The organism is Micromonospora sp. WMMD998 (assembly GCF_029581235.1).
Taxonomy (GTDB): Bacteria; Actinomycetota; Actinomycetes; order Mycobacteriales; family Micromonosporaceae; genus Micromonospora.
Genome location: NZ_CP120740.1, coordinates 6,009,508 through 6,061,637 on the forward strand (window position 1 = coordinate 6,009,508; position 52,130 = coordinate 6,061,637).

At 71.7% G+C, this 52,130-nt stretch carries 75 protein-coding genes, 1 tRNA gene and 2 pseudogenes (2 of these 78 only partly in view); 60 read left to right on the top strand and 18 right to left on the bottom strand.

Translation table 11 applies throughout. The features are described from left to right. The 40 genes from O7619_RS27150 to O7619_RS27345 all read left to right on the top strand — a co-directional run. Positions 1–98 carry the 3' end of a hypothetical protein gene (locus O7619_RS27150; protein ID WP_282284226.1) on the top strand. 730 nt of this gene lie to the left of the window's left edge, so the window shows 98 of its 828 coding nt (coding positions 731–828); its start codon lies beyond the left edge, outside the window; it ends in the stop codon at positions 96–98. 3 nt (positions 99–101) lie between these two features. Beyond that, entirely contained in the window at positions 102–545 is a 444-nt protein-coding gene (locus tag O7619_RS27155) for a hypothetical protein (RefSeq protein ID WP_282284228.1), read from the top strand. Further along, a complete protein-coding gene (locus tag O7619_RS27160; protein WP_282284230.1) occupies positions 542–982 on the top strand; it encodes a hypothetical protein in 441 nt (146 codons plus the stop codon). Before O7619_RS27155 ends, O7619_RS27160 begins: the two co-directional genes overlap by 4 nt. Beyond that, the gene (locus O7619_RS27165; RefSeq protein ID WP_282284231.1) at positions 979–1,281 is read left to right on the top strand and encodes a hypothetical protein; all 303 of its coding nucleotides are present in this window, start codon (positions 979–981) and stop codon (positions 1,279–1,281) included. The genes O7619_RS27160 and O7619_RS27165 overlap by 4 nt, the downstream gene beginning before the upstream one ends. After that, a complete protein-coding gene (locus O7619_RS27170) occupies positions 1,278–1,649 on the top strand; it encodes a hypothetical protein (protein ID WP_282284232.1) in 372 nt (123 codons plus the stop codon). The genes O7619_RS27165 and O7619_RS27170 overlap by 4 nt, the downstream gene beginning before the upstream one ends. 60 nt (positions 1,650–1,709) lie before the next feature. Then, positions 1,710–2,024, top strand: a complete 315-nt coding sequence (locus O7619_RS27175; protein ID WP_282284234.1) for a hypothetical protein — start codon at positions 1,710–1,712, stop codon at positions 2,022–2,024. Next, positions 2,021–2,272, top strand: coding sequence for a hypothetical protein (locus O7619_RS27180; protein ID WP_282284235.1), 252 nt, complete (start codon positions 2,021–2,023; stop codon positions 2,270–2,272). Before O7619_RS27175 ends, O7619_RS27180 begins: the two co-directional genes overlap by 4 nt. Beyond that, on the top strand, positions 2,269–2,583 hold the full coding sequence (locus O7619_RS27185; RefSeq protein ID WP_282284236.1) for a hypothetical protein: 315 nt from the start codon (positions 2,269–2,271) through the stop codon (positions 2,581–2,583). Before O7619_RS27180 ends, O7619_RS27185 begins: the two co-directional genes overlap by 4 nt. Next, positions 2,580–2,705, top strand: coding sequence for a hypothetical protein (locus O7619_RS27190; RefSeq protein WP_282284237.1), 126 nt, complete (start codon positions 2,580–2,582; stop codon positions 2,703–2,705). Before O7619_RS27185 ends, O7619_RS27190 begins: the two co-directional genes overlap by 4 nt. After that, a complete protein-coding gene (locus O7619_RS27195) occupies positions 2,702–3,157 on the top strand; it encodes a hypothetical protein (RefSeq protein WP_282284238.1) in 456 nt (151 codons plus the stop codon). Before O7619_RS27190 ends, O7619_RS27195 begins: the two co-directional genes overlap by 4 nt. A gap of 3 nt (positions 3,158–3,160) precedes the next feature. Next, positions 3,161–3,442 (top strand): hypothetical protein, encoded by a 282-nt coding sequence (locus tag O7619_RS27200; RefSeq protein WP_282284240.1) that lies wholly within the window; start codon positions 3,161–3,163, stop codon positions 3,440–3,442. After that, positions 3,439–3,780, top strand: a complete 342-nt coding sequence (locus O7619_RS27205) for a hypothetical protein (RefSeq protein ID WP_282284242.1) — start codon at positions 3,439–3,441, stop codon at positions 3,778–3,780. Before O7619_RS27200 ends, O7619_RS27205 begins: the two co-directional genes overlap by 4 nt. Then, positions 3,777–4,064, top strand: a complete 288-nt coding sequence (locus O7619_RS27210; RefSeq protein WP_282284244.1) for a hypothetical protein — start codon at positions 3,777–3,779, stop codon at positions 4,062–4,064. The genes O7619_RS27205 and O7619_RS27210 overlap by 4 nt, the downstream gene beginning before the upstream one ends. A gap of 54 nt (positions 4,065–4,118) precedes the next feature. After that, the gene (locus O7619_RS27215) at positions 4,119–5,228 is read left to right on the top strand and encodes a hypothetical protein (RefSeq protein ID WP_282284246.1); all 1,110 of its coding nucleotides are present in this window, start codon (positions 4,119–4,121) and stop codon (positions 5,226–5,228) included. Next, a complete protein-coding gene (locus O7619_RS27220; protein WP_282284247.1) occupies positions 5,225–5,887 on the top strand; it encodes a hypothetical protein in 663 nt (220 codons plus the stop codon). The genes O7619_RS27215 and O7619_RS27220 overlap by 4 nt, the downstream gene beginning before the upstream one ends. A gap of 3 nt (positions 5,888–5,890) precedes the next feature. Beyond that, the gene (locus O7619_RS27225) at positions 5,891–6,517 is read left to right on the top strand and encodes a GIY-YIG nuclease family protein (RefSeq protein ID WP_282284248.1); all 627 of its coding nucleotides are present in this window, start codon (positions 5,891–5,893) and stop codon (positions 6,515–6,517) included. A gap of 568 nt (positions 6,518–7,085) precedes the next feature. Continuing rightward, positions 7,086–7,571: a hypothetical protein gene (locus O7619_RS27230; protein ID WP_282284249.1), complete on the top strand. Its 486-nt coding sequence runs from the start codon at positions 7,086–7,088 to the stop codon at positions 7,569–7,571. Next, positions 7,568–8,992: a hypothetical protein gene (locus tag O7619_RS27235; RefSeq protein ID WP_282284251.1), complete on the top strand. Its 1,425-nt coding sequence runs from the start codon at positions 7,568–7,570 to the stop codon at positions 8,990–8,992. The genes O7619_RS27230 and O7619_RS27235 overlap by 4 nt, the downstream gene beginning before the upstream one ends. Positions 8,993–9,009: 17 nt before the next feature. Further along, complete coding sequence (locus O7619_RS27240; RefSeq protein WP_282284252.1) at positions 9,010–9,282, top strand: hypothetical protein; 273 nt, start codon at positions 9,010–9,012, stop codon at positions 9,280–9,282. After that, positions 9,266–10,672, top strand: coding sequence for a phage portal protein (locus O7619_RS27245; RefSeq protein WP_282284253.1), 1,407 nt, complete (start codon positions 9,266–9,268; stop codon positions 10,670–10,672). Before O7619_RS27240 ends, O7619_RS27245 begins: the two co-directional genes overlap by 17 nt. Next, entirely contained in the window at positions 10,672–10,869 is a 198-nt protein-coding gene (locus O7619_RS27250) for a hypothetical protein (protein WP_282284254.1), read from the top strand. Before O7619_RS27245 ends, O7619_RS27250 begins: the two co-directional genes overlap by 1 nt. Further along, positions 10,869–11,618: a hypothetical protein gene (locus O7619_RS27255; RefSeq protein WP_282284255.1), complete on the top strand. Its 750-nt coding sequence runs from the start codon at positions 10,869–10,871 to the stop codon at positions 11,616–11,618. The genes O7619_RS27250 and O7619_RS27255 overlap by 1 nt, the downstream gene beginning before the upstream one ends. Continuing rightward, positions 11,615–12,862, top strand: coding sequence for a phage major capsid protein (locus O7619_RS27260; protein ID WP_282284256.1), 1,248 nt, complete (start codon positions 11,615–11,617; stop codon positions 12,860–12,862). Before O7619_RS27255 ends, O7619_RS27260 begins: the two co-directional genes overlap by 4 nt. A 62-nt stretch (positions 12,863–12,924) precedes the next feature. Next, positions 12,925–13,335, top strand: coding sequence for a hypothetical protein (locus tag O7619_RS27265; RefSeq protein WP_282284258.1), 411 nt, complete (start codon positions 12,925–12,927; stop codon positions 13,333–13,335). Between the two features lie 6 nt (positions 13,336–13,341). Then, positions 13,342–13,866 carry a hypothetical protein gene (locus O7619_RS27270; protein ID WP_282284259.1) on the top strand — a complete coding sequence of 175 codons (525 nt, stop codon included), beginning with the start codon at positions 13,342–13,344 and terminating at the stop codon, positions 13,864–13,866. Between the two features lie 121 nt (positions 13,867–13,987). Beyond that, entirely contained in the window at positions 13,988–14,389 is a 402-nt protein-coding gene (locus tag O7619_RS27275) for a hypothetical protein (protein ID WP_282284260.1), read from the top strand. Positions 14,390–14,409: 20 nt separating this feature from the next. Beyond that, entirely contained in the window at positions 14,410–15,840 is a 1,431-nt protein-coding gene (locus O7619_RS27280; RefSeq protein WP_282284261.1) for a hypothetical protein, read from the top strand. Continuing rightward, entirely contained in the window at positions 15,833–16,711 is an 879-nt protein-coding gene (locus tag O7619_RS27285) for a hypothetical protein (protein ID WP_282284262.1), read from the top strand. Before O7619_RS27280 ends, O7619_RS27285 begins: the two co-directional genes overlap by 8 nt. After that, complete coding sequence (locus O7619_RS27290; protein WP_282284263.1) at positions 16,711–17,145, top strand: hypothetical protein; 435 nt, start codon at positions 16,711–16,713, stop codon at positions 17,143–17,145. The genes O7619_RS27285 and O7619_RS27290 overlap by 1 nt, the downstream gene beginning before the upstream one ends. A gap of 4 nt (positions 17,146–17,149) precedes the next feature. Further along, on the top strand, positions 17,150–17,878 hold the full coding sequence (locus O7619_RS27295) for a hypothetical protein (RefSeq protein ID WP_282284265.1): 729 nt from the start codon (positions 17,150–17,152) through the stop codon (positions 17,876–17,878). Positions 17,879–17,906: 28 nt separating this feature from the next. Continuing rightward, a complete protein-coding gene (locus tag O7619_RS27300; RefSeq protein WP_282284266.1) occupies positions 17,907–18,314 on the top strand; it encodes a radical SAM protein in 408 nt (135 codons plus the stop codon). A gap of 4 nt (positions 18,315–18,318) precedes the next feature. Continuing rightward, positions 18,319–18,825: a hypothetical protein gene (locus tag O7619_RS27305; protein ID WP_282284267.1), complete on the top strand. Its 507-nt coding sequence runs from the start codon at positions 18,319–18,321 to the stop codon at positions 18,823–18,825. A 2-nt stretch (positions 18,826–18,827) separates the two neighbouring features. Further along, positions 18,828–19,199 (top strand): hypothetical protein, encoded by a 372-nt coding sequence (locus O7619_RS27310; RefSeq protein WP_282284268.1) that lies wholly within the window; start codon positions 18,828–18,830, stop codon positions 19,197–19,199. Between the two features lie 168 nt (positions 19,200–19,367). Next, a complete protein-coding gene (locus O7619_RS27315) occupies positions 19,368–21,398 on the top strand; it encodes a hypothetical protein (RefSeq protein ID WP_282284269.1) in 2,031 nt (676 codons plus the stop codon). Beyond that, positions 21,395–22,660: a hypothetical protein gene (locus O7619_RS27320; RefSeq protein WP_282284270.1), complete on the top strand. Its 1,266-nt coding sequence runs from the start codon at positions 21,395–21,397 to the stop codon at positions 22,658–22,660. The genes O7619_RS27315 and O7619_RS27320 overlap by 4 nt, the downstream gene beginning before the upstream one ends. 15 nt (positions 22,661–22,675) lie before the next feature. Next, entirely contained in the window at positions 22,676–23,329 is a 654-nt protein-coding gene (locus O7619_RS27325; protein ID WP_282284271.1) for a hypothetical protein, read from the top strand. After that, positions 23,326–24,144, top strand: coding sequence for a GDSL-type esterase/lipase family protein (locus O7619_RS27330; RefSeq protein ID WP_282284273.1), 819 nt, complete (start codon positions 23,326–23,328; stop codon positions 24,142–24,144). The genes O7619_RS27325 and O7619_RS27330 overlap by 4 nt, the downstream gene beginning before the upstream one ends. Positions 24,145–24,153: 9 nt before the next feature. Then, positions 24,154–25,014, top strand: coding sequence for a hypothetical protein (locus O7619_RS27335; RefSeq protein ID WP_282284275.1), 861 nt, complete (start codon positions 24,154–24,156; stop codon positions 25,012–25,014). 5 nt (positions 25,015–25,019) lie between these two features. Next, complete coding sequence (locus O7619_RS27340) at positions 25,020–25,406, top strand: hypothetical protein (RefSeq protein WP_282284277.1); 387 nt, start codon at positions 25,020–25,022, stop codon at positions 25,404–25,406. An 11-nt stretch (positions 25,407–25,417) separates the two neighbouring features. Further along, on the top strand, positions 25,418–25,723 hold the full coding sequence (locus O7619_RS27345) for a hypothetical protein (protein WP_282284279.1): 306 nt from the start codon (positions 25,418–25,420) through the stop codon (positions 25,721–25,723). A 6-nt stretch (positions 25,724–25,729) separates the two neighbouring features. Here O7619_RS27345 and O7619_RS27350 read toward each other — a convergent pair whose 3' ends face one another. Continuing rightward, positions 25,730–26,047, bottom strand: coding sequence for a hypothetical protein (locus O7619_RS27350; protein WP_282284281.1), 318 nt, complete (start codon positions 26,045–26,047; stop codon positions 25,730–25,732). A 26-nt stretch (positions 26,048–26,073) separates the two neighbouring features. Between O7619_RS27350 and O7619_RS27355 the strand changes: the two genes are divergently transcribed. The 3 genes from O7619_RS27355 to O7619_RS27365 are packed head-to-tail and all read left to right on the top strand — an operon-like array spanning position 26,074 to position 27,433. Continuing rightward, positions 26,074–26,352 carry a hypothetical protein gene (locus tag O7619_RS27355; RefSeq protein ID WP_282284283.1) on the top strand — a complete coding sequence of 93 codons (279 nt, stop codon included), beginning with the start codon at positions 26,074–26,076 and terminating at the stop codon, positions 26,350–26,352. Beyond that, positions 26,349–27,188: a hypothetical protein gene (locus O7619_RS27360; protein WP_282284285.1), complete on the top strand. Its 840-nt coding sequence runs from the start codon at positions 26,349–26,351 to the stop codon at positions 27,186–27,188. The genes O7619_RS27355 and O7619_RS27360 overlap by 4 nt, the downstream gene beginning before the upstream one ends. Positions 27,189–27,202: 14 nt before the next feature. Continuing rightward, positions 27,203–27,433 (top strand): holin, encoded by a 231-nt coding sequence (locus O7619_RS27365; protein WP_282284287.1) that lies wholly within the window; start codon positions 27,203–27,205, stop codon positions 27,431–27,433. Between the two features lie 67 nt (positions 27,434–27,500). Here the strand turns inward: O7619_RS27365 and O7619_RS27370 are convergent, their stop codons facing one another. Then, a complete protein-coding gene (locus O7619_RS27370) occupies positions 27,501–27,893 on the bottom strand; it encodes a hypothetical protein (protein WP_282284289.1) in 393 nt (130 codons plus the stop codon). Positions 27,894–27,955: 62 nt separating this feature from the next. Further along, on the bottom strand, positions 27,956–28,132 hold the full coding sequence (locus O7619_RS27375; protein ID WP_282284291.1) for a hypothetical protein: 177 nt from the start codon (positions 28,130–28,132) through the stop codon (positions 27,956–27,958). Positions 28,133–28,274: 142 nt separating this feature from the next. On the opposite strand from O7619_RS27375, the gene O7619_RS27380 reads away from it, so the two are divergent. After that, positions 28,275–28,469: a helix-turn-helix domain-containing protein gene (locus O7619_RS27380; protein WP_282284293.1), complete on the top strand. Its 195-nt coding sequence runs from the start codon at positions 28,275–28,277 to the stop codon at positions 28,467–28,469. Positions 28,470–28,701: 232 nt separating this feature from the next. Here the strand turns inward: O7619_RS27380 and O7619_RS27385 are convergent, their stop codons facing one another. The 3 genes from O7619_RS27385 to O7619_RS27395 all read right to left on the bottom strand — a co-directional run bounded on the left by O7619_RS27385 (position 28,702) and on the right by O7619_RS27395 (position 30,649). Then, the gene (locus O7619_RS27385; protein WP_282284294.1) at positions 28,702–28,998 is read right to left on the bottom strand and encodes a flavin reductase; all 297 of its coding nucleotides are present in this window, start codon (positions 28,996–28,998) and stop codon (positions 28,702–28,704) included. After that, positions 28,995–29,168 carry a hypothetical protein gene (locus O7619_RS27390; RefSeq protein WP_282284295.1) on the bottom strand — a complete coding sequence of 58 codons (174 nt, stop codon included), beginning with the start codon at positions 29,166–29,168 and terminating at the stop codon, positions 28,995–28,997. The genes O7619_RS27385 and O7619_RS27390 overlap by 4 nt, the downstream gene beginning before the upstream one ends. Positions 29,169–29,377: 209 nt before the next feature. Further along, positions 29,378–30,649: a helix-turn-helix transcriptional regulator gene (locus tag O7619_RS27395; protein WP_282284296.1), complete on the bottom strand. Its 1,272-nt coding sequence runs from the start codon at positions 30,647–30,649 to the stop codon at positions 29,378–29,380. Between the two features lie 149 nt (positions 30,650–30,798). Between O7619_RS27395 and O7619_RS27400 the strand changes: the two genes are divergently transcribed. From O7619_RS27400 to O7619_RS27415, 4 genes are all read left to right on the top strand, one after another. Then, entirely contained in the window at positions 30,799–31,209 is a 411-nt protein-coding gene (locus O7619_RS27400) for a winged helix-turn-helix domain-containing protein (protein WP_282284297.1), read from the top strand. Positions 31,210–31,338: 129 nt separating this feature from the next. Next, on the top strand, positions 31,339–31,800 hold the full coding sequence (locus O7619_RS27405; RefSeq protein ID WP_282284298.1) for a hypothetical protein: 462 nt from the start codon (positions 31,339–31,341) through the stop codon (positions 31,798–31,800). A gap of 328 nt (positions 31,801–32,128) precedes the next feature. Then, positions 32,129–32,539, top strand: coding sequence for an HPF/RaiA family ribosome-associated protein (locus O7619_RS27410; protein ID WP_282284299.1), 411 nt, complete (start codon positions 32,129–32,131; stop codon positions 32,537–32,539). A 191-nt stretch (positions 32,540–32,730) separates the two neighbouring features. Then, on the top strand, positions 32,731–33,756 hold the full coding sequence (locus tag O7619_RS27415; protein WP_282284300.1) for an alpha/beta hydrolase: 1,026 nt from the start codon (positions 32,731–32,733) through the stop codon (positions 33,754–33,756). 144 nt (positions 33,757–33,900) lie between these two features. Here O7619_RS27415 and O7619_RS27420 read toward each other — a convergent pair whose 3' ends face one another. Next, entirely contained in the window at positions 33,901–34,626 is a 726-nt protein-coding gene (locus O7619_RS27420) for a hypothetical protein (protein ID WP_282284301.1), read from the bottom strand. Positions 34,627–34,795: 169 nt separating this feature from the next. On the opposite strand from O7619_RS27420, the gene O7619_RS27425 reads away from it, so the two are divergent. From O7619_RS27425 to O7619_RS30190, 3 genes and pseudogenes are all read left to right on the top strand, one after another. Beyond that, positions 34,796–34,868, top strand: a tRNA-Arg gene (locus O7619_RS27425). Between the two features lie 140 nt (positions 34,869–35,008). After that, positions 35,009–35,317 (top strand): annotated as a pseudogene (locus O7619_RS30185) (site-specific integrase); the annotation flags it as partial. 40 nt (positions 35,318–35,357) lie between these two features. Beyond that, positions 35,358–35,447, top strand: a pseudogene (locus O7619_RS30190) (epimerase); the annotation flags it as partial. 459 nt (positions 35,448–35,906) lie between these two features. On the opposite strand, the gene O7619_RS27435 reads toward O7619_RS30190, so the two are convergent. Continuing rightward, positions 35,907–36,221: a hypothetical protein gene (locus O7619_RS27435; RefSeq protein ID WP_282284302.1), complete on the bottom strand. Its 315-nt coding sequence runs from the start codon at positions 36,219–36,221 to the stop codon at positions 35,907–35,909. 593 nt (positions 36,222–36,814) lie between these two features. On the opposite strand from O7619_RS27435, the gene O7619_RS27440 reads away from it, so the two are divergent. After that, the gene (locus tag O7619_RS27440) at positions 36,815–37,489 is read left to right on the top strand and encodes an HAD-IA family hydrolase (RefSeq protein WP_282284303.1); all 675 of its coding nucleotides are present in this window, start codon (positions 36,815–36,817) and stop codon (positions 37,487–37,489) included. A gap of 121 nt (positions 37,490–37,610) precedes the next feature. Here O7619_RS27440 and O7619_RS27445 read toward each other — a convergent pair whose 3' ends face one another. Together O7619_RS27445 and O7619_RS27450 are read right to left on the bottom strand one after the other, a co-directional pair. Beyond that, a complete protein-coding gene (locus O7619_RS27445; RefSeq protein ID WP_282284304.1) occupies positions 37,611–37,823 on the bottom strand; it encodes a hypothetical protein in 213 nt (70 codons plus the stop codon). Between the two features lie 151 nt (positions 37,824–37,974). Then, positions 37,975–38,184: a hypothetical protein gene (locus O7619_RS27450; protein ID WP_282284305.1), complete on the bottom strand. Its 210-nt coding sequence runs from the start codon at positions 38,182–38,184 to the stop codon at positions 37,975–37,977. A 177-nt stretch (positions 38,185–38,361) separates the two neighbouring features. Between O7619_RS27450 and O7619_RS27455 the strand changes: the two genes are divergently transcribed. After that, entirely contained in the window at positions 38,362–39,240 is an 879-nt protein-coding gene (locus O7619_RS27455; protein ID WP_282284306.1) for a helix-turn-helix transcriptional regulator, read from the top strand. After that, entirely contained in the window at positions 39,233–39,430 is a 198-nt protein-coding gene (locus O7619_RS27460; RefSeq protein WP_282284307.1) for a DUF397 domain-containing protein, read from the top strand. Before O7619_RS27455 ends, O7619_RS27460 begins: the two co-directional genes overlap by 8 nt. A 43-nt stretch (positions 39,431–39,473) precedes the next feature. Here O7619_RS27460 and O7619_RS27465 read toward each other — a convergent pair whose 3' ends face one another. From O7619_RS27465 to O7619_RS27475, 3 genes are all read right to left on the bottom strand, one after another. Then, a complete protein-coding gene (locus O7619_RS27465) occupies positions 39,474–39,875 on the bottom strand; it encodes a nuclear transport factor 2 family protein (RefSeq protein ID WP_282284308.1) in 402 nt (133 codons plus the stop codon). Between the two features lie 84 nt (positions 39,876–39,959). Further along, entirely contained in the window at positions 39,960–40,631 is a 672-nt protein-coding gene (locus O7619_RS27470) for an alpha/beta fold hydrolase (RefSeq protein ID WP_282284309.1), read from the bottom strand. Positions 40,632–40,671: 40 nt separating this feature from the next. Continuing rightward, positions 40,672–41,265 (bottom strand): hypothetical protein, encoded by a 594-nt coding sequence (locus O7619_RS27475; RefSeq protein ID WP_282284310.1) that lies wholly within the window; start codon positions 41,263–41,265, stop codon positions 40,672–40,674. A gap of 92 nt (positions 41,266–41,357) precedes the next feature. On the opposite strand from O7619_RS27475, the gene O7619_RS27480 reads away from it, so the two are divergent. From O7619_RS27480 to O7619_RS27505, 6 genes are all read left to right on the top strand, one after another. Continuing rightward, positions 41,358–42,305 carry a phytanoyl-CoA dioxygenase family protein gene (locus O7619_RS27480; RefSeq protein WP_282284311.1) on the top strand — a complete coding sequence of 316 codons (948 nt, stop codon included), beginning with the start codon at positions 41,358–41,360 and terminating at the stop codon, positions 42,303–42,305. A gap of 9 nt (positions 42,306–42,314) precedes the next feature. Next, the gene (locus O7619_RS27485) at positions 42,315–43,148 is read left to right on the top strand and encodes an alpha/beta hydrolase (RefSeq protein ID WP_282284312.1); all 834 of its coding nucleotides are present in this window, start codon (positions 42,315–42,317) and stop codon (positions 43,146–43,148) included. A gap of 147 nt (positions 43,149–43,295) precedes the next feature. After that, positions 43,296–44,474, top strand: coding sequence for an ATP-binding protein (locus O7619_RS27490; RefSeq protein ID WP_282284314.1), 1,179 nt, complete (start codon positions 43,296–43,298; stop codon positions 44,472–44,474). After that, positions 44,464–45,663 (top strand): hypothetical protein, encoded by a 1,200-nt coding sequence (locus tag O7619_RS27495; protein ID WP_282284316.1) that lies wholly within the window; start codon positions 44,464–44,466, stop codon positions 45,661–45,663. Before O7619_RS27490 ends, O7619_RS27495 begins: the two co-directional genes overlap by 11 nt. Next, entirely contained in the window at positions 45,633–46,349 is a 717-nt protein-coding gene (locus O7619_RS27500) for a response regulator transcription factor (RefSeq protein ID WP_282284317.1), read from the top strand. Before O7619_RS27495 ends, O7619_RS27500 begins: the two co-directional genes overlap by 31 nt. A gap of 74 nt (positions 46,350–46,423) precedes the next feature. After that, on the top strand, positions 46,424–47,167 hold the full coding sequence (locus O7619_RS27505; RefSeq protein WP_282284318.1) for a hypothetical protein: 744 nt from the start codon (positions 46,424–46,426) through the stop codon (positions 47,165–47,167). A 193-nt stretch (positions 47,168–47,360) separates the two neighbouring features. Here the strand turns inward: O7619_RS27505 and O7619_RS27510 are convergent, their stop codons facing one another. From O7619_RS27510 to O7619_RS27530, 5 genes are all read right to left on the bottom strand, one after another. After that, positions 47,361–48,113 carry a lysophospholipid acyltransferase family protein gene (locus tag O7619_RS27510; protein WP_282284319.1) on the bottom strand — a complete coding sequence of 251 codons (753 nt, stop codon included), beginning with the start codon at positions 48,111–48,113 and terminating at the stop codon, positions 47,361–47,363. 62 nt (positions 48,114–48,175) lie between these two features. Continuing rightward, a complete protein-coding gene (locus O7619_RS27515) occupies positions 48,176–50,236 on the bottom strand; it encodes a glycogen debranching N-terminal domain-containing protein (RefSeq protein ID WP_282284321.1) in 2,061 nt (686 codons plus the stop codon). Next, positions 50,236–50,607, bottom strand: coding sequence for an SCP2 sterol-binding domain-containing protein (locus O7619_RS27520; RefSeq protein ID WP_282284323.1), 372 nt, complete (start codon positions 50,605–50,607; stop codon positions 50,236–50,238). The genes O7619_RS27515 and O7619_RS27520 overlap by 1 nt, the downstream gene beginning before the upstream one ends. A 159-nt stretch (positions 50,608–50,766) precedes the next feature. Next, on the bottom strand, positions 50,767–51,183 hold the full coding sequence (locus O7619_RS27525) for a CBS domain-containing protein (RefSeq protein WP_282284325.1): 417 nt from the start codon (positions 51,181–51,183) through the stop codon (positions 50,767–50,769). Between the two features lie 75 nt (positions 51,184–51,258). After that, positions 51,259–52,130: the 3' portion of an aspartate-semialdehyde dehydrogenase gene (locus O7619_RS27530; RefSeq protein WP_282284326.1), read on the bottom strand. Its footprint extends 151 nt past the window's final position; only the last 872 of its 1,023 coding nucleotides appear in the window; its start codon lies beyond the right edge, outside the window; its stop codon occupies positions 51,259–51,261.

Sequence of the window (52,130 nt, forward strand, 5' to 3'; positions counted from 1 at the left end):
ACCACCCCCACCCGATGCGGCCGGTGACGGTGCTGGTCGTCGAGCGGGACACGGCCGGAGCGTCCGCCCCGGTCACTGAACCGAGCAAGGAGAAGTAGCAGGTGGCAGTGAAGTTGAGCGCCCAGCTCACCGGCGAGAACCGGGAGCTGAACGGGCTGAACCTGATCGAGCAGACGCTGATCGACCAGCCGCGCGGCGAGCGGTACGCGGTGGTGCGGTACGCGGTGAAGCGGGTGTCTGACGAGATCGACGAGGGCGTGCACGTGGCCACGGCGAAGATCGTGCACATCGAGCCGGTGGACGGTGCGGTGGCGGATCGGGTGCGGGACATCCTCGCGGAGCGGTACAAGGACCGGACGGGCAAGTCGCTGGACGGGGATCCGACGCTGTTCGACAGCGTGGTGCCGGGTGGTGAGCAGGACGACGAGCAGGACGACGGCGAGCGGGAGGTGCCGGAGGCGTCGGCCGAGGAGCTGATGGCCGAGCGGGACGAACGGAAGGCGGCCGGCCTGCCGGCGTTCTCCGACGGCGGTGAGCCGGCGTGAGCAAGGTCGAGATCACCGCCCAGCCCGGTGGCCGCTCCACCATCGTGGTCGACGGAGCCGACATCTCTGCCGGCGTCGGCGCGTACGTGCTCTACGACTCCGCGCGCGAGGGCACCCCGACCCTGGAGATCACCGTGCCGGTCGTCGAGGCAACCACGCTGGCCGGCGAGGCGCAGGTCATCATCAGCGACGGCGCGGCGGAGACGCTCGTCGCGCTCGGCTGGGTGCCGCCGACCGACGCGCAGCCGATGCGCGAGGCCCTCGACCGGGTTGGGTTCGAGGTCGGCCTGTGGCAGGCGGGCGTGTACGCCGGCGAGCGGGCCCCGACGCCGGCCGACTTCGCCCGCAACGTCGTTCAGGCGTTCGGGCGGAAGCCGCCGGCGGTGGAGCTGCCGCAGCACCGGGCGTTCCTGGCTGGCCGAGGCGGTGCGGCATGAGCCTCACCACCGTCTACATCAGCATCGGCAACAGCGACGACCGGCTGACGCAGAAGGAATGGGCGGCGTTCGCGCTCCGCACCCACCTCGCCGTGGACGCGTACGCGCGGGAGATCCACGGCTCGTGGTACTCCGGGCCGGCTACGGAGTACCAGAACGCCTGCTGGTGTGCGCAGATCCCAGAGCGCCGCATCGACGGCCTCAAGGACCGGCTGCGCGAGCTGGCCCGGGATTTCCGCCAGGACTCGATCGCGTGGGCGGTCGCGCCGGACACCGAGTTCCTCGGGGCACCGTCGTGACCGCCGCGCTGACCGTCCGGGACCTCCAGGACCGCGTGGCGCGCGGCGTCGTGTGGCTGGACGCCAAGATCCCGAACTGGTGGCGGGCCGACCGACCTGACCACGGCGAGAACGGCGGCCCGATCCACGTCGACGCCCTGGTCATGTCGCACAACTGCTACTGCGTCCTCGGCCAGCTCCTCGGCAACTACTACCGCGCCGAGATCTCCATCGAGCAGGCCGTCGAGTTCGGGTTCGACAGCTCGGTCGGGTCGCTGGCCCGGGACGTGAGCGAGGTCGACGAGGCGATGGCCGACGAGTTCGACGCGCTCCGCGAGCTGTGGATCCGAGTTCTGGAAGAGCGGCGCGCTGGCGTTAGTACCCCCTGACCGACCGCCCCGCCCGGCCACTGCGCGCCGGGCGGGGCGCACCCCCTGACGGGAGGACCCATGGCCACCGCCACGGCCACGAAGAAGCCACCCACCGACACCGGCCGGTGCGGCACGTACGCCGGCCACCAGCGCCACCGCAAGCGCGGCGAAGCCGACTGCGACCCGTGCGCCGAAGCACGCCGGGACTACCACAGGGGCTGGAAGGCCGCCGCCCGCCGAGCGCCGACGCCTGTCGTGCCCTTGTCGGAGTGGTCGGTGTTCGGCCGGTTCGCGGCCCTGCCGGTGCTGCACCTGGCGCGGATGCGCAGCGGAATGTGCGTGGAGTGCTTCGGCTTCACGGACGACTTCCGGCACCTGGGCGTGACCCGGTGACCGAGCCGGCCTACCCCACCGAGCGGTGCAAGTCGTGCCCCGCCCAGGTCATATGGGCCACCACCGAACGCGGGAAGCCGATGCCCGTCGACGCCGCCCCGACGTCGGACGGCACGGTGCTGCTGGAGCAGGTCGGGTCGCGGCTGGTGGCGCGGGTGCTGCCGGCGCACCGGGCGTTCGGCCGCAAGGACCTGCGGCGCAGCCACTTCGCGAGCTGCCCGGACGCGGCGAAGTGGCGGCGGCGATGAGCGGCGCGCTGGTCGCCAGCCACGATCAGGCACTCCACGCCATCGGCGAGCGCCTGGAGCAGCCCGGCACCGACCCGCTGCTCCGGACCGTCGTCGCCGGCGTCATCACCTTGCACCTTGCTCTGCCGTCGCCGACCGGCCGGCCGAACCCGGACTGCGAGGACTGCCACGGCACCGGCCAGCACAAGCAATTCGGCCTGGCTGTGCACTGCCACTGCCGGTGCCCGTGGTGCACCGGGTGCGACGAGCCGGTGTGCGGCGGGCCGTGCCCGACCGTCGAGGTCATCGCGGACCGGTTGGGGCTGCTGTGACTGACCGGGCGGTCCGCGCCGACCACGTCCGGCACCTCGTGCAGCTTCAGATCCGCGCCCGCCGGAACCGGGCCCTGCGCCTGGCCCTGATCGCCAACCTCATCCGGAGGAAGAACCGATGACCGACAGAACGTTCCGGCTGGAGACCCGCGACGAGCGCGGCCTCATCATCCGCATCGACGTGCGCACCGTGTCGACCTTCGACGAGTTCATGGCGGCGGCGGCCGCGCTCGGCGCCGAGGTTCTTCCCCGGCACGGTCACGCCGCCGAGCCCGAGCAGCCCGACTGGCACCACCAGATCGTCTTCGCCGCCGACGGCACCTGGGAGATCGACGCCCACCCCGCGTACTGCCCCGCCGCCCGGCCGTGCACCGTCGAGCGGCTCGCGACGGCGCAGCTCCCGCGCGCCGAGCTGCGGACCGGGCTGGCCGGGCTCCGCTTCGAGTGCGCGGTCAACGACCTCCGCGACACCTTCCTCATCGGCGACCGCGTCGACGCCGACCCGACCTGTGACACCCCCGAGCCGGCCAGCGATGACACCACCGTGGACACCAACCGCCAGGCCGAGGGCTGACCGATGGACACGACCAGGGAACAGGCCATCACCGAGGTGATGGCGGAGACAGGCGAGCCCTACGAGATCGTGGCAGACCTGTGGGACGCGCTCGTGTCGATGCACGAAGAGCAGGAAACCGAAGCGGCCGACGACGACGGCCTCACCTGCGACCCCTGCCGCGCTGGCCACTGCTACGCCTGCAACGGCGCGTTCTGCCAGCACGAGTGCGTCAGCGACGAATACGACCCCGCCGACGACGACCGGCCCGTCGTCACCGTCGAGCTGCCCGGGATCAGCAGATGACCACCGAGCAGCTCGTCCTCGCCTTCGTTCCGCTCGCCGACCCGGCCGAAGGCTTCGAGGCCCGGCACCAGGTCGGCCAGGTACGCACCCCATGGACCTGGGCCACCGGCCCCCACGCCGGCGCACCCACACCCCAGGCCGGCGACCTCGTGCCCGCCTGGCGCTGCTGCCACTGCGGCGGCATCGAGATGACCCGGTACTTCCTGGCCCTCAGCCACGGCTGCGAGGACACCCACGGCGGATGCCGCGCGTCGTGCCGCTACCGCCCGCCCGACCCGACCTCCCGGTACCGGATGGACGCGCACTGGGTGCCGCCGGCGGGATGGAGCCGGCCATGACCCACCAGGCCCCGCTCATCCACGTCCCCGGCCGAGGCGGCATCTGGCGGAAGTTCCTGCTCGACAACCGCCGCACCGTCAACGCCGCGCCCTGGCTCGACGCGCTCGCCCAACACGCCCCCGTCGGCACCTGCCGACGCGACGGCGGCTACCTGTACCCCGCCGGCCAGCCCTACACCAACGCCGGCAGCACCCGCCAGTGGTACCCGACCGCCTGCGCCACCTGCCACGAACAGACCGCCGCACCCGGCCCCGCGCCCCCTAAGAGGCGCCGCCGTCGATAACACCCACGCGCGACCCGCAACCGCACCAACCGCACAACCCGATAGGAGCAGGAATTGGCACGCAGCGAAGCCCGGATCGCGGTCAGCATCTGGACAGACGCCGATTTCCTCGCGCTGAGCCCCACCGCCCAGCGCATGTTCATGTTCCTGCTCAGCCAGCCCGACCTGGCCCACGACGGCGTCCTGGCGCTCCGGGAACGACGCTGGACGAAGACCGCCAAGGAACTCACCCGCGCCAATGTCGAAGACGACCTGGCCGAACTGCGTGCCGCGCGTTTTGTCGTGGTCGACGAGGACACCGAAGAGGTCCTGATCCGCTCGTTCATCCGCCGCGACAAGGTGTACCGGCAGCCGAACGTGCTCCGCGCCGCCTGCGACCACCTCGCGGTCGTGTCGAGCCGGACCATCCTCGACGCGATCGCCGGCGAGCTGCGCCGGGTCCTGGCCGCCGACGACATCGCCGAGGTGTCCGCCGCGATCGTCCGGGACATGATCGAGACGATCCGGAAGGGTTCGCCGAACCCTTCCGGGAACCCTTCGCCGAAGGGTTCGCCGAACCCTTCCAGCGACCCGCCACAGTCCGACGACGACGCCAACACTCACAGCGACGGCGACGACGTTTCCGCAGGTGTTAAGGGTTCCGGGAACCCTTCCGGGAACCCTTCACCGAACCCTTCCGGGAACCCTTCGGCCGGTACTCCCGGGGAACGGGGAACAGTTACGGCCGTACGTAGGGCTTCCCCGTTCCCCGTTCCTCGATCCTCGGACCCCGGCCCCCGCCCCCAGTCTTCGACTGGGGGGCCGCGCGGGTGGAGCGACGGCGATCGGCGCCGCGTCCTCGACGAGGGAGCACCACCCCCCACCCGATGCTCCCAACACCGCGACACCCACAACCCGCCGAACTGCGGCGCCTGCGCCGACGTCCGCAAGGCCCGCGAGCAGTGGGACCGCGATCAGGCCGCAGGCAACGCCCGAGCCCAGTCCGAGCGGGCCCGCCAGCACGCCGAAGCCGTCCGCGCCGCCATCGACGCCTGCCGCACCTGCGACGAACACGGCCAGGTCGACGGCCGGATGTGCCTGCACGACCCCGACATGACCGACCGGGCCCGCCGCGGCGCCGCCGCCGCAGCCGCCGCCATCCGCCGCAGCGGAGGTGACCGGTGACCCACCCGCACCAGCACCACGCCACCCGCGCCGCCCAGAACCTCACCACCGCCCGCCACCAGCTCGACGCCGCAGTCACCCGAGAAGCCGCCGAACGACGCGCCGAAGCCCGCATCACCGCCGCCGCCAGCGCCATCCAAGCCTGGCGACCCATCCCCGGACCCACCGGCAAAGGCAGCCACGGCGACCCCGCCTCACGCGCCGCCGTCGGCACCCTCGAACCCGACGTCCGCGACGGCCGCCTCGCCCGCCTCGCCACCAGCACCACCGACACCCTCACCTGGCTCACCCGCCGCCTCCACCTCCACGCCGCCGACGACCCGCTCACCACACTCACCCACGCCATCCCCGACCTCCAGCCGGCCACCGCCGCTCACCTCTGGCGCTGGCTCGACGAGGCCGACACCCGAATCCGCGACACCCTCCAGCTCAAGCCCAACCGCGAACTACTCGTCGGCCTCGCCTGCCCCCGCTGCTCAGCCCGCCAACTCTGGCTCCACACCGACGGCCCCACCTACACCCGCACCGTCACCTGCGAAGCCGGCGCCGACGGCTGCCTCTGCATCGGCGACGACTGCACCTGCCACATGGACATCCGCGCCGCCGGCGTACGCCACATCTGGCCCGCCAGCGCATGGCCCACCACCCCGAGGCGGTGACCCATGGAGCAGCTCCACGGCGTCGAGTTCGTCACCACCGGCGAAGCCTGCGCCCAACTCGGCCCCGACATCACCCCCGCACTCATCAACAGCTGGGTCAGACGCGGACACCTCACCCCCGCCGGCCGCCTCGCCGGCCGCGCCCACCTCTTCCGCTGGGACGACGTCGTAGCCGCCGAACAGCGCACCCGCACCAGCCGCCGAGGCCGAAAACGCAAGGTCACCGTCACACCTCACTTGCCAAAGATCAGCACGCCAGCCACAATGTCGGAGCTGGCACCCGAGACGAACCCTGCCCAGAATCGGACAGGCACCCTCGTGCCGCCACCCGACCAGCCCGTCGTCTACTACGTGCAGTTCGCCGACCGCGTGAAGATCGGCTACAGCCGGAACTTCCGCACCCGCCTCGGCAACCTCCCGCACGACGAAGTCCTGGCCGTCGAACCCGGCGCCCGAGACCTCGAACGGCTACGCCACCGGCAGTTCGTGCAGCAGCACATCACCCACGAGTGGTTCCACCTCGACGACGCGCTCCGCTCGCACATCGAGATGCTGCTTGACCACTACGGCCCACCCGAGCGCGTGCTTGGCTGGACCCTCGCGGCTGGTTGCGCACATGCGACACGCTGACACGATGCGCACCCCGAACCGGCGCACCATCCGCCACGCCGCCCTCCCCATCCTCCTGGTCCTCGCCGCCATCGCCCTCGCCATCGTGCAATGCGGATGGGGGCCAGGACTCGCCAGCTGACACCCAGGTCGAGGGAGCGACCATGCCCCCCACCACCACACAACGCGGCTACGGCTGGGCCCACCAACAAGCCAGGGCAGCAGCGCTCGCCCACCTCACCCACGTCGGCCAGCTCCCCTGCGCACGCCGCTGCGGCAAGCCCGTGCTCCCGCACCAGGCGCGACACCTGGACCTCGACCACACCGACGACCGCACCGGATACCGAGGCCTCGCCCACCGCACCTGCAACCGATCAGCAGGCCAAGCCAAGGCACAAGCACGACGACGCACACGCACCACCAAGCCCAACCGCAGCACCAACGCGATCACCTCACGCGCATGGTGACGCAGGGTGGAGGGCAGGGGGGCGGGTGGCACACGCAGAGTGAGCAACCCTGACCCATCGCTTTGCGTCAGGAAAATTTCCCCCCGCGCGGGTAGGAAATCCTCGGTTGACAGGAGGTTCCGATGCCGTTGACCGGAGCCGAGCGTCAGCGCAGGTCGCGGCGCCACCGCGCCGGCGACCACTCGCTGTGTGACGAGACGGCCGCCTGCCGCCGTGACGGCGGTGACGTCGCCGACGAGCCCGTCACCGTCACACCGCCGCCGGCCGAGACGCCGTCACAGCCGACGGCACCGCAGCCGACCGAGCCGGTCGGCGACGAGCTGCCGGCCGCCGCGGACCCGGGTGACATCGAAGCCGAGGTCCGCGACTTCGTCGACCAGCTGCTCCCGAAGTTCCCCGCCGGCGACCCGCGGCGGATCCTCTGCTCGATTGTCGTGAAGCTGGCCCGGCGGGTCGACGAGTCCGGCGCCGCGCCGGCCGCGATCCAGCAGCTGCGGGTGATGCTCATGCAGATCGCGGAGGTCCCCGACCAGCCGGCCGGGCCGCTCGACGCGGCCAGGGCGCAGCGGGCGGCGCGCCGGATCGGCTCGCTGGCCGCCGGCCGGTGAGCGGCGGCCTGCGCGGGCAGCAGACACCGCGGCTGGAGCTGCGCCCGGACTGCGTGTCGTCGGCCGCCTGCGAGGCGATCGAGTTCTACCACTCGCTCGGCCGGACGCTGGACCCGTGGCAACAGCACGTGATCGACGTGGGCCTGGGCGAGGACGCCGCCGGCGACTGGGCCGCCCCGGAGGTCGGGGTGATCGTGCAGCGGCAGAACGGCAAGGGCGACATCGCCCAGGCCGTGGAGCTGGCGTCGCTGTTCCTGTTCGGCGATGAGGTGATCGTCCACACGGCGCACCTGATCGACACCAGCAAGACGGCGTTCCGGCGGACGGTGGAGCTGGTCGACGGCTCCGACGATCTGGTCCGGCGGGTGAAGCGGGTCAACAAGACCAACGGCGAAGAGGCCATCGAGCTGCTCACCGGCGGGCAGCTGCGGTTCCGGACGCGCACCGGCCGCGCCGGGCGGGGCATCACCGGCGACAAGGTGTTCTTCGATGAGGCGTTGGAGCTGACCGACGACCAGCTGGAGGCGCTGGTCCCGACGATCCTGGCCCGCCCGAACCCGCAGATCTGGTACCTGTCCACGGTGCCGAAGATGGTCGACCAGTTCCTGGTCCGGCTGCGGCGCCGGGTGCTGGCCCGCGACCCGGGCCTGGCGTACTGCGAGTGGGGCGTGGACCGGGGCGCGGACCTCGACGACCCGCGGGTGATGGCGCAGGCGAACCCGGCGTACGGCATCCGGGTGACGCCGCGGACGTTGGCGATCGCGCGGGGCGCGCTCGGCGAGGCCGGGTTCGCGCGGGAGTGCGCGGGCATCTGGCCGCACGAGGAAGCCGCCCAGTGGCGGGTGATCTCGGAGGCGGCGTGGCTCGGCCAGCGTGACCCGTCGGCGACGATGGTCGGCCGTCCGGCGTACGGGGTGTTCGTGCCGCCGGATCGGTCGTACGCGGCGATCGCCGCGGCCGGGCAGCGCGGTGACGGCGGCTGGCTGGTCGAGGTGACCGGGAACCCGGAGCAGGGCCTGGACTTCCGGCCGGGCACGCGGTGGATCGTGGGCCGGCTGAAGGAGCTGGAGCGGCACCAGCCGTGCGCGGTGGTGATCGACGACAAGGCGGTCGCGGACGCGGCCGAGCAGGCTGGGCTGATCGTGCACCGGCCGTCGGTCGGTGACGTGGTGACGGGCTGCCAGCTGCTGTACGACGGCGTCGCCGGCGACACCCGCGACACGTGGCATCTGGGCCAGCAGGAACTGACGGACGCGGTAGCCGGCGCGGACACCCGGCCGGTCGGGAACTCGTGGGCGTGGAACCGGGCGAACCCGACCGCGGACATCTGCACGTTGGGCGCCGGGTCGCTGGCCCTGCTCGGGGCGCGTACGCCGCGCCTGCACCGGCCGTCGCGCCGGCCGCTCGCGGCGTTCGCCTGACACGAGAGGGGGCCCCGGTGACGGTGCTCGACTACACGGACGTGACCCCGGGTGACCGGGTGGACCGGATCACCGCGCAGGCCCGCCAGTGGTCGCCTGGGCGGACGCTGCTGGGGCTGCTCGCCGTGCTGCTCGTCGGTGTGGGTCGGGCGGCGTACGCGGTGTTCGCCGCGGTGTGGCTGGCGGTGACGTGGTGCGCGGCGGCGGTGAAGGTCGGGTGGGATGACGCCCGGCATGCCCGCGCCGAGCGGATCGAGGCGGTGAGGCGGGCCGATGGCGTCGATGCTTGACCGGGTGTCCGCCCGGCACCGGGCGATGGTCGGTCCGGCCGGCGTGAAGGGCACGTTCGTGGAGCCGCCGTTCTGGCGCCTGGATGCGCTGCGGCAGGCGCTGCTCGGGTCGGGCGCGCCGGATCGGGAGCAGATCGAGCACGAGTTCGAGGGGTACGTCGCCGGTGCCGGGAAGGCCAACGCGGTGGTGTTCTCCTGCAACTACGCGCGGCTGCGGGTGTTCGTCGACGTGCAGTTCGGATGGCGGGACCGCGCCGACGGGCAGCTCGGGCCGTTCTATGACTCGCCGGACCTGGCGCTGCTGCGCCGGCCGTGGCCGACCGGGTCGCTGGCGAACCTGTTGGCGTGGATGGAGATGGACGCCACTTACGCCGGGAACAGCTACATCACCTGGTGTGACGACGCGGGCCGGTACGGGCGGGCGGCGCGCGGCCCGGGCCGCCGGCTGGTGCGGCTGCGACCCAACTGGGTGACCCTGGTGATCGGCTCGCACTCCGAGGACCCGTACGCGCTCGACGCGCAGGTCGTCGGGATCATCTACGAACCGCCGACGTCCGGCGTCGCCGGCGTCCGCACCCAGCCGGTGCTGCTGGTGCCGAGCGAGGTGTGCCACTACTCGCCGATCCCGGATCCGGCGGCCCGGTTCCGGGGCATGTCGTGGCTGACGCCGGTGCTGCGGGAGATCGGCGCGGACCTGGCGGCCACCGAGCACAAGGCGAAGTTCTTCGAGAACGGCGCCGCGCTGAGCACCGTGGTGTCGCTGGACAAGGACATCACGCCGCAGCAGTTCGCCGAGTTCGTCGACCTGTTCAAGATGCAGCACGAGGGCCCGCGCAACGCCTACAAGACGTTGTTCTTCGGCGGTGGCGCGGACGTCACGATGCGCGGCGTCGACCTGCAGAAGCTGGACTTCAAGACCGTGCAGGGCGGCGGTGAGACGCGGATCGCGGCGGCGGCCGGCGTGCACCCGGTGGTCGTCGGCCTGTCCGAGGGTCTGTCGGGGTCGTCGCTGAACGCCGGGAACTACAGCGCGGCGCGCCGGAACGTCGGTGACGGCACGATGCGGCACCTCTGGAAGGAGGCCGCGGCCAGCCTGGAGGTGCTCTTCCCGCGACCGTCGGAGGCGGCCGAGCTGGTGCCGGACACCCGGGACACGGCGTTCCTGCGGGAGGACGCGAAGGACGTGGCGGTGATCCAGCAGACGCGGGCGCAGGCGCTGCGGTCGCTGCTGGACGCCGGCTACGAACCGGACGCGGCGGTGGAGTATCTGCGTACCGATGATCTGGCCCGGCTGGTCGGCCGTCACTCGGGTCTTTTCAGCGTGCAGCTCCAGCCGCCCGGCACCGAGCAACCCAGCGACGACACGCCACCGGAAGGGGGGCAGGAGTGATGGACGGCAAGCGGTTCGTGCTGGTGAAGCCGGGCGACGTGCTCGTCTTCGGTGGAGTCGGGGACCTCGATCCTGCGGTCGCAGAGGAGCTCGTCGGGCAGCTACGCGACCGGGTCGGCATCGAGCACGTCGCGTTCTTCGCCGCCGACATCGAGATGGACGCCGTGCCGGCGCCCGCGACCGCCAGGGAGGCGTGATGCAGGTCAAGGCCCTGCGCGGAGTCGAGATCAAGGACGAGGACAAGGGCACCGTCAGCGCGGTGTTCTCCACCTTCAACGTCATCGACTCCGACCGCGACGTCACCCTCCCGGGCGCGTTCGAAGACGGCGCGAAGTGGAAGATCTCCGCCTACGGCCACCAGTCGTGGATGGGCGTCCTGCCGGTCGGCAAGGGCACCGTCCGCACCACGTCGACGGAGGCGATCCTCGACGGCCAGTTCTTCATGGACACCCAGCACGGCGCGGACACCTTCCGCACCGTCAAGGCCATGGGCGAGCTCCAGGAGTGGTCGTACTCCGTCCACCCGCTGAAGCACTCCTACGGCGAGTTCGAGGGCCAGCAGGTGCGGTTCCTCGAGCAGCTCGGCGAGGGTGAGGTGTCGCCGGTCCTCGCGGGCGCCGGGATCGGCACCCGCACCCTGGCGGCGAAGTCCGGCGACGGGCTGCTGCTGCACGAGATCCAGACGGCGTTGGCGGCCATGGGCGTGGTCGACGACGCGATCACCAGCGCAAGCAGAGTGGGCGCTCTCCGCGCTGAGCGAGGTAAGTCCCTGTCCCGGGTGAACGTCGCCGCGCTGGAGCAGCTCGGTGACGAGCTGCGCCGGTTGCACGAGGCGTACGAGGCGCTGAAGAGCGCCGGCCCGGATCCCGACATCGATTCCACGGCCCTGGCCGATCAGGCCGCCAGCGAGCTGCTGCGGGCCATCGCACGCACAAGGAGAGCATGACCATGACGGACGTCATCGACTTCCCGGCGCTCAAGGAGGCGAAGGAGAAGCTCGACGCCAAGAACAAGGAGCTGTTCGCCGTCCTCGACGAGGCCGGCCCGCAGTACGACATGAAGCTGGTCAAGTCGCTGGAGGGCGACACCCAGGCCAAGGTTGAGTGGATCCGGGCGAAGAACGCCGAGATCGACGAGATCGGCAAGGAGGTCGAGGGCCTGCGCCAGGTCGCGAAGGCCGCCGGCCGGCGTCGCGCCGCGGGCGGGCAGGAGAAGGGCTCCGAGCCGGACAGCCGCAAGGGCGACCGCCGCGGCGAGCCCGGCCTCCCCGCCAGCTTCGGCGAGCTGTTCGTCAAGTCCAAGGCGTTCACCGACCGGCAGGGCCAGAACGGTCCGGAGGCCGTGCTGGAGCTGGACCTCAAGACCCTGATGCAGACGTCGGCCGGCTGGCTGCCGGAGACGACTCGCACCGGCCGGGTCGTCGACTTCGCGACCCGCCCGATCCAGGTTCTCGACTTCATCCCGCAGACGACCACGGCGCAGGCCGCGATCGTTTACATGGAGGAGACGACGTTCACCAACAACGCGGCAGAGACGGCTGAGGCCGGCACCTTCCCGGAGTCGGCGCTGGCGCTCACCGAGCAGTCCAGCCCGGTGCGGAAGATCCCGACGTTCATCCCGGTCACCGACGAGCAGATGGAGGACGTCGACCAGGCCCGCGGTTACGTCGACAACCGGCTGCGGTTCATGCTCCGCCAGCGCCTCGACGGTCAGGTGCTAGTCGGGAACGGCACCGCGCCGAACCTGCGCGGTATCAACAACGTGGTCGGGATCCAGACCCAGGCGAAGGGCGCCGACCCGACGCCGGACGCCTTCTACAAGGCGATGGTCAAGGTGCGGGTGACCGGCCGGGCGATCCCGGACCTGCACGTCATGCACCCGAACGACTGGATGGACATCCGGCTGCTGCGCACCGCCGACGGCGTCTACATCTGGGGTAACCCCAGCGAGGCGGGCCCGGAGCGGCTGTGGGGCCTGCCGGTCGCCCAGTCCGACGCGCAGACCGAAGGCACCGGCCTGACCGGCGACACCTCGTTCCTGGAGCTGTCGGTCCGGCGCGGCATCGTCGTGCAGGTCAGCAACAGCCACGGCACGTACTTCGTCGAGGGCAAGCAGGCCGTCCGAGCCGACGTCCGGGTGGCCTTCGTGGTGTACCGGCCGGCGTCCTGGTCGACGGTCACCGGCATCTGAGACGGCACCTGACGGGCCGGGCGGCAACGTCCGGCCCGTCGCCGTGAAGGGAGACAAGGCAGATGCCTCAGATCGAGCAGACCAGCGGGATCAAGACCGCGCAGGGTGAGTACGACTTCGCCCGCGACGGCGGAGCGGTCGGCACCATCCAGCTGCGCGGCGGTCCCGGCGACGCGGTCGGCAACGAGGTCCCGGCCGGCGCGGTCATCCTCGGCGGCTACATCGAGGTCGACACCGCCGTCACCGCCGGCGGCGCCGCGACCGTGGCCGTGAACTCCGAGGGCACCGGCGACCTCCTCGCCGCCGCCGCGGTGTCCGGCGCGCCGTGGTCGAGCACCGGCCGCAAGAGTGTGATCCCGGTGTTCACCGGGGCGACCACCGTCAAGACCACCGTCGCGCGGCGGCTGGCCATCACCATCGCGACGGCGGCGCTGACCGCGGGCAAGTTCCGCGTCGTCGTGTTCTACCGGTAGCCCGCCATGGCGCTGTCCATCACGACGATCAGAGATCAGGAGGGCCACACCATGGCCGAGAACACCAAGTCGGAGCTGCGGATCTACCGCACCGTCGACGGCGAGCTGGTGCGGGAGAACGACCCGCGCGGCGCGTACCTGGCGTACGGCGTCGGCGACCCGGTGGCCGACGGGGAACTGGACGCCTACCGCGCCCTGGTCGCCGGCGACACCGCCGGGCACGAGGTGCCCGGGCTGATGCACGACCGGCTGGCCACGGAGGTCGCCGACTCGCAGCGGGTCATCGCGAACGCGCCCGGCTCGCCGGCGGCCGACGCCGCGACGGATCGGATCGCCGCCGCGGCGGACCTGGTCGATGCCGGGTCGATCCCGCCGCCGCCCGCCCGGGACCACACGTCGCCGGTGGCGATCGTGCGGGAACACGCCGCCGGGCAGACCGACGGGCAGCCGGCCAAGCGGGACCGGCGGGCGGGCAGCAAGGCCGCGACGAAGCCGGCCGACAAGACGGCCGAGAAGCCGGCCGACAAGTAGGCAGGAGGCGGCCCGGGCCGAGCTTCGGCCCGGGCCCGCCAGTCGAGGGGCCTCATGGACATCATCGATTCCGGTCCTGTCGTGCTGCGCGCGACGGTCGGCGTACCGCAGGAGGGCGACCATGCCGGCGATCGTGCAGGCGCAGGCCAACAAGATCCTGGATCTGACGTTGGGCACCAGCAGCCCGACGATGTTCACCGGGGCGGCGAAGTGCAGGCTGACCACTACCGCGCCGACGGCGACAGCGGCCGGCACTGAGCTGACCGGCACCGGCTACACCGCCGGCGGCTCGACCATCACGTTCAGCGCGGCGTCGGCGGGCGCGACGACCGGCCCCACGTCGACGTTGCAGTGGACCAACGGCTCCGGCGGCACGTGGTCGATCGTGGGTCTGGAGATCTGGGACTCGGCGGGCACGCCGCTGCGCTGGTGGTACGGCACATTCACCGGCCAGCCGATCAGCGTGGCGGCCGGGAACATCTTCCAGGTGAGCGTCGGGGCGATCTCCGTCAGCCTGGGCTGAGCTGACCTCGGGGAGGCGTGGTGGCTGTCTCGTACGTCGGCGCGACGTCCGACACCAGCGTCACCACGGCAAGCACCTTCCCGACGTCATTCCCCGACGGCTGGGCGGCCGGGGACGTCGCGATCCTGGCCGGGCATGTTTCGGCGACGAACCTGACCATGAGCCCCGGCGCCGGCTGGGACCCCGTGGACGGCCTGACCAATCCCATCGACCAGGGCACCAACTCCCGGCTCTACCTGTGGCAGCGTCGCCTGCAAGCAGGTGACAGCCCGCCGACGATCACCGGGTCGGGTGCGATCACCGGCGGCTGGGAGATGGTTGTCGTGCGGGACGCCGCGGCCAGCCCGATCGGGCAGGTCGGCACCAGTGCGGTGGCGTCGTCGGCGTCGGTGGCGCTGCCGCCGCTGACGGGGGTGGCGGCCGGGTCGGCGCTCGTCGGTATCACGCACGCCCGCGTCGCGTCCGGCACGCTGCCGGACGGCCTCAACTGGGACGGCGTCTACACGCGGGTCACCGACATTTCGACGAGCCGGTCGACGTCGGCGGCGAACGTCCGCAACTCGTCGGCGTACCGGCTGATCAGCACGGCCGGCAGCTACGGCGGCGAGACGGTCGCCGTCAACAACTCGGTCAGCGCGTCCATGATCGGCGCGCTGATCGAGGTGCTCCAGGGCGCGACCACCATCACGGCGGTCGGCTCGACCGCCGCCGACGGCACGATGGCGGCTCAGGCCACCGTCATCCGGGCGGCCGGCGGCACGCTGACCGCCGGCGGCACGCTGACCGCCGCCGCCAGCGTGGTGGTGCCGGCCGACGCCGCGCTCGCCGCCACGACGACCACCACGGCCACCCCGACATCACGGCTCACCGGCTCCGCGACAGCCGCCGGCTCAGCGACCCTCGACGCAACTGGCCGGACCGTTCAGCCCGCCGCCTCCACGGTGGCCGGCGTCGGCACGCTGACCGCCGCCGGAACCGTCCGGCACACCGGCGCCGCCGCCTTGGCCGCCGCCGGCGTGCTCGGCGCGGACGCCTCCGGCACTCGCCTCGGCGTCGGCGCCCTCACCGGGGCATCCGCGCTCGCCGCGACGCCGCTGGTCCGCGTGCCGGCGCAGGCCTCGCTCGCAGCCGGCGCCGCGCTGACCGCCGCCGCCGTCGTCCGGGTTCCGGCCACGGTCACCATCACCGCCGGGGCGGCGCTCGCCGCGGCCGGGGTGCAACTGGTCACCGCCGGCGCGTCCCTGCTCGCGGGCGCCGCGCTGCTCGCCGACGCGGTGATCTACGTACCCGGGGCGACGGTCCGCGCGCAGTCCCGGCCCTCGGTGGCCGGTGCCGCCAGCACCACCTCGGTGACCGGCAGCCCCGCCCGTGCCGCCGTGACCCCGCCCGGCCGATCGGCGACGACCGTGGCCGCGCCCCGCGACAGCACCCCGGAGGTGACCCATGGCTGAGGTGTTCTACGCGGACGCCGCCGAGCTGGCCCGGCTGACCAACACGTTCACCGTCGACGACATCCCGACGGACCCGACGACGGTCACCCTGGTGGTGACCGACCCGACGGGTACGCCGACCACCTACACCGGCGAGCAGCTCGACCACGGGACCGCCGGAGTGTGGTCCAAGGACATCCCGTGCACGACGGCCGGCGTCTGGTCGTACGTGTGGGTGGGCACCGGCGCCGCCTCCGACGCGGTCGCCGGCACGTGGACGGTCCAGTCGACGGACCTGGGCCGGTTGTACTGCACGCCCGAGGAGCTGCGCTCCCGGGTCGGCCAGTTCAACCCTGACGATGACACCCGCGACTCGGAGATCGTCGAGGCGTGCGCGACCGCGTCGCGGTGGATCGACCAGTGGTGCGGCCGGTCGTTCTGGCGCGCCGACGCCACCCGGGTGTTCCCGGCCCGCTCCGGCTGGCGCGTCGACCTGGACGACGTGGTGTCGGTGACGTCGGTCGCGGTCGACGCCGACGCCGACGGCGTGTACGAGACGGTGTGGACGCCCGGCGACTACGAGCTGGGCCCGCCGAACCCGAGCTACCCGCCGCGCCCCTACACCGTGCTGCGGGCCGTCGGCTCGTCAACGTTCCCGTACGACTGCGGCGGCGCGGCCCGGGTGCGCGTGACCGGGGTGTTCGGGTGGCCGGAGGTGCCGGCCGAGGTGCGGCAGGCCGCCGCGGTGATGGCCACGGACCTGCTGAAGCTCGGCACGATGGCGTTCGGCGTCGCCGGGTACGGCGAGTACGGGCCGGTCCGGGTGCGCCCGAACCCGATCGTCGAGGCGCTTCTGTCGGCGTACCGGCGTCGCCCGGTGCTGGTGGCGTGATGGCCACGACGATCCCGCAGATCATGACCGGCATCGAAACCCGGCTGAAGACGGTGCGGGGGCTGAACACCGCCGACCATGCCCCAGGTAACCCTATGCCGCCGGCCGCGTTCCCGCTGGTGCCGGCGATTCCGTACCGGGAGACGATGGGCCGCGCGCACTACACCCTGACGTTTCGGGTGGTGCTGCTCGTCGCCAACCAGCTCGACCGGGTGGGCCAGCACCTACTCGCCGAGTTCGCGTCGCAGACCGGTGACCGGTCGATCCGGGCGGCCCTCGAGGGAGGCCGGGAGACGACCGGCGCGCAGACCCTCGACGGGCTCGTCGACGACCTGGTCGTCGACGGCTTCGACCCTGACGGACTCGTCGACACCAACCTCGCCGGCTACATCGGTGGTGTCTTCAACCTTCGCATCATGGCCTCGGGAGTGTGACCACGTGCCCAGCTTCGCCCTGACCGACGCCACCTGCTGGGTGGCCGGGTACGACTTCACCACCGACCTCAACCAGATCTCGGTCAGCGTGGACGCCGAGCAGCTCGACACGACGACGTTCGGCTCCGGCGGCTACCGGCAGCGGATCGGCGGGCTGAAGACGGTGCAGGCGCAGGTCGCCGGGTTTTGGCAGTCCGCGGCCACCGCCGCCCCGGACCCGCAGGCGTTCCCGGACCTGGGTGTGCCGGACCGGCCGGCGACGTTCGCGCCGACCAGCGGCGAGGGGTCGGTGGCCTACTCGGCGATGGTCGGGAAGTTCACCTACGACCTGTTCGGGCAGGTCGGCGCGGCGACGCCGTTCAGCCTGGCGATGGCCGGCACGAACCGCGACGGCCTGGTCCGCGGCCTGGTCGCCGCGGCGAAGGGCAACGTGTCCGCGACGGGCGCGCTCGGGTCGGTGCAGCAGGTCGGCGCGGTCCCGTCCGGCCAGTTCCTGTACGCGGCGCTGCACGTTTTCTCCGCCGGCACCACGATGACCGTGCAGGTGCAGTCGGCGACCACGCTGGGGTTCGGCAGCCCGACGGTGCGGGGCACGTTCGCCGCGGCGACGGCGGTCGGCGGGCTGTGGCTGGCCCGGGTGCCCGGCCCGATCACGGACACGTATTGGCGGCTGAACGTCTCCGCCATCACCGGCACCTTCCAGGTCGCCGGCGTCATCGCCATCGGGTCCTGACCCGCCACATCCCTGAAGGAGCACCAGCATGCCCTCGTTCGCGTTCACCGACGCCAAGGTCACCGTCAACGCGGTGGACCTGTCCTCCTACGTGCGGCAGGCCACCCTGAACGTGCAGGCCGACCAGCTCGACGACACCGCCATGGGCGACAGCTTCCGGTCCCGGATCGGCGGGTTGAAGGACTGGTCGGTGAGTCTGGAGTTCAACTCCGACTTCGCCGCCGGGGCCGTCGACGCGACGCTGTTTCCGCTGCTCGGCAGCGTGGTCACGGTGACGGTCAAGGCGACTAGCGCGACCACTTCGGCGACGAACCCGCAATACTCAGGCCCGGTGCTGGTGTCGGCGTACAACCCGATCGGCAACTCGGTCGGGGACCTGGCCACCAACTCGGTGACGTGGCAGGGCGCCGGCGCGCTGGCCCGCGCCACCAGCTGACCCGATGGTCGTCCGGGTCACCGGCCGGGCGCAGCTGCACACCGTCCGGCAGGCTCTGCGGGACGTCGGCGACCGGGGCCTCGGCGGGCAGCTGCGGCGCGGACTGAAGGCCGCCGGCGACAAGCTGGCTCCGGCGGTGCGCGCCGAGGTCCCGAAGGCGATGCCGTCGGGGTACGCGCCGACGCTGTCGCGCAGCCTGCGGTTCCGCACGGCGACGAAGGAAACAGCGCACACGGCTCGGGTGACGGTCCGGGTGTACGGCGACGGTCGCAAGGAGAAACGCGACGTGCCCCGGCTGAACGCCGGCGTGCTCCGGCATCCGGTGTTCGGCCGGTCCCGTCCGATCAAGAACCACGCCCGCTACAAGGCGACGTCGCTCGCCAATCCATGGGTGGCCCAGCGGGTTCGGAAGGGCTTCGTCGACCGGCCGGTGGACCGGCTGATGCCTGAGGTGTCGCGGGAGATGCAGCGGGTCGTCGACTGGGTCGCCGACCAGATCACGAGAGGGTGAGCATGCAACGACGGATCCCGCTGATGCGGTTCCGGTTCGCCGAGGCGGACCATGAGCGCTACGGCGACGGCTGGTGGACGTTCGACGAGGCCGCGCTGACCCGGCTGCGCGCCCGGGAGCTTATGGCCCTCGACGAGGAGTTGCGCGAGCACCTGGGCGTCAACGTCATCACCGCCCTGGACTCCTACCTGAAGGGTGGCACCGTCGGCGCGCTGGCCGTGATGTGGATGGCCCGCCGGTTCGCCGGCGTCGACGAGTCCCTGGCCGACTTCGACCCGCTGCCGATGCTCGCCGAGGTGAAGCTGCTGAAGGCGACCGACGACAACCCCCCGGCCTCGACCTCCTCGCCGTCGCCGGTGAGCGAGGAGGCGTAGCCGAGTTCCTCGACCAGGTGGGGCCGCGGCTGTCCCGGGCCTATGTGGCGCTGCATCCGGCCGTACAGCGGGAGATGACGCTGCGGGAGATCCGGGCGCATCTGCTCGCCTTGGCCGACGACGAGCGGGACGCGCTGATGGCTCAGCATCCAGCAGTGAGGGGGCACGGTGGACAAGCGTGACATCCTCATCCGGCTGCTGGGTGAGGAGACCGTGGCGCGGATGGCGGACCGGGCCGGCGACGGCCTGGACCGCTTCGGCAAGAGCCTCGACGCGACGGAGAAGGACGCCCACGACCTGGACCGGCAGATCGCCGACGTCGACGAGTCGCTGAAGCGGTTGGCGGTGGCGTTCGCGCGGACGTCCGACGCGGCTGACCGGGTCGACATCAGCAAGGCGATGCGCCGGCAGCAGGCCGAGCTGCGGAAGTTGACCAAGGCCAAGGATCTGCTGCCTGACTTCAACGAGGGCCGGGAGCAGGGCGTCCGCTACGGCGCCCGGTTCAGTGAGGGCCTGGCGCAGGGCCTGGCCCGGGCGGGCGGCCCGCTCAGCGCCGCGCTGTCGGCCGTGTTCGGCGAGCTACCGCCGCCGGCGCAGGCCGCGATCGGCGCCGGCGTGGTCGGCGCCGTGGCTTCGGTCGGACCGCTGATCGGCGGTGCGGTCGCCGGCGCGATCGTCGGCGGGATCGGTGCCGGTGGTGTCGTCGGCGGGATCGCGATCGCGGCCCGGCACCAGGAGGTGCAGGCGTCGGCGAAGCGCACCGGCCAGGTGTTCGCGGAGACGATGCAGCGGGCCGGTGTCAGCTTCGTGCCGGCCACCCTCGATGCCCTGGGGATGGTCCGCGAGGGCATCGGCGACATGGAAGGCGACCTGGAGCGGGCGTTCTCGTCGGCCTCGCGGTATGCGGCGCCCCTCACCGAGGACTTCCTCGCCGGGGGCGAGCGGGCTATCCAGGGCTTCGCGTACGCCGTCGAGCGGGCCGGCCCGGCCGTCGACGCCCTCGGGGAGATCGGCCGGCGTACGGGCGATCTCCTGGCCGACACGTTCGAGGGTCTGGCGGACAACTCGGCGGCGGGCGGTAGCGCCCTGCTGAGGCTGTGGGGCATCTTCGAGTTCGGGATCCGGTCGATCGCCGGCACCATCGAGGGTCTGACCGTCGCCTACGGCTGGATGGAGAAGTTCGCCGCGTTCGTCACCGGCGACGTGTCCAAGCTGGCCGAGCTGGTCGCCGCGCAGGAGGCCGCGAAGGCCTCCGGCGACGGCCTGTCCACCGGCCTGCAGGAGTTGATGGCCGGCTTCCAGGGCACCGGCGACAAGGCGGCCGGCGCGACGACGCAGGTCCGGTCGTTGCAGCAGATCCTCGACGACTTCGCGAACGCCACCTTGGACGCACGGTCGGCGAACCGCGACTTCCAAGCGTCGATCGACGACGCCACCGCGGCGGTGAAGCGTAACGGCCGCACCCTCGACTCGGGCACCGAGAAAGGGCGGGCCAACCAGGCCGCGCTCGACGGCATCGCACAGGCGGCGCTGCGTAACCGCGACGCGGTGTTGGCGTCGACCGGCTCGCAGGAGAAAGCGAACGCTGCTGCGGCGCGAGGCCGGTCGGCGTTCATCCGGACGGCCGAGGCGATGGGCATGTCCCGGTCGGCGGCGATCCGGCTCGCGGACAAGCTGTTCGCGATCCCGAACATCAGCCGCACGGTGACGGTGCAGACGAAGTCGGCTGAGGCGGCGATCCGCCGGGTGCAGCAGGGCCTGGGCCGGGTCAACAGCAAGGACATCCGCATCGGCGTCTACTACAAGTCCAACGGTGACCTGAAGTTGCCGGGCGGCACCCAGCTCAAGGGGCTGTCGGGTGGTGGCCCGGTGACGGGGCCGGGCGCGAAAGGCGTCGACTCGCAGCTGCGGGTCCTGGCGCCGGGTGAGCACGTGTTGACCGCCGCCGAGGTGGACGCGGCGGGCGGGCACGCCGGGGTGGAGCGGCTGCGGTCGGTGTTGCGGGGCGGCCGGGGCGCCGCTGGGGTCGCGTCGGGGGTCTTGTCGTCGCCGGCCGTCGGGGCGGCGGCGACGCAGCAGCAGGTCATCTACATCACCGTGAATGTGCCTGCGGTGGCGAATCCGGCGGAGGTGGGCCGGGAGGTGGTGGAGAGCATCCGCGCCTACGAGCGGCGATCCGGGGCGGGGTGGAGGTCGTGACCGACGCGAGGATCATCGTCGAGATCGGGTTCGTCGGCCCGGGCAGCGGCACCAGCTTGACGTTGGATGACACGTCCCGGGGTGTGCTGGGCACGGGCACCCTCGCGGCGGACGGGGTGTGGACGGACGTCACCCCCTACGTGGTGTCGGTGTCGACCCGCCGGGGTGCGACCCGCGCGGATGGGCCGATCCTGCGGTATGAGGCTGGCACCGCCACGATTGTGCTGCGTAACGACGACCGGCGGTTCGACCCAACGAACCTTGACGGCCCGTACGTGGCTGCGGGTGACACCCAGGTGAAGCCGATGCGTGCGGTGCGGGTGCGGGCTGCCTGGGCGTCCGCCACGTATCCGCTGTGGCAGGGGTACGCCGACGAGTGGCGGGTGTCCTACGACGGGCCGAACAGTTCGCAGGTGGCGCTGACCTGCTCGGACGGGTTCTCGGTTCTGGCTTCCCATGATCGGGGGGCGTCGGTGCCGGCCGGCGGTGGTGAGGACACGGGCGCCCGGGTCGGCCGGATCCTCGACTCGGTGGACTGGCCGGACGTGGACCGGGTGATCGCGGTCGGGGACAGCACGGTGCAGGAGACGACCCTCGCGGACAATGCGCTCGCGGAGCTGCTGCTGACCGTGGATTCGGAGCTGGGCGAATTGTATATGGACGCTCAGGGCCGGGTGACGTTCCGCAACCGGCGGGGGGTGGTGGAGGACGACCGGTCCGCGACTTCGCAGGCGACGTTCGGTGATGGCGGGGGCGGCGAGCTGCCGTACGCAGACGTAGTGGTGTCGTACGACGCGCAGTCGATCTACAACCGGGTGTCGATCGCGCGGGTGGGTGGGACGGCTCAGGTGGCGGAGGACACGGCCAGCCAGAGCGCCTACCTGGTGCGCACGTACACGCGAACGGATCTGCTGTTGGAGTCGGACAGTGAATGCGCCGACTACGCGGGCTATCTGCTGCATCAGGGACGGCAGCCGGAGCTGCGGTTCGCGTCGATCCTGTTGAAGCCGTCGCGGGATGCCGGGCTGTGGCCGCAGGCGTTGGGTCGGGAGATCGGCGACCGGGTGACGGCGGTGCGCCGCCCGCCGGGTGGTGGGGATCCGATCGAGCGGGACGTGATCGTGCGCGGCATCGAACACGAGGTGGTCGTCGACCAGGAGTGGCGGACGCGGTTCGTCTTCCAGTCGGCGTCGCGGCTGAGCTTCCTGGTACTCGACGATGCGGCGCTGGGCGCGCTTGACGACAACGCCTTGGCGTACTGAGAGAGGAATCGCCGTATGGCATTCAAGGTGTTCAACCCCGGTGATGTGCTGACGGCGTCGGATGTCAACGAGTACCTGATGAAGCAGGCGACCATCGTCTGCACGTCCGGTACCCGCCCGTCGTCGCCCGTGGAGGGCATGACGATCGTCGAGACGGACACCGAGCTGATCCGGGTGTGGTCGGGGTCGACGTGGGTGACGATCGGCTACACGCAGCCGCAGTTCGCGTACAAGACCAGTGACCAGCAGGTCACCAACTCGACGACGAAGGCCAACGACAGCGACCTGGTGCTGCCGGTGCAGGCCAACGCCGTCTACGCCGTCGAGGCGACGATCCTCTACCAGGGGTTCGCGGCGAACGACGTCGGCGTCGACTTCACCTTCCCCAGCGGCACCATGTCGTGGGGCATCTCGTCGCTGGCCGCGTCGGTGACGACGTACACGGGTGAGGCGTCCGGCGCGGGTATCTCCGCCGGAGCGTCCGGTTCCGGGTTCGTGCTCGGCGCGGCCGGGCTGTCCAACACGTTGCTCGCCCTGGTGAAGGGCACGTTGAGCATCGGCGGGTCGGCCGGGAACCTCCAGTTTCGGTTCGCGCAGCAGTCAGCCGCGGCCAGCACGTCCGCGATCATCAAAACCGGCAGCTCACTGTGGTTGAGGAGAGTGGCATGAACCGACGTGGACTGCTCGCGGCGGCTGGCGCGGGCGCGGTGGGGGCGATGCTCCCGTCGGCGGCCGGCGCCGCCCCGTCCCCGGTGCAGCCAGGCTCGGACGGCATGTTCAACATCTGCTTCCTGGGCGACTCGTACATGGCGGGCTCGGACAGCACCGACAACAACGGCGCCCGCAAGGCGGTGCTCGACTGGCTGATCCGCAACAACGAGCGGCGGGACGTCCGCTGCGTCGGCTCCCGGGCGAGCACCGGCACGGCCGGCGGGTTCGGCTACACCGTGCCGCTGCCCCACGAGGGACGCCCCGGGTGGACTACCACCCAGCTCTTCAACCTCGTGCAAGGTGGCGGCCTCAACTACGCGCAGGGCAAGCCGAGCATCGTGGTGCTGATGGCGGGAGCGAACGACTTCGGCGCGGGCTTGGAGGCTGACCAGGTGCTGGCCAACCTCGCCCAGCTCCTCGACGCGGTGCTCGCCGCCGCCCCGTCCGCCGGGGTGGTGCTGTGCGAGAACGTGCTGATGTCCAGCTACGTCAGCTCGGTGTTGACGAACCGGTCCCGTCAGGGCCAGCAGCTCAACGAGCTGTTGCCCGCTCTGGTCGCTGCTCGCGCTGATCGGGTGGTGCTGGCCGAGGCGTCCGTGGTCGACCAGCAGGACATCAACGCTCAGGGCGTGCACCCGACGGACGTCGGCTACCAGAAGTTGGCGTACGCGATCTACGACGCGCTGCGGCCGTGGATGGGCGCGCAGGGCCGCTGGCTGGTGCCGGTACGGCATCCGTGGGCGCCCGGCCCGGATCCCTTCAAGCTGCTCTGAGGAGATGCCGTGACCAACGCGCCCGCCAACCTGTTGGCCGTCCGCACGCTGCTGCTCACCTATCTCAACGTCGACAAGAGCGCGGTCCGGGACGCGGACCTGGAGCCGGCCGAGGTCGGGATCGTCGGCGACGCCAGTCACCGCGGTGGCTACCACTGCGGCTCCAACCGCACCGTCGCGAACGACTACTCCGTGGTGGAGTCCACCCGGGACCGTTCCGGGCTGACGCTGTACGCCTCCGCGCTGGACGTCGGCACGTTCTCCGTCCGCTCCGGCGGCAAGACGCACACGCTGCGGACGTTCTCCACCTGGCTGGTGGCGCAGTGCGCGGCGAACACGGCCGACACCCGCGACATCCGGGAGGTCATCTACTCCCCGGACGGCCGCACCGTGCGGCGGTGGGACCGGCTGGGCAAGCGCACCAGCGGCGACAGCAGCCACCTGTTCCACACGCACATCAGCTTCTTCCGCGACAGCACGAAGGCGGGCCGGGACCAAACCCCGCTGTTCCGCCGCTACCTCACCGAGATCGGCCTCCTGGAGGACACCATGCCGCTGACCGCCGCCGACAAGCCGCTCATCCGCGACGCCATCCGCGAGGTGCTCGAGGAGCCGCGGTCCTTGCCCGGCGCCATCGGGGAGCGGATGGCTGCGCGCGGTTCGAGCTGGGGGCCGAACGTGTCCCTGTGGATGATGGCGTCCCGGGTGTACGAGGGGGTCATCTCCGGTGACCCGGTCGACGAGCAGGAGATCGTGACCGGGGTGCTGGCCGGTCTGCCGGCGGACAAGATCGCGGCGGCGATCCCGGCGAGCCTGGCGCGTGAGGTCGTCGACGAGCTGACCGCCCGCCTCAACAGTCCGCAGGGGTGACCCGGGTGCCCGCGCAGCCGCGCCGCTGGTCGAGGATGGCCGGCTACGCCATGATGGCCGCCGCCGGCGTCGGCGCCGCCCTGGTCCCGACGCCCAGCGTCGTCGACGCGACCGGCCCACTGGTCTACCTCTGGGCGGCCTTCCTGGCCGTCGGCGGGGTGCTGTCCGCGTACGGGGCGGCGACGGACCGGTGGATCGGCGAGCACATCGGCCTGCCCTTGTTGTGGGCGGCGTTCGGGGTGTATGCGCTGATCCTGGCGTCGCTGCTCGCGCCGGCGTCGGTGGTGGCGTCGATGGCGATCGGCGCGTTCGGGCTGCTGCTGTATGGCCGGTGGCGGGACGTCGCGGCGATCCGGCGGGAGGCGACTCGCGCAGCCGCCCACCACCAGTAGGGAGCAGCACGTTGAAGACGTCCGAGGTAGTCACGGCGGTGATCGCCGCGCTGCTCGGCGGCGGCGGCTTGGCCTTCATCCAGGCCGTGTTTTCCGGTGTCAGCTCGCTGCGGCAGGGGGCTCGGGCACACGAGCGGGAGTCCGTGCAGGACCTGGCGCGGGCCCGCGACAAGGCCGACGAGCGGGCCAACCGCGCCGAGTCCGACCGGGACTACTGGCGCAACATCGCGGGCGGGTACGCCTACCAGTTGCGGCTGGCGGGGGTGGATCCCGTGCCCGCCGAGCCGGTACCGCCGTCCACCCGGACCCAGCTCTGATCGGGGCTACCGGCGGTCGAAACGGATGCCCTGCGACTTCAAGCGGGCCCGCACTTCGGCCGCGTGCGCCTCGGCCACCTGCATGTCGGCGCCCGCCGCCGCCAGCAGTTCCACCGCCGGTCTGCTGATGCCCTGCGGGTCGGCCATCTTCGTGCCGGCGGCGATCCCGAGCAGCACCGGGTCGGTCGTGACCGCCCGCAGCTCGGCGACCGCCTGCTCGTGGTCTACGTCCCGGCCCGTGCCGGTGCCGTACCGGCCGGCCAACCCGGACAGCTCGGCCAGCACCAACCGCTGCCCCTGCGGCAGCTTGCCCACCTGCACCATCCCTGCACCCTACGAAGGAGCCCAGCGTGGCCGCGCCTGACATCGTCTCCGCCACCATCGACCCGCCCGCCGTATACCCGGGCCAGTCCGGCGTCATCAAGGTCGTCGCCCGCGACGCCGACGCCCGGATCCTGTACTTCGACATCAAGGTCTCCGACCAGGCCGGCAACTCCGTGGACACCCGGGTCCCGTGGGAGGTCATGGAGGAGCTCACCACCGAGGTGACCTGCACCGACCCGAACGTCCTCGGCGCGCCGGCCAGCAGCACCGCGCTGTCGAGCAGCTTCACCGTCACCGCGAAGTGACCCGGAAAGTGCCGGTCACCGTCACCGTGCGGGACCGGGCGGGTAATGCCGCCGCCCAGACGCTCACCTGGAAGGTGAAGACGGCTGTCGGGATGGAGGCGCTCAACGGTGAGCCGACCCGCCGGATCGTCGCCGACTTCCCGAACCTTCGCTACATGCGGGACTTCGGCGTCAAGCGCAGCGGCGAGCCCCTGCCCAGCCTGACCGCGCACGGTGCCGGCAAGTTCGCCGACATGCCGGGCAACTGCGTCGCCCACGTCAGCTGGAAGACCGACGTGGAGCGGCTCGGACCATGGCTGGACGGGCTCGCCAGGCCGGTCTACCTGACCTGGTACCACGAGCCGATGGGTGACGTGGTGCCGGCGGCGTACCGGTCCACGGCCGCCCGTGTGTCGCAGATCGTGGCGGCGCACCGCAACCGGCGCTGGGTGCTCGGTCACGGCCCGATTGTCACCCGCTACTGGCTCGACGAGGGCGGCGGCAACCCCACCGACTGGGGCTACCCGGGCATGACCCACTACGGCGTCGACTGCTACTCCCAGGACAGGGCGTCCTACTGGCCGGCGTCGCGGATGTTCGGGGTGGCCCTCGGCAAGGTGCGGGCCGCGTACCCCGGCGTGCGGCTGTGGGTGCCCGAGTACGGCAGGGTCCGGACCACGGCCGACAACACCGGCGCCGGCCGAGCCCAGGCCGTCCGCAGCGACATGGCCTGGCTGACGGCGCAGTCCGACGTCGACGCGGTCGGCTACTACAACAACGCCGTCGACTTCCCGCAGTACGCGATCACCGCCGCGTCGCCCGAGGGGCAGGCGTGGCGCGACATGCAGTCCGCCTGATCAGGAGGTACCCGATGTTCGAAGGCAAGTTCTGGAAGGCCACCGCCGAGCGCGGGATCAAGAGCGCCGCCCAGGCGCTGCTGCTCTACTGGGGCGGCGACGCCGTGTTCAACGCCTGGCACGCCGACTGGCCGGCGGCCGGCGGCATCGCCTCCGGCGCGCTCGTCCTGTCCGTCCTCACCTCGCTGGTCTCGGTGAAGGCTGGCGACCCGGACTCCCCGAGCCTCGTGCCCGACCAGCTCTGACCGCTCTACGACGCAGCGCCCCCGCTCGGCCATCCGGCCGGGTGGGGGCGCTTTCGTGCGTCCAGGGTCAGTGGTTGACGTTGACCAGGTAGCCGGGCAGGCAGCACACCAGCGGCACCGCCAGCACAGCGGCGATGACCACGACCGTCTGCCACGTCGACCACACCTGCCGCAGCATGACGCCCTGCCCGGGCACGACCTCCGCGCGGCCGGCCTTCCACCGCCGCTCGATCGTCGCCGACGACGGGTGGTACTGGGTGACGGTGAACCCCTCAGCGCGGGCCTGCTCGACGAACTGCGGCATCGTGACCGGGAAGAACGTGCCCCGGGTGGTCCGCTGGCCGGCGCCACCGAGCCCGCCGGAGGCGGAGAGCGGGCCGACGGTGACGCCCACGTTGACGCGGCCTTTGCTGCTGACGCCGACGCGGAACGGTCCGGGGAGTCGGAAGCCGAAGTTCATGCCTGGGAGGGTAGGGGTCGGCGTCAATGGGTGTGGGGCCCGGTTTCCCGGGCCCCGGCCGCTCAGCTGATCGGGTCGTATCCGAGGCGGGCCACCGTCGCCTCGTACTTGCGGACCGTGAACCGGTAGCCCATTCCGTCGGGGGTCATCGCCTTGAGCTGGGCGGCGAGGGCCTCGGCCTTCCGGAGGAGGGGGGCGTCCTGGTCGGTGGCGGTGGCCCGGATCTCGGTCTTCATCATCTTCGTCTCCCTGTCTCGCTCCCTTGTGACTTCAGTCTACGCCAAGCGGTTTACGTTTGTCAACCATGTAATGCAGGCCAGAGCACACATGACCTCTACATGAACGTTGACGCACGTCAACCGGGTCGCGTACCCTCAGCCCATGACCACCGCGCCCCGCGACCCGAAGATCCCCGACCTCGTCACCGCCACCGAGGCCGCCGCGATCCTCGGCATCAGCAAGCAGGCCGTGCACAAGCGCATCGACCGCGGGCAGCTCGTCGGCGCGCCGGTCGGCAACACATACGTCCTGCGCCGCGTCGTCGTCGAGGCCGCCGCGCAAGGGCCGGCCGAGTAGGCCCCGCGCCCCGCTCGACACCAGCCGGCAAGCGCTCAGGCGGTCGACCGCCGACGCCGCGTCCGTGGCCGCTCAGCAGGCGCCACGACGGTCGGGTTCGGTCCGCAGCCAGGCAGCCGGCACGCGCAGAACCCGCCGTACGGCAGCATCGGCCGGGCGCCCGCGCAGCGGTGCGTCTTGACGATGATGCCCTCGACGCAGCCCATGCACGTGCCGCCCGACTGGCGGCCGGTCACATCGCCGCCCGCAGCGCCCGCGTCCACGACACGAACCGCGCGTACAGCACGCTCGCAGGGTACGTAGGCATCTCGTCGACCGCGGCGGCATACAGGCCGGCCATGTAGATCGACAGCCCGGACCGGTCGGTGCGGTACGCCTCGGCGAGCTGCGTCTGCCCGGCCGGGCAGGGCCAGGGCTCGCCGCAGCAGGCGCATTCCCAGCTCGGCCGGTGCGGCTGGTGGGCGACGCCGCTCATCCGCTCGTCGAGGACGTCGAGGGCCCGGGCCGCCCGGGCGGGTCGGGCGGTCACCGGCCGCGCCGTTCGTACCGGTACTCGGCCTGCCGGGCGCGGGCGAGGGCGAGTATGCGCTGCTGGGCCTTGTGCCGCTCGGCCTGCTGAAGTTGCCGGGCGCGGGCGAGGGCGGCGGGATCTGGCCGTCCGGCCAGCCAGCGGACCAAGGAGCGGAACGACATCGCCATGGGGCCTCCCTCGGCTGGAGCCGGGGTGGCGGCAGCTCGTGGGACCGTGGAAGGACCACCGCCACCCCGGGGGACTGCGACCCTCACCGCCTGTGGCCGGTGAGTCACCGCGTCCTGTCTCCGAGGGTGATACTCAGGAACCCAGGTATCCAGGTACCCCACGTCCCCCAGCCGACCAGATGTCACGCGAGGGGGACACCACGTACCCGTCAGATCGGGCAGCCCACCCAGTCCGCCAGCTCGGCGAACTCCGCGGTCATCGCCCGCCGCCGGCCGTCCGCGATCGACTGCACCACGTCCCGGGCGTACCGCTGCTGCCGCAGCCACGCCGGCGCCGCCTGCCGCAGCCCGCGCAGCACGGCAGTCGCGTCCGCGTACCGGGCTTCCTGCGTGTGCGACCACGCCACGTCCAGCAGATGCCGCTGATACGACGACGGGGTCACCCCCGCCGCCCGGCCCTGCATCGCCTGCGCCAGGGCCAGTGCCCGACCCGGGTCACCGGCGACGACCGCCGTCTCCACCCGCATCAGATGCACGCCGCCGCCGCAGAAGTCGTTGCCGGCGACGTCGCGGAACCACCGGTCGGCGAGGTCGTCCGACTCGGCCAGCCGGCCGCCGAGGCGCGCCGCGCCGGCGCCGGCCAGGTCCAGCATGTCCCGGGCGTCGTCCTCCCGCGCGTCCCGGGCCGCCGCCGCCGCGCCCTTGAGGAGCAGCACCCCCCACGCGGCCAGCTCCCGGGGGGTGGCGGTGGACAGCCGCGGCTCTACCTGGTCGGCGGTGCGCACCGCCAGGTCGGCTACCTCGGCGAGCCGGCCGGCGCGCACCAGCAGCCAGCACAGGTGCGCGGCGGTGGTGGCGCCGGCCAGTTGGTCGGCGGCGGCGCGGGCGTGTCCGGCAGCGGTGTCGAGGGCGACGTGCGCCAGGTCGAGCTGGCGGAGCTGGATGAGGAGCCGGCCGGCGAGTTGGTAGGCGTACGAGGCGATCCCGTGGGCGAGGCGACCGCGCTCACCGTCGGAGTAGTCGACGACGGCGTCGGCGGTGGCGAGGAGGTGCGGCAGTGCGGTGATGGCCTCGGCGAGGGCGTCCCGGTGGTAGGCGCGGTTCGCGTCGACGACCATCTGTTCAACCCGGCTGAGGGCGATCTGGCCGGCGTCGATGGTGGGGCGCGGACCGACCGGCCGTCCGTTGAGGCCTCGGGTGGGGGTGAGGGCCTGGCGGAGACCGACGAGGCCGAGGGGTTCGGCGTCGGGTTCGCGCATGGCCTGGGCTTGGGCGGCGGAGCCCATCAGGGCGGTGGTGTCGACGCCGAGGGCGCGGGCGAGCTTGCGGAGGGTGGGGATCCGGGCGGATGTGCGGACGTTCTGCTCCAGCTTCTTGATGAGGTCCACGCTCAGGCCTGCCCGTTCGGCGAGTTGTTCCTGCTTGAGGGTGGAGCGTTCACGGAGGCGGCGGAGGTTGTCACCGATGGTCGGTTCGCTCATGGCGGCTGCTCCCAGGTAGAGGACTGGGCGGCGACCCGGCCGGCCTCTACTCCGGCGGGCCGCCTACTGCCACGGTAACGCCGGCGGGAGAGGGTGGGTAACTCAGGTACCTGACCGGGTGTGCGAGACCGTCCACTTAGCCTGCGGCGGTGATCTACCCCGGGCAGGAGCCGGTCGGGCGCCGCGCGCTGGCCGCGATGCTCCGCGAGCGGATCACGTCCGGGCAGCTCCGCCCGGGTGACCGGCTACCGTCGGAGCGGGACCTGTCGCAGACGTACGGGGTGTCCTCGGTGACGGCTCGGGCGGCGGTGAGGATGCTCCGCGATGAGGGCCTGGCCGTGGCGGTGCGGGGTCGGGGGGTTGTCGTGCGGGAGCAGCCTGAGCCAGAGCTGGTGGTCGTCGACGCCGACGACACGGTGTGGGCGCGGCAGCCGACGCCGGCTGAGCGGGGCGAGTATCGGGTGCCGGAGGGTGTGCCGCTGCTGGTGGTGGGTCACCCGGATGGGTTGCAGGATCTGTATCCGGCGGACCGGTACCGGGCGGTGTGGCGGCGTCCCTGAGGCCGGACAGATGAGCTGTAGCGCTCGGGGACGCTCACTTGTAACCGGATGTTCACCGATGTCTCACTATTTGAAAACACGAGCGGTGATTGTTGCCTCACCGGGGGTCCCACTCGCGAGACTCCCACGATGGAAAACACGTGGGGACCTCGCAAGACCGAACCGGAGCCGGAACCATGCGGCCGGTCGGAGCTGACCTTCTTCACCATCGGGGCGGTGGCGGTCACGGTGGCGGTGACTGCCTGCGTCGTCGAGTACCTCGGCGGGCCGGCGCTCGGGCGCGGTCTGTACGCCTTGCTGGGCATCTGCGCGGGTAGCGGGTTCGTGAGCTGGGCGGTGGTGTGGGCGGTGGGCCGCGCCGAGCGGCGCATCAAATGCGCGGTCCTGGCCCACCTCGCCGCGGTCGAGCACCGGCTGGCGGGGCTGACCAGCGCGGTGCAGGAGCGCGCCGGCCAGCAGGGGCACGTCTACCGGTCGACGGGCACGCAGGACGCCACGGTGCCGCTGATGCCAACGGTCGACCCGGCTGCGGCTGCCGCTCTGCGCCGGCTGAACATGCGGCTGCTCCACGGCGGCGGCGAACACAACTGATCGATGGCCGGGGCCGGGCGATGGGTGTGGTTACCCATCCCCGACGATCGTGACGTAGGTATCGAACATCGCCCCTCCCAGGGATCGGCTTGTCCGGGTCAGCGTGGGCCGAGCCGACCGGCCGGGGCCACCCGCCGACCCCGAGCCTGTGGACAAGGCCGCCTTGTGGACAACCGCCTGATCAAGGCCCCGATGTGATACGGCGACGGCAGACGACCGGATCGTGACCGCCGGGAGGCGTTCCGGAATCAGGTCGGTTGGGTAAGTAATGATCAACCGAGAGAAAGGGAGCGCCGATGCTTCTCCGAGACGTCCGCGAGGCCCGGCGATGAGCGCCGTGGCGAACCCCGCGACCGTGGCCGAGTGCCTGCGGGTCGGCGCCGGGTTCTCCCAGGGCGACCGGAACTGGATCGCCGAGCAGTTCGCGACCCTGGACGCGCGGCTCGCCAGCTTCCACGCCGACGCCACCGAGCTTGAGGTGATGGTCAAGGACCGTGACGCCCGGGGCCAGAAGGTGACCCTGGAGTGCTGGGTCGCCGGCCGGCAGAAGATCGTCACCACCTCGACCGAGGAGGACCTGCACGCCGCGCTCAACGACGTCCGGGACGACCTGCGCCGCAAGCTCAACGACTCGAAGACCCGGCAGGAGCCGCGCAACAACAAGCACCTGCGCCCGACGGAGCAGCCCCCGGCCGTCCCGCCGGAGGACGCCCTGCGCCAGGACGCCGAGACCGCCTGAGTTCCCCCGTACGCCCCCGCCCGCGGTGCCGGCGGGCGGGGGTCCGGCGCGGCCGACTCACCCGCGTTAGGAGGGGGCCCCGCTTAACAGTTGAGTGTTAAGCGGGGGCCCCTCCTCTACCGAATGCGTTAAAAGGGGCCCCCTCCTTACACCCCTACCGCCGGGTAGCTCGGCGGCGTACCGTCGCGGTCGTGGAACCGGACGTGCTGGGAGCGCCCTACGAGCGGCGGACGATCGAGCTGGGCACCGACGACGAGGGACCGGTGGTCGCGACGCTGGTCCGCCGGCGCGCCGACCGCCCGACCGGCCGCGCCGTGCTCTACGTGCACGGCTTCGTCGACTACTTCTTCCAGACCCACGTGGCCGACTTCTTCGCCGAGCGCGGCTGGGACTTCTACGCACTCGACCTGCGCAAATACGGCCGTAGCCTGCTCCCGCACCAGACCCCGAACTTCTGCCGCGACCTCAGCGACTACTTCCCCGAGCTGGACGCCGCCGCCGAGATCATCCGCGCCGACGAGGGACACGAGACGCTGCTCGCCATGGGCCACTCCACCGGCGGCCTGATCATCTCGCTCTGGGCGCACGCCCGCCGCGAGGCCGGCCTGGTCGACGGCATCGTGCTGAACAGCCCCTTCTTCGACATCAACGCCCCCTGGCTGGTCCGTCGACCCCTCGCCGCCGCCGTCTCCCGCCTGGGCCGTCGGGCGCCGCAGCGCATCCTGCCGTTCGGCCTGGGCACGGTGTACGGCGAGAGCCTGCACGCCGACCACCGGGGCGAGTGGCGGTACGACCTGGCGTGGAAGCCACTCGCCGGGTTCCCGGTCCGGGCCGGCTGGCTGGATGCGATCCGCAGCGGCCAGCGCCGGCTGCGGGCCGGGCTCGACATCGAGGTGCCGGTGCTGCTGGCCTGCTCCACCCGCAGTTTCCGGGGCACGAAGTGGCACGACAGCGCCACCGGCGCCGACGCGGTGCTCGACGTGGAGCACATGGTGCGCTGGGCGCCCCGGCTCGGCCGGCACGTCACCCTGGCCCGCTTCGACGGCGGGCTGCACGACCTCACGCTGTCCAGTCCCGCCGTACGCGAGAAGGTGTTCGTGGAGGTCGGGCGGTGGGCGGAGGGCTTCCTCCGCGCCGGCCCGACCGAGCCGCAGCCCACGCCCCCGACCCCACGCGAACCGGCCGACGAGCCGGCCACCGCCACCGCCGAGGGCTGAGCCGGCAGGTCCCGCCGTCACCCCGTGTCGCCGCTGGCCGGCGCGGCGTCGCGGTGCGGCACCCCGCTGCCGGCCGTCATCCGCCGGTTGGCGGTGAGAAGGGGCCCCTTCTCTACCGGAGGCGTTAAAAGGGGCCCCCTCCTTTCAGACCTCGGCCAGTGCGGACCGGATGCGGTCGAACGTGGCGATCGGGTGGACGCCGTCGCGGGCCGGCAGCAGCACGCCCAGGCAGCGCGGCAGCGGCCCGCCGTCTGGCCCGGCCTCGACCGTGAACACCGGCGCGCCCACGTACCCGGCCGGCAGCTCGGTGGTGACCCGCGTCCCGTCGCCGTCCCGGGCGACCCGCTCGACCACCGCCTCCAACGGCCGCGACCCGTCCGCGCCCACGCCGAGGGCCAGCACGAACGCCGAGCCCGGCGAAGCGCCGATCCGGGCGACCGCGTCGGCCGGCGCGGCCAACGCCTCGGTCACCTGCTGGGTACGCCACTGCCAGCCCCGGTCGTCGGCGTAGCCGTACAGCCCGCCGGTGGGCATCGCGGCCACCCCCAGCTCCGGCAGGTGCAGCCACTGGTCGGCGAAACCGGGCAACTCGATCGGCTCGTCCGCCCCCTCGGCCGGCTCGGTGACGCTCGGCCGCAGCCCGATCTCCCCGTACTCCCGGTCGGTGAGCGCGTCGGCGGTGAGCAGCCACTCGTGTGCGAGTTCCCCGTCGTCGGCGGTGCCGACAAGCTCGCTGTAGAAGAATGCGGTACCGACTGTCCCGGCCGGCGCACCGGGTCGCGCCGAGCCGGTGAGCGGCAGAATCGACCGTCCGAGGTGCTGGCACAGCTCGAAGACGATCTCGTTTTCGGTTTCCTGGTCGAGCAGCATCCGACGAGGGTACGGACCGGGTTGTGACCGCCGGGCTCGGACCCGCCGGAACTCAGATGCCGGGCGGGACCTCGGCGTGGGACGCTGGCGGGCGACGCGGACGCGCCGACCCGTACCCGCGACCGGGCCGGAGCCGGCGGTACCCTCTTGGCGCGACGATCGTCGACGCGCGCCCGTAGCTCAGCGGATAGAGCAGGGGACTTCTAATCCCAAGGCCGCAGGTTCGAATCCTGCCGGGCGCACAGGTACTTCCCCCTTCTGACCAGCTCGCGTGGGGCTACTCGTGGTGCGAGCGCGCCACGGTGGCCGCGTGGCAGCCTCGAACGGACGCATCAAGCGCCAGCGCGGCGAGATCGAAACTCTTCCCAGTGAGTCACTCCGCGTGAAGGTCTATGCGGATGTCGACCCGATCAGCGGAAAGCGGCACCACCTGACCGAGGTCATCCTCGCCGGCCGCGCCGCCTCCAAGGAAGCCGAGAAGGCGCGTACGCGGCTGCTGGCGCAAGTCTATGAGCGGCGTAGCCCGCGCACCCGCGCCACGCTCGACCAACTCCTAGAACGGTGGCTTGAGGTGGCCGACATCGAGGCCACCACCCGCATGGGCTACGTCAACAAGCTCAACAAGCACGTACGGCCGGTGCTCGGCAAGCTGCCGGTCGGCCGACTCGACGCCGAGACGTTGGAGTCGTTTTATGCGAGCCTGCGCCGCTGCCGCGACTGGTGCGGTGGCGTACGTCGGCTGCCTGCCGTGGTGGCTGCGCCGTGTGGTTGCTGGTGGGAGTGTTCTCGCCCCCGGTTCCCCCGCCCGCACCATTCAGCCTCGGCTCGCCCTCCGGTGCCGTCCGCATGGCGCGAGCGAAGTAAGTCAGGGCGGAATCGGGCTCGTTGCGCCAGTTCGCGAGAGTCATTTGCAGGCCGTAGGTCCACGCCTTCAACGACGGATGTCCGGCCAGGTCGGCGTACTGCGTTGATGCTCCGGCCAGGGCCGCCGACTCGTTCCAGTGCCCGAGGTCAAAGGCGGCGGAGGCCATCAGAGCGGCGAAGGTCACAGGCACCCACCACGGCCCCTACGGTTTCAATGCCGGAGCGACCGTCAGCCACAGGCAGAGGAGAGCAAGCATCGACCAGGCGATCGGAAACCACGGCTTACCTCTTTGAGCGGCCAACGCGAATCCCTCGTCTAACTCAGACCCCGGACGTGATCTTCATGAGCCTGTGGATGGCCCGAGACCTGACCGAAGCCCCACAGGCAGGAACCAGAGCAGTCGGTGATCGTGGCGCTAGCAGTGGCCAACTCTTGTCTGGTTCGACACCTGGGTGGCGATCATGAACCCGCGCCCGTACAGCGAGTCAACCTTGAACCAACGGTTGGTGCCGTTCCACCACTGGTCGTCGGTCCAGCAGATCATCGTGACGGGGGTGCTCCGTGGCATCTCGAAGTAGATGCCACTGGTGTTCGATGAGATCGACAGCGAACAGGTGGAACTGTTGCAGTAGGACGGGCCATACGCCTGCGCCGGGGTTGCGAGGGCAACCACCGCCGTGGCAGCGGAAACGAACGAGGCGATCACTGTCCCGATCCGCTTGATTCTCATCTGACCTCCAAGCCCACCAAGGAAACCACACTGGGTGACGACGTCGATGCAAAAAGTAACACCGAGCCTCGACATGGCTTGCTGACTGTCGGATAGGAGACCGCAGCCCAGCTAACCTCGAGACAGCCTTGACACCCGCACCTTTGGAGGCTTGCGAGAGTCACGCGCTGAGGTCGCAGCAGGGCGGCGCTCGCATCACGAGCAGCCCTCACCCGACGGAAGCTACAGCCGGTCACCACACCACAAGGTGTACCTCTAGTCCAAACTTCCGGCCGACCTGGAGCTATTCGTGGTGCGAAATGCAGGATGCCAGTGAAAGTAGAGCGACTTCTAGCAAGGGTTTATGCAGCTAGCGAAGCTGCAGAAGTCAGAGATCGCGATGTGAATACCACTTCTAATCCCAAGGCCGCAGGTTCGAATCCTGCCGGGCGCACCTTCATCAGCACAGGTCAGCGGCTTCCACTCCCATGCCGAGCCGGGCAGACCAGGGCAACGGGGCCATTCCAGTCCAGTGAACGCTCCACGGTGTGCGGGTCGGCGGCAGACAGATGGCAAGCCCGCGACAGCGGTGACGGTCTCAGTAGGATGCTGAGATGTCGCGACCGGTGATCTTCGACCTCTTCCATACCTTGATCCACGGGGCTGACGAGGAGCGCGATCGGGTAGTCGGCGAAATGGCGGTCATGGTTGGCGTAGCTCCGGCCGACCTGGTCTCCGCGTACCACGCCACCTGGCGAGACCGGCTGGTCCGGTGGGACGTGGAGGAGACCATCCGCATCCTCGCCGGACGCCTCGGCGGCACACCGACGGACGAACAGGTGACCCGGGCCGGTGAGCACCGGCGAGCCCTCGGACGCCGAGTGCTGGACAGCGTCTCCCCCGCCACCCTGGATGTGCTCGACGCACTACGCCGCGACGGGCATCCGCTGGTTCTCATCAGCAACGCCACCTCGGACACTTCCGAGTCATGGCCGCAGAGTCCGCTCGCCGGACGGTTCGAGGTGGCGATCTTCTCCTGCGATGTCGGGCTGGCCAAGCCCGACCCGGCGATCTATCACCTTGCGGCCGAGCGTCTGGGGGTCGAGCCGGCGGAGTGCGTCTTTGTCGGCGACGGCGCGGATGGCGAGCTGGCCGGGGCGGCAGCGGTGGGTATGACCGTCTTCCGCACCACGGAGCACAACGACACCGACCCGGGCTGGGGTGGGCCGGCTTTCGCCACCCTGGGCGACCTGCCCGCCATACTTCGAGAGCCGTCGAAGGTCGGCTGACGCCGTCGCCCCCGACAACGACGGACGGGTGACCAGGAGCGAAGCCTCCCGTCCAGCCATCCGCGATCTACTTCCGAGCCCGGGGCCGCAGGTTCGAATCGTGCCGGGCGCACAGGTATCGCTAGACCGACCTCAAGCCGCTCAGCATCACGAAGATCGAGCGCCGCGCCACAGCGTCGCCTCGCTCGTCGAGCTGGTATCCCTCCAGCCAGATCCAGCCGTCGAAGGTCGTCCAGTCCAGGACGCGGATGACGCGGAAGTGGAACGATTTCACGAACTGAGGGCTGGCAGCTCGCGTGATGTGCAGCAGGTCGCCGGCCTTCAGGGTCGCCACTGGTCGCGGACCTTGCGCCAGGCGCGGATGCGGGCGCGTGCGACGACGACGCGCGGACACCAGCCATGGGGACGACAACGCGAGCAGGTGTACGCGACGTGGTAGTCGATGATGGCCCAGGACAGCGCCACCGGGAAGGGCGTATCGGGCCTCACGACTCGCCGCCGTTACGACGCTTCTGGCTGTGACCTGACCGCACCTGGGGCGCCTTGTTCGCCGAGGGCCGGACCATCGGCAGGACGTGGGCCTCGCCGTTCCGGTTGCCGATCTCGTCGGTCGCGCGAGGGCGTTCGTTCGTGATCGGTCGCTGCACCACATCGACCGGTTCGTTGCTGCGTTGGAACCACTTCCAGCGGGGCATCGCGCACCTCCGGCGATTCGTCGGCCACCTCGTCCAGCACCCAACGTGGGGCCACGCCGCTCCGATCTGCAACGTCTCACCCAGCGATTCGAGCGAAAAGATTGACGCCGTGCCATGCGTGCGTGCAAGGTGGCTGGAATGAGACAGACGGGCATCTGAGGTGAGATTGGGGGCCAGATGGTCGAGACGGGATCTTCCGTCCCACGCCGGCAACTCGGGCGGTTGCTGAGGCAGGCACGCGAGGAGGCCGGCATCAACCTGGAGGCTGCGGCGACGACGCTGGAGTGGTCGCGGGCGAAGATGTATCGCCTGGAGGCGGGTCAGACAGCGCTCCGGACCCACGACGTGAACCTGATGTGCCAGCTCTACGGCACCTCAGCGGACCTGACCGAAGTCCTCGTTTCACTCGCCAGGGAGAGCAAGAGCCGAGGCTGGTGGCACGCCTACGGTGATGTGATTCCCGCGTGGTTCGAGCTGTACGTCGGAATGGAAGCGGCGGCCTGTCACGTCCGGCAGTACGAACCGAATCTGATCCCGGGTCTCCTCCAGACGCCCGAGTACATGTCTGTGGTCTTCGAGACCAAACCCGGGCGGACTCCGGCGGAGGTGGCCCAGAAGGTCGCCCTGCGCATGGAGCGACAGAAGCTTCTCGATCGCAAGAATCCGGCAGCTCCCCAGTTCGAAGCGATCGTCGACGAGTCTGTCCTTCACCGCCCCATCAGCGACGCGGATGCCTGGCGGGCTCAGTTGGCCTACCTGGTCAACGCAGCCCAATCCACGAACATCAAGGTCCGCGTGCTGCCGAGGAGTGCCGGCCCACACCGGGCGTCCGCCGCAGGTGGCTTCGTGATGCTTGACTTCCCCGCGAAGGGAACCAGGCCCGCCGAGCCCAGCACCGTCTACAGCGAATCGCTGACCGGCAGCATCTACCTCGACCGCCCCAGCGAGGTAGAGACGTACTCTTCGGTCTGGGAGACTCTGTGGAGCCTTGCCCTGGATGAACGCGCGTCCGAGGATCTCGTGGCCGCCCTGATCAAGGAGACTTACGATGACTGAGACGATCACGGCCCGCTGGCGTAAGAGCAGCTACAGCGGCAACGAGGGCAACTGCGTCGAGGTTGCCGACAACCTCCCGAGCGTCGTGGGCGTGCGCGACAGCAAGGACATCGCCGGTCCGTCGCTGGCCTTCACCGCCGCCCAGTGGGGCTCCTTCGTCGAGTTCGTCAAGGACCGCACCCGCGGCTGAGCTTCGCGATCCGCGAGGGAAGGACCGGCGCAAGCGATAACCGTCATGGTCGTAGCGGTACCCGCCGGGGTGTGACCTTCCGATAGGCGATCCGCCACCCCGCGACCTCGCGGCGGACGATGTCCTCGTAGACGACGCTGCCGACCGATCCGTCGGAGGTCACGCCGATCCCTTTCGACATGGCCCGGATGGTGCCGTCCGGGCCTTCGGTCACGCAGACGTTCGTGACGTGGTGACCCACCGGGTTCCTGTCGCCGAGGGCCAGGGCTGCCTCTTCGATGGCCGGGCAGCCGTGCATCTCGCCGGCTCCGAAGGCTGTCAGGTCGTACACCACGTCGGCAGTGAACAGCTCGTCCATCCTGTCGAGATCGCCGGCGTCCACGAGATGCCCGTGCAGAGCTATCAGCTCGTGGATCGCCAACGTGTCTTCCACCGACAGCGTCATCAGCGGACCCCTCCCCGGAGAAGGACTGCGTGGCCGAGGGGCAGGTTATCGCGACCCCGAGCCCCGTCAGCACGAGGGCGACGCCTACGGCCGCAACGCCGACAGGAGCAGATCCGTCACCATCGCCGGCTGGGTGACCATCGCCAGGTGGTCGGCGTCCACGCTCCGGACCCGGTATCCGCGCTCCGCCGCCTGCTCGGCCGTGGACCGGTATCCGTCACTCAACCGCAGGTAGACGCGCCGGGCGGAGTCCCACGCCCGACCCGGCGTGGGTAGCACCTCGGAGACGACCTGCCACGGCAGTTCGGGCAGGTCGTGCAGCACCCGTCGCCGCTGTTCCGGGTCGGGCAGGACATCGGCCAGGGAGGCGGCGGGAAACCAGGTGTCCCACGTCGGCAGTCGGCCGCCCACCGCCAGGTCCCGCAGCCACGTGGCCTGCTCCGGCGACAGCGACCCCCACCAGCTCGTGCCGGGGTGCGGCAGGCGGGCGTCCAGGAAGACGACGTCCAGCCGCTCGCCGCCGACCGCGTCGGCGATGCCGGGCAGGTAGGGGCCCGCACGGCTGTGGCCGACGACGACGGTCGGCGTACCCCCGGTGATGTCGGCCGCCGCCGCGCAGGCCGCCGTGTGGAAGGAGGGCGACCCGACCAACGGGCGGAGGTCCAGGACCGTCACCCGCCACCCGGCCGCTTCGAGGTACGGACGCAGCGCGTCCCAGGTCGCCGAGGTGAGCAGCGGACTGTGGACGAGAAGCATCGTCGGTTCGGCGCGCACGGTGTGGTGGCGAGCCGTCCCGTCAGTCACTGGCCGCCGGCACGCCGGCCTCCAGTTGACCGATCATGGGCCCGAGCAGGTCGTTGAGTTCCCGGGCCAGCACGACGACCGCGTGGCGCGCCGCCGACGCCACGGCGTCGTCCGGTCCGGCGGGGGCCGGTGGCAGGTCCCCGAGCGGGAGCGGCGCCTCGACCTGGAGCATCGCGCGCAGGTGTGGGCTGCGCGTCAGGTCCTGCTCGGTCGGCGTCGTGTACTGGCCGAACAACTGCGGCCAGTCCCGCCAGCCCCGGTCGCGTTGCCACTGCCGGGTCCAGGTGAGTTCGGCCGGCCACCGGGACACCACGGCCACGGCGCAGATCAGGCTGCCGTCCCACGGGCTCGGCGCGCACGTGGCCGAGACGATCCGCCGGTGCCACCGGACGTAGCCGGGTGACAGCTCGGCGGCCAGCCGCCAGGCGGTCGCGGCGAAGGCGACGGGGGCGATGTCGCCCCACGTGTCGGCAAATTCGGCGGTACGTCGAAGCACCTCGACCTCGTAGCGCCCGCGCCCGTCGGCGCCGTGCTCCCGATCGAAGTTCTCGTCGATCCAGAAGGCCCGCGGTTCCACCATCGTCATCCCCCGTCCGCGTCCGTCACCCCGTTCACTATGGCACCGCCCCGGAATCAAAATTGGATGCATGCCTGTGGATCCATCGAAATACTGCCCGGATGGATGTCGACACCGTCAGGGACGAGTGGCAGCGCAACGGATTCGTCGTCCTGCCGGGCTACCTCCCGGCATCGGACCTGGCGCCCGCGCTCGGCGAACTGGAGTCCATGTTCCCGTCGCCCGACGGTTTCCACGACGGCACGGACCCGCGCCGGGAGCGCTACCTCCGGGATGAGTTCGACGGCATCGACGAGTTGCCGTTCGCGAGCGTCGAGCTCAGCCTGTTGGCGGTAAGTGACCGCCTGGTAAGCCTGGCGCGTGAGTTGCTCTCCACAGATGATCTTCGGATCTACTCGGCCGAGGCGTGGGCGAAGTTCACCGGAGCGGTCGACTACGACCAGCCGCTGCACCGCGACTACCTGGCGCACACGCTGCTGGTGCCGACGGACGCTCCCGCCTACCGGCAACTGGAGATGTTCGTCTACCTGGTCGACGTGCCCGAAGGGTTCGGCCCGCCGCACCTGCTCTCCCGGCAGCACACCGGAGACCTGCCGGCGCGGCCGAACTGGTACCCACGTACCGACGTGGGTGAGAAGTACGGCGACTTCGTGGCGCCCACCGGCAGCCCGCATCTGTACGAGGCGGAGGTGTCCGGTGCCGGTCCGGCCGGCACGGTGGTCGCGTTCCAGCCGGGCACGTTCCATCGGGGCACCGGCATGACCACGCCCCGGGGCGCGCGCTACACGATGCACCTCAACTACCGCCCGGCCGCCGCGGAGTGGGGCAACCGCCACGCCTGGGCCAACCGCAGCCACGAGCCCGCCTGGTACCGCTTTGTGAGCCGGGCGACGCCGCACCAACTCGCGCTGTTCGGCTTCCCGCTGCCGGGCCACCCCTACTGGACCGCCGAGACGGTCGCCGGGGTGTCCGAGCGTTACCCGCACCTGGACATGTCGCCCTGGCAGGTCCGAGGCGTATCGGGGGACACTGTCGGTCGCGACGGCTAGTCTCCGGCCATGGTGACCGAGACCGATCTTCGCCTGCCCGACGGCCGCACCCTGCACGTCTACGACACCGGCGGGGCGGGCCGGCTGCCGGTGTTCTGGCACCACGGCACGCCCAACATCGGCGCCCCGCCCGCGCCGCTGTTCGCCGCCGCCGACCGCCTCGGCCTGCGCTGGGTGTCGCACGACCGTCCCGGCTACGGCGGCTCCACCCCGCTGCCGGATCGCGACGTCGCCTCGGCGGCGGCCGACGTGGCCGCGACAGCCGACGCGCTGGGCCTGGACCGGTTCGCGACGATGGGTCACTCCGGCGGCGGCCCACATGCGCTGGCCTGCGGCGCGCTGCTGCCGCAGCGGGTGGTCGCGGTGGTGGTCGGCGCCGGGCTCGCGCCCTACGGGGCGTCCGGGCTGGACTGGTTCGCCGGCATGGTGCCGTCCGGGGTGGCGTCGCTGCGCGCCGCCGCCGCGGGGCGCGCCGCGAAGGAGGCGCACGAGTCCTCCGGCGCGGAATACGACCCCGGGTTCACCGACGCCGACCTGGCCGCGTTGCACGCCGAGTGGTCGTGGTTCGACAGCGTGGTCGGCCCGGCGGTCGCGTCCGGGCCCGGCGGGCTGATCGACGACGACCTGGCCTACGTGCGGCCGTGGGGCTTCGACCCGGCCCAGGTCACGCCGCCGGTGTTGCTGCTGCACGGCGGCCGGGACGGCATCGCGCCGGTGGCGCACGCCGAGTGGCTGGCCGACAGGTGTCCGTCGGCCGAGTTGCGCCGCTTCCCGGACGACGGGCACATCTCCGTGCTCCGGCACGCCGGGTCGGCCCTCGAATGGCTGGGTAGCCACACCTAAATCGGATGCTGATCGTCCACTTCTCGACCACATCAGAGCGACGCGCCGAGCACCGAGGGTGACCGTTCCGACAAAACGTGCTATTCTCCGGCGTCAATCTATGCCGCGCGGACCCGGCCGGGTCGCTGCCGGAAGGACACCTCCCCGATGCCGGTGGCCGTCGCCACGACCCTGCCACGATCCCCACTGGACCGCCCGGCGGGCGGCGCGTTCACGCTGATCTTCACGACCCTGCCGGCGCTGCTGCGCCTCACCTGCGGCCTGGTCGGCGCGGTGGTCGCGCTGTCGGTGCGGACGCCGCCGGTGCGGGTGGCGCTGCTGGTCCCGGCCGTCGTCACCCTCACCGTGTGGTCCGGCTGGTATGCGGTCCGTGCGTTCCGGCACGGCATCGGCGGCGCGCTGGTGGCCGGCGACGTGGCGCTGACCACCGCCGTGGCGCTTGCCGTCCCGTGGCTTGTCGCGCCGGAGGTGCTCCCCGGCGAGGCGAGTTGGGTCGCGGTGCTGGCGAGCACCACCGTGATCAACGCGCAGGCCACCGCGCGGCCCCGCTGGTCGGTGCCGGCCGGCCTGCTGGTCACCGCCGCCTACGCGGCCGGTGCCACGCTGGCCGGAAACCCGGTCGAGGCGCGGGCGCACACCGGCACGCTGCTGGTGCAGACCGGCTGCACGGCGCTGATGACCGCGGTGATGCGCCGCTGGATCGGCCGGGGTGACGCCACGTTCGCCGACTACCAGCGGTTGTCCCACGAGGCGGTGGTGGCGCGCACCGCACGCGAGGCCGAACGGCGGCACAACCGGGACCTGCACGACACCGTGCTCGGCACGCTGACGATGATCGGGCTCGGCGCGGTCGGTGGCACCTCGGCGACGCTGCGCGAGCGGTGCGCCGCCGACCTGCGTACCCTCAGCGCCCTGGCCGGAGCGCGGACCGGGGCCGCGACCGGCGAGGCCGCCCTCGACGAGCGGCTGCGCACGGTTCTCGCCGGGTTGCCGGAGCTGACGGTGACCGCGACGCTGCCGCCGTGCCGGATGCCGGCGGAGGCCGCGGCGGCGCTCGCCGACAGCGCCGCCGCCGCGCTGGCGAACGTGGCCCGGCACGCGCCGGGCGCCACCACCGCGCTGCGCCTGGCCCGCGCGGGCGACGCCGTCGTGGTCGAGGTGGTCGACGACGGTCCCGGCTTCGACCCGACCACGGTCCCGGCCCACCGGTACGGGCTGCGCGAGTCGATCCACGGCCGGATGGCCACGGTACGCGGCCGGGCGGTGGTGACCTCCGCCCCTGGCGCCGGCACCCGGGTGCGGCTGGAGTGGTCGGATGACCGCTGAGTCCCCGCCGTCGACCACCGGCACGGCGCTGCTCCCCCGGCCCCGGCTGGCGACGTCGGTGCGCTCCGGGGTGGCCGTGGCCCCGCCGCAGGCGCGCGCCGTGGCGGACGCCTCGGACCGGGGCGCCCGGCTCGTCGCCGTCGTCATCGCGCTGGCCTGGCACCTGGTGATCGGGCTGCCGGCGGTGCTGGAGGCGGGGCCCGGGATGGCCGCCCCGGCGGTGGTGGCGGTCGGCTGGCTGGTGACCGCGTTTGTCGGCGCCGCCACCGGCGTACGCCTGCTGCGCGGCCGGCTGCCCCCGGCCCGGCGGCTGGCCGTGGTGCTGTTGGTGGTCGACGCGGCGGTCTTCGCGGCGGCCGGTGAGCGGTTCCTGTTCACCAGCGCCAACTGGGTGTGGGGCGGCCTGGCCTGGTTCTTCCTGCTGGCGCTCTGGCAACGACCGGTGCGCTGGCTGCTGGCCCTGCTCGCCGCGCACGCGACGATCGCGCTGGTGGCGGTGGTGCTGCACGGGGCGACCGCGCCGGCCGACCTGAGCCGCTACGCCATGTACGTCTACGGCACCTCCACCCTGCCCGTGGCGGTCTTCGCCGGGGCGGCGGCACTCACCGCGCTGGCCCGGGACCGGGCCGGCGCCGCCGCGGCGACGCTTGCCGTGACCGCGGAACGGGAGGCGGCCGAGCGGGCCCAGGGCGAGCGGCAGGCCCGGCTCGCGCTCGTCAGCGGCACCGCCGAGGAGGTGCTCGCCGCGCTGGCGGCCGGCGACGCCGACCCGGCCGACCCGGCGGTACGCCGCCGCGCGGTGCTGGCCGCCGCCCGGCTGCGCCGGTTGATCGCCGAGTCCGACGACGTGCCCGACCCGCTGCTGCACGAGCTACGCGCCGCCGCCGACCTGGCCGAGCGGAACGGCCTGCCGATCGACCTGGTCGCGGTCGGTACGCCACCGGAGCTGCCGGTCGACGTACGCCGAGGGTTGGCCGACCCGCTCACGGCGGCGCTCGCCGGCGCACACGGCTGGGCCCGACTGACCGTGGTCGCCGGCCCCGACGAGGTGGTGGTGAGCCTGGTGACGCCGGAGCACGACGGCCCGGACGATCCGGTGGCGCCGCCCGGCGGGGCCGGGCCGGTGGAGCACCTGCACGAGCGGGACGGGGAGATCAGATGGACGCAGACGCGCTGGCGGCGGACGTGAACCCCGGGCATCCGATCGGGGTGGCGATCGTCGACGACCATCCCGTGGTGATCGACGGGGTGCGCGCCTGGCTGGCCACCGAGCCGCGGTTGCGGGTGCTGGCGACCGGCGACGACCCGGACGCGGTGCTGCGGGCCGCGCCGGAGGCCGAGGTGGTGCTGCTCGACCTGCGGCTGCACGGGCGGATGGTGCTGGACAAGCTGGCCGAGCTGAGCACCGCCGGGCGGCGGGTGGTGGTCTACTCCGAGCACACCGACGCGCAGACCATGCTCGCCGCGCTCGACGCGGGCGCGGTGGCGTTCCTGGCCAAGCACGAGGGACGGGAACACTGCGTCGGCACCGTGCTGGCGGCGGCGAGCGACCGGCCGTATGTGCCGCCGGCGCTCGCCGGCGCGATGGTCGGCGACACCCGGCCGGACCGGCCGACGCTGTCCGACAAGGAACGGGAGGCGCTGCTGCTGTGGTTCCAGTCGATGTCGAAGGCGTCGGTGGCGCGCCGGATGCAGATCAGCGAGCACACCGTCAAGCAGTATGTGGACCGGGCGCGGATCAAATACACCCGGGCGGGGCGTCCGGCTGCCACGAAGGCGGCCCTGCTCGCCCGGGCGATTGAGGACGGCCTCGTCCGACCGGAAGATATCGGCATCTACCGGTCCCAGGCGTCGGCCGACCGGCCGACCCCCTAACGGGTGTCATGACAATCACCCCACGAATCGGCCAGGATCACCGGTACCGCCAACCGTCGCCGGGAGGTCGTACCGTGCCGGATGACGCCGCACCCTTCTTCATCGGACCACACCGCTTCGACGCGGACGACGACTCCACCCGCCCCCTGCTCGACCGGCGTTACGCGCTGGTGCCCGAGCCGGGCGAGCGGCTGCTCGGCCAGCACCGGCTGCTGGTCGCCGGCCATCTGCTCGGCCCCACCGAGGACGTACGCTCCTGGGCGCTGCCCGACCCGGCGACGATCACCGTGACCGACCGGCGGTTGGCGTACGTCTGCACCGGCTCCGAGCTGTCCCTGGTCCCCGGGCGGGACGGCCCGACCGGCGCCCGGCACCGGCGCCCGGTCCGGCTGTCCCGCCTGGTCAGCGGTCAGATCCGCTGGCAGTGGCCGTCCCGGTTGGAGCTGGTCGAGGTCGACGGCGACACCGCCGAGCTGCGCGTGGTCTGCGACGCGCTGCGCACCATCCGCCAGCCGGCGCTCGCGATCACCGGCCCGGCCGCCGTGATCACCGCGCTGGCCCGGCAGGTACGCCGTTCGGTGGCCGGCTACCGCCTGACCCACCCCGATCTGGTGGACCTGTCCCCGCCGGAACGCGACGTCCTCGCCACGAGGGTGGCCTCCTCCCCCGGCCCGACGTCGGGCGCGGTGACCCTGCCGGGGTCGCTTCCGGTGGAGTTCCTGTCCCGGGACGACTACTACCGCCAGCCGGTGGCGGAGTCGTCGCCGTGGCCGCAGCTCGACTCCCCGGCCCGGGACCAGCCCGGCTCCGCCTGCTGACCCGTTCGACGGGTGCCGAGGACCGCGGCGCGGGGCGGGCCTTGAGCCGGCCACTTCGTCGATCATGGAGTTGTGGTGCCAGGAAATTTCGGTTTCGGGCTGATATGGGAGGTGCCACAAGTCCAAGATCGGCACCGTGGCACGGGAGGGTGGGTGGGTCCGGCGCGGTGAAGGGGAGAGCCTGCGGGCCCGGTCAGGAGGTGCTGCGGGTGCGGCGGGCGGGCCGGTCCAGCTCGGCGGCCTGCTCCGGGGTGGGCGCGCCGCCGCCCAGGTGGGCCGGCAGCCACCAGGCGTCGTCCGGGCCGGCCGGCTGATCCGGGTAGTCCCGCTGGGCGCGATCGACGAGCGCCGACAGCCGGGTGCGCAGCTCGGCGGTCAGGGCGGCGGAGTCCGGGTGGGCGGCCGGGTCGATCGGCTCACCCACGAGGATGGTGATCGGGGTGTGCCGGCGGGTCAGCGTGCGCGGGCGGCCCTTGGTCCACAGCCGTTGGGTGCCCCAGAGCGCGACCGGCAGCAGCGGCACGCCGGCCTCCTGCGCCATCCGGGCCGCGCCGTTCTTCAGGTCCTTGACGGTGAAGGAGCGGCTGATCGTCGCCTCCGGGAAGACGCCGACCACCTCACCCCGGCGCAGCGCGCCGACCGCGGCGGAGTAGGACCCGGCGCCGGCGGCGCGGTTGACCGGGATGTGCTTCATGCCGCGCATCAGCGGACCGGAGATCCGGTGCCGGAAGACGCTGTCCTTGGCCATGAACCGGACCAGCCGGCGGGACTTGTGCGCGCCGTAGCCGCAGAAGATGAAGTCGAGGTAGCTCACGTGGTTGGACGCCAGCACGGCCCCGCCGGTGGTGGGCACGTGCTCGCTGCCCCGCACGTCCAGGCGCAGGTCGAGGGCGCGGAACATCGTCTTGGCGGCGGTGATCACTGGCGGGTACACGAGCTCCGGCATCCGGCAACTTTACCCCGGGTAGGTTACGGAACCGTAGGGCCGATCGGTCCCGGTGCGCCCGCTCAGCCGGTCGGGTGGTGCAGGTCCAGCCGGCCCCGGGCGAACGCGTCCACCCGGCCCCACCGGCCCGGGATGTCAAGCACCTCGATCCGCCCCATGCCCACCGGCAGTTGCGGGTCCACCGCCAGGTGCCCCTCGTGCGGCTCCAACCCGAGCATGGTCCGGATCAGCAGCAGCGGCGCCCCGGTCGACCAGGCCTGCGGGGTGCACGCGGTCGGATACTCCACCGGGAACTTGGTCAGCTCCCGCTGGTAGCCGCCGAACGCCTCCGGCAGCCGTCCGTCGAAGTAGGTCGCCGCCTCCAGGATCCCGTTGGCGACGGTGGCCGCCTCCTCGGCGAAGCCGTAGCGGCGCAGGCCCCAGGCGACGAACGAGTTGTCGAACGGCCAGATCGTGCCGTTGTGGTAGCCGATCGGGTTGTAGCGGACCTCGCCCTCGGCCAGCGTCCGCACCCCCCAGCCGGACCAGAGCCGCGGCCCGACCAGGTGCGCGGCGATCTGCGGGGCCCGTTCCTCGTCGACGATGCCGCTCCACAGCAGGTGGCCGATGTTGGAGCTGAGCACGTCGCACTGCCTCCCCTCGGGGTCCAGGGCGAGCGCGTAGAAGCCACCGTCGGCGACCCACCAGTCGCGGTTGAACCGGGCCTTCAGCTCCGCCGCCTCGCGTTCCAGTTGATCGGCGTACGCCGGATCGCCCCAGAACTTCCGGGCCAGCCGGGCGGCCCGCATCTTCGCGTCGTACGCGTACCCCTGCACCTCGCAACTGGCCCGCGGAAACGGCGGCAGCGAGCCGTCGGCGTACGAGATGGAGTCCCAGGAGTCCTTCCAGCACTGGTTCTCCAGGCCGGTGTCGGCGTTGCGCCGCTCGTACCAGATGTAGCCGTTGCCGATCAGGTCGGCGTAGTCGTCGATCCACGTCAACGCCGCGCGGCACTCCCGTTCCAGCTCCTTGACCAGCGCGACGTCGCCGCTCCACCGCTCGTACTCGTCGAGCAGCACCACGAACAGCGGAGTGGCGTCCACCGAGCCGTAGGAGGGCGAGTGCGGCTGCTCCTCGAACGCGGCCGTCTCGCCGTAGCGCATCTCGTGCAGGATCCGGCCCGGATCCTCCTCCCGGAAGTCGTCGAACCGGGTGCCCTGGAGTGCGCCGAGGATGCGCAGCGTGGTCCTGGACAACTCGGGGGCGAACGGCAGCACCTGGAGACAGGTGAGGATGCTGTCCCGGCCGAACATGGTCATGAACCAGGGCAGGCCGGCGGCGGGCAGCGCCTGCCCGCCGAGGGAGAGCGGTGAGAAGCGCAGCGCGGCGAGGTCGACCAGGCACCGCCGGTAGGTCGCGGCGATCCGCCCGTGCTCGCTGTTGACCTTGGGGGCCCGGTCGATCCACTCCTGGAGGTCGTGCTGCAGGGCGAGGCGTTCGGTGCCGTGCGCCCGCAGTCCCATCCGCAGGTCCCGGCCACCGGGGCCGATGGCGAAGGTCGCTACGTCGATGGCGACGTCCCACTGCTCGTTGGGTTCCAGGTGGACCGTCCAGGCGAGGCCCCGGTTGTCGTAGTGGGCCGACTGGTTCGCGGAGACGACCGTCTCCCGCCGGAAGTTCCCGCGCCGGTAGCCCAGCCGCAGCCGGTCCGGCTCGGCCTCGGCGTACAGCTCGCCCTTCTTGTTGAGGATCTCGTCCTTGACCTGGAAGAGGTCGGCGAAGTCGGCTCCGGCGTCCATCCGGATCTCCAGGTCGACCGCCTTCTCGTCGTGGTTCAAAACGGTGAGCGTCTCCCGGAAGCTGCCGCCCACCACCCGCTCCCGGATGATCGATATCTTCGCGTCGACGTAGTGCGTGGCCACGCCCGGCACCAGGAAGAACCGTGCCTCGTAGTACTGGACGTCGTCGTAGGAGAGGGCATTGAGCCGCTCGCCGTCGACCGTGAGCACCCACGTCGACAGGTACCGGGTGTCGATCGAGAAGAGACCGGTCGGCTCGGTCGGCGTGGCCTCGATGTCGCCGGTCTCCTGGGAGACCACGAACGTGTTGCCGTCCAGGATCCGGACGGTGTTGCTCCCGGCCATCAGGCGGCCCCCCTGGAGAACGTGTGGCGCGGCCCGCGGGAGTCCGGCGGGCCGGGAAAGACGCGCTCGATCTGGAGCACGAGCCGCAGGTCACCGACGACCGTCATGTCGCCCCGCAGGAGCGCCGCGATCGCGTTCTCCCGGCCCTCGACGAGGGCGCCGAAGATCCGGGGCCCGGTGCCGACCACGGTGTCCGCCTCGCCGTCCTCCGGCCGTACCCGCACCCGGCCCCGGTCGATCTCCAGCAGCCAGTGTGTGGACCGCGCGCCCTCGTGCAGGTCGAACCGGAGCGTTCCGGACGTCTTGACCAGCAGCGGCTCGAACCCCCGCCGGTCCAGGTCCTCGAAGAATCTCGTGGTCGTGTCCACCATCGCCGGTGACTCCTCCCGCGGTCAGCGGTCTCCTCGTCGACACGACGGGTCCCCGGCGGGTTCCCGGTCAACCTCGCCCGGATCGGGTGAGGCGGCGGACCGCGCGGACGCGAGACGCCGGCCCCCGAACCGGGGACCGGCGTCGTCGCGGCGGACGGGTCAGTTGTTGGGATCGTCGGCGCTGATGTCCGCCAGCACCGACTGGGGTTCCCGCTCGACCGCCAGGTCACCCATCGAGACCAGGCCGACCAGCCGTCCTTCCTCGATCACCGGGAGCCGGCGGACGGCGTACGTGCGCATCAGGTCGGCGGCGGCCACCGCGTCGTCGTACTGGCTGACCGTCACCACGTCCTTGCTGGTGATCTCGTTGAGCCGGGTGGTGGCCGGGTTCCTGTCCTCCGCCACGCCGCGGACCGTGATGTCCCGGTCCGTCACGATGCCGACCACGTTGTCGCCGTCGGTCACCACCACGTCGCCGATGGCGCTGTCGCGCATCTCCTGCGCCGCCGCGGTGAGCGTGTCGTTGCCGTCCATCGTCACCAACCGGGTCGTCATGAACTCTCCGACCGTTGTCATGGTGCTCCCCTCTCGGTGTCGGCACGGCCGTCTACCCGCCCCCGGAGGCGGGGTAACGCGGGCCGCCCGGAGGGGTCAGCGCTCGGCGGCGACCAGCTCGGCGAGCTGCACGGCGTTGAGCGCCGCGCCCTTGCGCAGGTTGTCGTTGGCGCAGAACAGCGCCAACCCGTGCGCGACGGTCTCGTCGGCCCGGATCCGCCCGACGTACGTCGGGTCCTGGCCGGCCGCCTCCAGCGGGGTGGGCACGTCGGACAGCGCCACCCCGGGCGCGCCGTCGAGCAGCTCCCGGGCCCGGGCCGGGTCGATCGGCCGGGCGAACCGGGCGTTGATCTGCAACGAGTGGCCGGTGAACACCGGCACCCGCACGCAGGTGCCGGAGACCTTCAGGTCGGGAATCTCCAGGATCCGGCGGCTCTCGTTGCGCAGCTTCTGTTCCTCGTCGGTCTCGTCGGAGCCGTCGTCGACGATCGAGCCGGCGAGCGGGAGCACGTTGAAGGCGATCGGGCGGGCGAACGAGCGTGGCGTCGGGAACGCGACGGCGGAACCGTCGAACGCGAGCGCGCTCGCGTCCTCGGCCACCTTGCGGACCTGCTCGTCCAACTCGGCAACGCCGGCCAGGCCGGCGCCGGAGACCGCCTGGTAGGTGGCGACGACGAGGCTGACCAGCCCGGCCTCGGCGTGCAGTGGGCGCAGCACCGGCATGGCGGCCATGGTGGTGCAGTTGGGGTTCGCCACGATGCCGCGCGGCCGGTCGGCGATCGCGTGCGGGTTGACCTCGGCGACCACGAGCGGCACCTCGGGGTCCATCCGGAACGCCGAGGAGTTGTCGATCACCACGGCGCCCGCCTCGGCGACCCGCGGGGCCAACTCCTTCGCGGTGCCCTTGCCGGCCGAGAAGAGCACGATGTCCAGGCCGCGATAGTCCGCGGTGGCCGCGTCCTCGACCG

What these genes read in the sequence shown, in the direction of transcription:
- O7619_RS27455 (WP_282284306.1), top strand. Translation starts at nt 38,362, where the DNA reads ATGGTCGAGACGGGATCTTCCGTCCCACGCCGGCAACTCGGGCGGTTG.
- O7619_RS27250 (WP_282284254.1), top strand. Translation starts at nt 10,672, where the DNA reads ATGGACGGCAAGCGGTTCGTGCTGGTGAAGCCGGGCGACGTGCTCGTC.
- O7619_RS27300 (WP_282284266.1), top strand. Translation starts at nt 17,907, where the DNA reads ATGCCCTCGTTCGCGTTCACCGACGCCAAGGTCACCGTCAACGCGGTG.
- O7619_RS27350 (WP_282284281.1), bottom strand. Translation starts at nt 26,047, where the DNA reads ATGGTGCAGGTGGGCAAGCTGCCGCAGGGGCAGCGGTTGGTGCTGGCC.
- O7619_RS27310 (WP_282284268.1), top strand. Translation starts at nt 18,828, where the DNA reads ATGCAACGACGGATCCCGCTGATGCGGTTCCGGTTCGCCGAGGCGGAC.
- O7619_RS27225 (WP_282284248.1), top strand. Translation starts at nt 5,891, where the DNA reads ATGGAGCAGCTCCACGGCGTCGAGTTCGTCACCACCGGCGAAGCCTGC.
- O7619_RS27480 (WP_282284311.1), top strand. Translation starts at nt 41,358, where the DNA reads ATGGATGTCGACACCGTCAGGGACGAGTGGCAGCGCAACGGATTCGTC.
- O7619_RS27200 (WP_282284240.1), top strand. Translation starts at nt 3,161, where the DNA reads ATGGACACGACCAGGGAACAGGCCATCACCGAGGTGATGGCGGAGACA.
- O7619_RS27380 (WP_282284293.1), top strand. Translation starts at nt 28,275, where the DNA reads ATGACCACCGCGCCCCGCGACCCGAAGATCCCCGACCTCGTCACCGCC.
- O7619_RS27245 (WP_282284253.1), top strand. Translation starts at nt 9,266, where the DNA reads ATGGCGTCGATGCTTGACCGGGTGTCCGCCCGGCACCGGGCGATGGTC.
- O7619_RS27390 (WP_282284295.1), bottom strand. Translation starts at nt 29,168, where the DNA reads ATGGCGATGTCGTTCCGCTCCTTGGTCCGCTGGCTGGCCGGACGGCCA.
- O7619_RS27500 (WP_282284317.1), top strand. Translation starts at nt 45,633, where the DNA reads ATGGACGCAGACGCGCTGGCGGCGGACGTGAACCCCGGGCATCCGATC.
- O7619_RS27470 (WP_282284309.1), bottom strand. Translation starts at nt 40,631, where the DNA reads ATGCTTCTCGTCCACAGTCCGCTGCTCACCTCGGCGACCTGGGACGCG.
- O7619_RS27175 (WP_282284234.1), top strand. Translation starts at nt 1,710, where the DNA reads ATGGCCACCGCCACGGCCACGAAGAAGCCACCCACCGACACCGGCCGG.
- O7619_RS27495 (WP_282284316.1), top strand. Translation starts at nt 44,464, where the DNA reads ATGACCGCTGAGTCCCCGCCGTCGACCACCGGCACGGCGCTGCTCCCC.
- O7619_RS27475 (WP_282284310.1), bottom strand. Translation starts at nt 41,265, where the DNA reads ATGACGATGGTGGAACCGCGGGCCTTCTGGATCGACGAGAACTTCGAT.
- O7619_RS27260 (WP_282284256.1), top strand. Translation starts at nt 11,615, where the DNA reads ATGACCATGACGGACGTCATCGACTTCCCGGCGCTCAAGGAGGCGAAG.
- O7619_RS27290 (WP_282284263.1), top strand. Translation starts at nt 16,711, where the DNA reads ATGGCCACGACGATCCCGCAGATCATGACCGGCATCGAAACCCGGCTG.
- O7619_RS27370 (WP_282284289.1), bottom strand. Translation starts at nt 27,893, where the DNA reads ATGAACTTCGGCTTCCGACTCCCCGGACCGTTCCGCGTCGGCGTCAGC.
- O7619_RS27255 (WP_282284255.1), top strand. Translation starts at nt 10,869, where the DNA reads ATGCAGGTCAAGGCCCTGCGCGGAGTCGAGATCAAGGACGAGGACAAG.
- O7619_RS27410 (WP_282284299.1), top strand. Translation starts at nt 32,129, where the DNA reads ATGAGCGCCGTGGCGAACCCCGCGACCGTGGCCGAGTGCCTGCGGGTC.
- O7619_RS27375 (WP_282284291.1), bottom strand. Translation starts at nt 28,132, where the DNA reads ATGATGAAGACCGAGATCCGGGCCACCGCCACCGACCAGGACGCCCCC.
- O7619_RS27515 (WP_282284321.1), bottom strand. Translation starts at nt 50,236, where the DNA reads ATGGCCGGGAGCAACACCGTCCGGATCCTGGACGGCAACACGTTCGTG.
- O7619_RS27520 (WP_282284323.1), bottom strand. Translation starts at nt 50,607, where the DNA reads ATGGTGGACACGACCACGAGATTCTTCGAGGACCTGGACCGGCGGGGG.
- O7619_RS27525 (WP_282284325.1), bottom strand. Translation starts at nt 51,183, where the DNA reads ATGACAACGGTCGGAGAGTTCATGACGACCCGGTTGGTGACGATGGAC.
- O7619_RS27465 (WP_282284308.1), bottom strand. Translation starts at nt 39,875, where the DNA reads ATGACGCTGTCGGTGGAAGACACGTTGGCGATCCACGAGCTGATAGCT.
- O7619_RS27395 (WP_282284296.1), bottom strand. Translation starts at nt 30,649, where the DNA reads ATGAGCGAACCGACCATCGGTGACAACCTCCGCCGCCTCCGTGAACGC.
- O7619_RS27210 (WP_282284244.1), top strand. Translation starts at nt 3,777, where the DNA reads ATGACCCACCAGGCCCCGCTCATCCACGTCCCCGGCCGAGGCGGCATC.
- O7619_RS27165 (WP_282284231.1), top strand. Translation starts at nt 979, where the DNA reads ATGAGCCTCACCACCGTCTACATCAGCATCGGCAACAGCGACGACCGG.
- O7619_RS27265 (WP_282284258.1), top strand. Translation starts at nt 12,925, where the DNA reads ATGCCTCAGATCGAGCAGACCAGCGGGATCAAGACCGCGCAGGGTGAG.
- O7619_RS27440 (WP_282284303.1), top strand. Translation starts at nt 36,815, where the DNA reads ATGTCGCGACCGGTGATCTTCGACCTCTTCCATACCTTGATCCACGGG.
- O7619_RS27275 (WP_282284260.1), top strand. Translation starts at nt 13,988, where the DNA reads ATGCCGGCGATCGTGCAGGCGCAGGCCAACAAGATCCTGGATCTGACG.
- O7619_RS27330 (WP_282284273.1), top strand. Translation starts at nt 23,326, where the DNA reads ATGAACCGACGTGGACTGCTCGCGGCGGCTGGCGCGGGCGCGGTGGGG.
- O7619_RS27510 (WP_282284319.1), bottom strand. Translation starts at nt 48,113, where the DNA reads ATGCCGGAGCTCGTGTACCCGCCAGTGATCACCGCCGCCAAGACGATG.
- O7619_RS27405 (WP_282284298.1), top strand. Translation starts at nt 31,339, where the DNA reads ATGGAAAACACGTGGGGACCTCGCAAGACCGAACCGGAGCCGGAACCA.
- O7619_RS27325 (WP_282284271.1), top strand. Translation starts at nt 22,676, where the DNA reads ATGGCATTCAAGGTGTTCAACCCCGGTGATGTGCTGACGGCGTCGGAT.
- O7619_RS27450 (WP_282284305.1), bottom strand. Translation starts at nt 38,184, where the DNA reads ATGCCCCGCTGGAAGTGGTTCCAACGCAGCAACGAACCGGTCGATGTG.
- O7619_RS27365 (WP_282284287.1), top strand. Translation starts at nt 27,203, where the DNA reads ATGTTCGAAGGCAAGTTCTGGAAGGCCACCGCCGAGCGCGGGATCAAG.
- O7619_RS27435 (WP_282284302.1), bottom strand. Translation starts at nt 36,221, where the DNA reads ATGAGAATCAAGCGGATCGGGACAGTGATCGCCTCGTTCGTTTCCGCT.
- O7619_RS27460 (WP_282284307.1), top strand. Translation starts at nt 39,233, where the DNA reads ATGACTGAGACGATCACGGCCCGCTGGCGTAAGAGCAGCTACAGCGGC.
- O7619_RS27185 (WP_282284236.1), top strand. Translation starts at nt 2,269, where the DNA reads ATGAGCGGCGCGCTGGTCGCCAGCCACGATCAGGCACTCCACGCCATC.
- O7619_RS27485 (WP_282284312.1), top strand. Translation starts at nt 42,315, where the DNA reads ATGGTGACCGAGACCGATCTTCGCCTGCCCGACGGCCGCACCCTGCAC.
- O7619_RS27230 (WP_282284249.1), top strand. Translation starts at nt 7,086, where the DNA reads ATGCCGTTGACCGGAGCCGAGCGTCAGCGCAGGTCGCGGCGCCACCGC.
- O7619_RS27305 (WP_282284267.1), top strand. Translation starts at nt 18,319, where the DNA reads ATGGTCGTCCGGGTCACCGGCCGGGCGCAGCTGCACACCGTCCGGCAG.
- O7619_RS27490 (WP_282284314.1), top strand. Translation starts at nt 43,296, where the DNA reads ATGCCGGTGGCCGTCGCCACGACCCTGCCACGATCCCCACTGGACCGC.
- O7619_RS27205 (WP_282284242.1), top strand. Translation starts at nt 3,439, where the DNA reads ATGACCACCGAGCAGCTCGTCCTCGCCTTCGTTCCGCTCGCCGACCCG.
- O7619_RS27195 (WP_282284238.1), top strand. Translation starts at nt 2,702, where the DNA reads ATGACCGACAGAACGTTCCGGCTGGAGACCCGCGACGAGCGCGGCCTC.
- O7619_RS27270 (WP_282284259.1), top strand. Translation starts at nt 13,342, where the DNA reads ATGGCGCTGTCCATCACGACGATCAGAGATCAGGAGGGCCACACCATG.
- O7619_RS27420 (WP_282284301.1), bottom strand. Translation starts at nt 34,626, where the DNA reads ATGCTGCTCGACCAGGAAACCGAAAACGAGATCGTCTTCGAGCTGTGC.
- O7619_RS27285 (WP_282284262.1), top strand. Translation starts at nt 15,833, where the DNA reads ATGGCTGAGGTGTTCTACGCGGACGCCGCCGAGCTGGCCCGGCTGACC.